This is a genomic window from Streptomyces sp. NPDC030820, from assembly GCF_055572075.1.
In genome coordinates this window covers 541,083-595,084 of record NZ_JBVIEB010000004.1, presented here as the reverse complement: position 1 = coordinate 595,084, position 54,002 = coordinate 541,083, and the positions used below count along the sequence as shown (strand labels likewise).

General features: G+C 71.1%; 57 protein-coding genes and 1 pseudogene (2 of these 58 cut by a window edge). 40 read left to right on the top strand and 18 right to left on the bottom strand.

Annotated features, from left to right (window positions below; translation table 11 throughout):
- On the bottom strand, window positions 1-254 hold the 5' portion of the coding sequence (locus ACZ418_RS14600) for a hypothetical protein (RefSeq protein ID WP_468362187.1). It extends 4 nt beyond the left edge of the window; only the first 254 of its 258 coding nucleotides appear in the window; its start codon is at window positions 252-254; its stop codon lies off the left edge, out of view.
- A gap of 174 nt (window positions 255-428) precedes the next feature.
- Here ACZ418_RS14600 and ACZ418_RS14595 point away from each other — a divergent pair, with 174 nt between their 5' ends.
- From ACZ418_RS14595 to ygfZ, 8 genes are all read left to right on the top strand, one after another.
- Window positions 429-1,271, top strand: a complete 843-nt coding sequence (locus ACZ418_RS14595; RefSeq protein WP_468362185.1) for a helix-turn-helix domain-containing protein — start codon at window positions 429-431, stop codon at window positions 1,269-1,271.
- Complete coding sequence (locus ACZ418_RS14590) at window positions 1,253-1,447, top strand: DUF397 domain-containing protein (protein WP_468362183.1); 195 nt, start codon at window positions 1,253-1,255, stop codon at window positions 1,445-1,447. Before ACZ418_RS14595 ends, ACZ418_RS14590 begins: the two co-directional genes overlap by 19 nt.
- Window positions 1,448-1,517: 70 nt before the next feature.
- A complete protein-coding gene (locus ACZ418_RS14585) occupies window positions 1,518-2,243 on the top strand; it encodes a hypothetical protein (RefSeq protein ID WP_468362181.1) in 726 nt (241 codons plus the stop codon).
- Window positions 2,240-3,103: a hypothetical protein gene (locus ACZ418_RS14580; RefSeq protein ID WP_468362179.1), complete on the top strand. Its 864-nt coding sequence runs from the start codon at window positions 2,240-2,242 to the stop codon at window positions 3,101-3,103. Before ACZ418_RS14585 ends, ACZ418_RS14580 begins: the two co-directional genes overlap by 4 nt.
- Window positions 3,100-4,035, top strand: coding sequence for a hypothetical protein (locus ACZ418_RS14575; RefSeq protein ID WP_468362177.1), 936 nt, complete (start codon window positions 3,100-3,102; stop codon window positions 4,033-4,035). The genes ACZ418_RS14580 and ACZ418_RS14575 overlap by 4 nt, the downstream gene beginning before the upstream one ends.
- A gap of 243 nt (window positions 4,036-4,278) precedes the next feature.
- Window positions 4,279-4,854: a heme-binding beta-barrel domain-containing protein gene (locus tag ACZ418_RS14570; protein WP_468362174.1), complete on the top strand. Its 576-nt coding sequence runs from the start codon at window positions 4,279-4,281 to the stop codon at window positions 4,852-4,854.
- A gap of 16 nt (window positions 4,855-4,870) precedes the next feature.
- Window positions 4,871-5,308, top strand: coding sequence for a Fur family transcriptional regulator (locus ACZ418_RS14565; protein WP_468362172.1), 438 nt, complete (start codon window positions 4,871-4,873; stop codon window positions 5,306-5,308).
- Between the two features lie 9 nt (window positions 5,309-5,317).
- Complete coding sequence (ygfZ, locus tag ACZ418_RS14560; protein ID WP_468362170.1) at window positions 5,318-6,283, top strand: CAF17-like 4Fe-4S cluster assembly/insertion protein YgfZ; 966 nt, start codon at window positions 5,318-5,320, stop codon at window positions 6,281-6,283.
- 68 nt (window positions 6,284-6,351) lie between these two features.
- On the opposite strand, the gene dtd is transcribed toward ygfZ, so the two are convergent.
- Complete coding sequence (gene dtd / locus ACZ418_RS14555) at window positions 6,352-6,777, bottom strand: D-aminoacyl-tRNA deacylase (protein ID WP_351805233.1); 426 nt, start codon at window positions 6,775-6,777, stop codon at window positions 6,352-6,354.
- A 170-nt stretch (window positions 6,778-6,947) separates the two neighbouring features.
- On the opposite strand from dtd, the gene ACZ418_RS14550 reads away from it, so the two are divergent.
- The 3 genes from ACZ418_RS14550 (at window position 6,948) to ACZ418_RS14540 (ending at window position 10,156) form a co-directional block, all read left to right on the top strand.
- Window positions 6,948-7,598: an RsiG family protein gene (locus ACZ418_RS14550; protein ID WP_468362168.1), complete on the top strand. Its 651-nt coding sequence runs from the start codon at window positions 6,948-6,950 to the stop codon at window positions 7,596-7,598.
- Window positions 7,599-7,684: 86 nt separating this feature from the next.
- Window positions 7,685-8,923: a GNAT family N-acetyltransferase gene (locus tag ACZ418_RS14545; RefSeq protein WP_468362166.1), complete on the top strand. Its 1,239-nt coding sequence runs from the start codon at window positions 7,685-7,687 to the stop codon at window positions 8,921-8,923.
- 318 nt (window positions 8,924-9,241) lie between these two features.
- Window positions 9,242-10,156: a winged helix-turn-helix domain-containing protein gene (locus ACZ418_RS14540; RefSeq protein WP_468362164.1), complete on the top strand. Its 915-nt coding sequence runs from the start codon at window positions 9,242-9,244 to the stop codon at window positions 10,154-10,156.
- A 13-nt stretch (window positions 10,157-10,169) separates the two neighbouring features.
- Here the strand turns inward: ACZ418_RS14540 and ACZ418_RS14535 are convergent, their stop codons facing one another.
- The gene (locus ACZ418_RS14535) at window positions 10,170-10,337 is read right to left on the bottom strand and encodes a hypothetical protein (protein ID WP_451554061.1); all 168 of its coding nucleotides are present in this window, start codon (window positions 10,335-10,337) and stop codon (window positions 10,170-10,172) included.
- Window positions 10,338-10,470: 133 nt separating this feature from the next.
- On the opposite strand from ACZ418_RS14535, the gene ACZ418_RS14530 reads away from it, so the two are divergent.
- The 7 genes from ACZ418_RS14530 (at window position 10,471) to ACZ418_RS14500 (ending at window position 19,207) form a co-directional block, all read left to right on the top strand.
- Window positions 10,471-11,352: a winged helix-turn-helix domain-containing protein gene (locus ACZ418_RS14530; protein WP_468362161.1), complete on the top strand. Its 882-nt coding sequence runs from the start codon at window positions 10,471-10,473 to the stop codon at window positions 11,350-11,352.
- Window positions 11,301-12,131, top strand: a complete 831-nt coding sequence (locus tag ACZ418_RS14525; RefSeq protein WP_468362159.1) for an HAD family hydrolase — start codon at window positions 11,301-11,303, stop codon at window positions 12,129-12,131. Before ACZ418_RS14530 ends, ACZ418_RS14525 begins: the two co-directional genes overlap by 52 nt.
- 368 nt (window positions 12,132-12,499) lie before the next feature.
- On the top strand, window positions 12,500-13,414 hold the full coding sequence (locus ACZ418_RS14520) for a winged helix-turn-helix domain-containing protein (protein ID WP_468362157.1): 915 nt from the start codon (window positions 12,500-12,502) through the stop codon (window positions 13,412-13,414).
- 245 nt (window positions 13,415-13,659) lie between these two features.
- Window positions 13,660-15,954 (top strand): phosphotransferase, encoded by a 2,295-nt coding sequence (locus ACZ418_RS14515; protein ID WP_468362155.1) that lies wholly within the window; start codon window positions 13,660-13,662, stop codon window positions 15,952-15,954.
- A gap of 9 nt (window positions 15,955-15,963) precedes the next feature.
- Window positions 15,964-16,578, top strand: a complete 615-nt coding sequence (locus tag ACZ418_RS14510) for a TetR family transcriptional regulator (RefSeq protein WP_468362153.1) — start codon at window positions 15,964-15,966, stop codon at window positions 16,576-16,578.
- Window positions 16,579-16,628: 50 nt separating this feature from the next.
- Window positions 16,629-18,683 carry a HelD family protein gene (locus tag ACZ418_RS14505; RefSeq protein ID WP_468362151.1) on the top strand — a complete coding sequence of 685 codons (2,055 nt, stop codon included), beginning with the start codon at window positions 16,629-16,631 and terminating at the stop codon, window positions 18,681-18,683.
- Between the two features lie 41 nt (window positions 18,684-18,724).
- Complete coding sequence (locus tag ACZ418_RS14500; RefSeq protein WP_468362149.1) at window positions 18,725-19,207, top strand: HAD domain-containing protein; 483 nt, start codon at window positions 18,725-18,727, stop codon at window positions 19,205-19,207.
- A gap of 12 nt (window positions 19,208-19,219) precedes the next feature.
- Here ACZ418_RS14500 and ACZ418_RS14495 read toward each other — a convergent pair whose 3' ends face one another.
- Window positions 19,220-21,589 carry an ATP-binding cassette domain-containing protein gene (locus ACZ418_RS14495; RefSeq protein ID WP_468362147.1) on the bottom strand — a complete coding sequence of 790 codons (2,370 nt, stop codon included), beginning with the start codon at window positions 21,587-21,589 and terminating at the stop codon, window positions 19,220-19,222.
- 135 nt (window positions 21,590-21,724) lie between these two features.
- On the opposite strand from ACZ418_RS14495, the gene ACZ418_RS14490 reads away from it, so the two are divergent.
- The 3 genes from ACZ418_RS14490 (at window position 21,725) to ACZ418_RS14480 (ending at window position 23,327) form a co-directional block, all read left to right on the top strand.
- Complete coding sequence (locus tag ACZ418_RS14490) at window positions 21,725-22,201, top strand: helix-turn-helix domain-containing protein (protein WP_468362145.1); 477 nt, start codon at window positions 21,725-21,727, stop codon at window positions 22,199-22,201.
- Between the two features lie 76 nt (window positions 22,202-22,277).
- Window positions 22,278-22,868 (top strand): hypothetical protein, encoded by a 591-nt coding sequence (locus ACZ418_RS14485; RefSeq protein WP_468362143.1) that lies wholly within the window; start codon window positions 22,278-22,280, stop codon window positions 22,866-22,868.
- A 141-nt stretch (window positions 22,869-23,009) separates the two neighbouring features.
- The gene (locus ACZ418_RS14480) at window positions 23,010-23,327 is read left to right on the top strand and encodes a DUF2516 family protein (RefSeq protein WP_468362341.1); all 318 of its coding nucleotides are present in this window, start codon (window positions 23,010-23,012) and stop codon (window positions 23,325-23,327) included.
- A gap of 110 nt (window positions 23,328-23,437) precedes the next feature.
- Here the strand turns inward: ACZ418_RS14480 and ACZ418_RS14475 are convergent, their stop codons facing one another.
- The 3 genes from ACZ418_RS14475 to ACZ418_RS14465 form a co-directional block, all read right to left on the bottom strand.
- Window positions 23,438-24,736, bottom strand: coding sequence for a PP2C family protein-serine/threonine phosphatase (locus ACZ418_RS14475; RefSeq protein ID WP_468362141.1), 1,299 nt, complete (start codon window positions 24,734-24,736; stop codon window positions 23,438-23,440).
- Between the two features lie 281 nt (window positions 24,737-25,017).
- Complete coding sequence (locus tag ACZ418_RS14470) at window positions 25,018-26,085, bottom strand: C40 family peptidase (protein WP_468362139.1); 1,068 nt, start codon at window positions 26,083-26,085, stop codon at window positions 25,018-25,020.
- 199 nt (window positions 26,086-26,284) lie between these two features.
- A complete protein-coding gene (locus tag ACZ418_RS14465; RefSeq protein ID WP_468362339.1) occupies window positions 26,285-27,070 on the bottom strand; it encodes a class I SAM-dependent methyltransferase in 786 nt (261 codons plus the stop codon).
- Window positions 27,071-27,295: 225 nt separating this feature from the next.
- On the opposite strand from ACZ418_RS14465, the gene mshA reads away from it, so the two are divergent.
- Both mshA and ACZ418_RS14455 read left to right on the top strand, forming a co-directional pair.
- Window positions 27,296-28,633, top strand: coding sequence for a D-inositol-3-phosphate glycosyltransferase (mshA, locus tag ACZ418_RS14460; RefSeq protein WP_468362137.1), 1,338 nt, complete (start codon window positions 27,296-27,298; stop codon window positions 28,631-28,633).
- Window positions 28,626-29,129: a type III secretion system chaperone family protein gene (locus ACZ418_RS14455; RefSeq protein WP_388630793.1), complete on the top strand. Its 504-nt coding sequence runs from the start codon at window positions 28,626-28,628 to the stop codon at window positions 29,127-29,129. The genes mshA and ACZ418_RS14455 overlap by 8 nt, the downstream gene beginning before the upstream one ends.
- A 45-nt stretch (window positions 29,130-29,174) precedes the next feature.
- Here the strand turns inward: ACZ418_RS14455 and ACZ418_RS14450 are convergent, their stop codons facing one another.
- Both ACZ418_RS14450 and ACZ418_RS14445 read right to left on the bottom strand, forming a co-directional pair.
- Window positions 29,175-29,819: a methyltransferase domain-containing protein gene (locus ACZ418_RS14450; RefSeq protein ID WP_468362135.1), complete on the bottom strand. Its 645-nt coding sequence runs from the start codon at window positions 29,817-29,819 to the stop codon at window positions 29,175-29,177.
- 18 nt (window positions 29,820-29,837) lie between these two features.
- Window positions 29,838-30,635: a helix-turn-helix transcriptional regulator gene (locus ACZ418_RS14445; RefSeq protein WP_468362133.1), complete on the bottom strand. Its 798-nt coding sequence runs from the start codon at window positions 30,633-30,635 to the stop codon at window positions 29,838-29,840.
- On the opposite strand from ACZ418_RS14445, the gene ACZ418_RS14440 reads away from it, so the two are divergent.
- Window positions 30,634-31,110, top strand: a complete 477-nt coding sequence (locus ACZ418_RS14440; RefSeq protein WP_468362131.1) for a DUF2000 family protein — start codon at window positions 30,634-30,636, stop codon at window positions 31,108-31,110. The two genes, ACZ418_RS14445 and ACZ418_RS14440, sit on opposite strands and share 2 nt — an antisense overlap.
- 38 nt (window positions 31,111-31,148) lie before the next feature.
- Here ACZ418_RS14440 and ACZ418_RS14435 read toward each other — a convergent pair whose 3' ends face one another.
- The gene (locus ACZ418_RS14435) at window positions 31,149-31,622 is read right to left on the bottom strand and encodes a carboxymuconolactone decarboxylase family protein (RefSeq protein ID WP_468362129.1); all 474 of its coding nucleotides are present in this window, start codon (window positions 31,620-31,622) and stop codon (window positions 31,149-31,151) included.
- Between the two features lie 471 nt (window positions 31,623-32,093).
- On the opposite strand from ACZ418_RS14435, the gene ACZ418_RS14430 reads away from it, so the two are divergent.
- Window positions 32,094-32,336: a hypothetical protein gene (locus tag ACZ418_RS14430; protein WP_468362127.1), complete on the top strand. Its 243-nt coding sequence runs from the start codon at window positions 32,094-32,096 to the stop codon at window positions 32,334-32,336.
- Window positions 32,337-32,587: 251 nt separating this feature from the next.
- Here ACZ418_RS14430 and ACZ418_RS14425 read toward each other — a convergent pair whose 3' ends face one another.
- Window positions 32,588-33,844, bottom strand: coding sequence for an MDR family MFS transporter (locus tag ACZ418_RS14425; protein WP_468362125.1), 1,257 nt, complete (start codon window positions 33,842-33,844; stop codon window positions 32,588-32,590).
- Window positions 33,845-34,044: 200 nt separating this feature from the next.
- On the opposite strand from ACZ418_RS14425, the gene ACZ418_RS14420 reads away from it, so the two are divergent.
- The gene (locus ACZ418_RS14420) at window positions 34,045-34,806 is read left to right on the top strand and encodes a phosphoglyceromutase (RefSeq protein WP_468362123.1); all 762 of its coding nucleotides are present in this window, start codon (window positions 34,045-34,047) and stop codon (window positions 34,804-34,806) included.
- A 104-nt stretch (window positions 34,807-34,910) separates the two neighbouring features.
- Here the strand turns inward: ACZ418_RS14420 and ACZ418_RS14415 are convergent, their stop codons facing one another.
- From ACZ418_RS14415 to sigJ, 4 genes and pseudogenes are all read right to left on the bottom strand, one after another.
- Complete coding sequence (locus ACZ418_RS14415) at window positions 34,911-35,441, bottom strand: DUF4760 domain-containing protein (RefSeq protein WP_468362121.1); 531 nt, start codon at window positions 35,439-35,441, stop codon at window positions 34,911-34,913.
- Window positions 35,438-35,593, bottom strand: a pseudogene (locus tag ACZ418_RS14410) (site-specific integrase); the annotation flags it as partial. The pseudogene ACZ418_RS14410 and the gene ACZ418_RS14415, both read right to left, overlap by 4 nt.
- Window positions 35,594-35,811: 218 nt before the next feature.
- Window positions 35,812-35,985, bottom strand: coding sequence for a hypothetical protein (locus tag ACZ418_RS14405; RefSeq protein ID WP_468362119.1), 174 nt, complete (start codon window positions 35,983-35,985; stop codon window positions 35,812-35,814).
- A 297-nt stretch (window positions 35,986-36,282) separates the two neighbouring features.
- Window positions 36,283-37,200, bottom strand: a complete 918-nt coding sequence (gene sigJ, locus ACZ418_RS14400) for an RNA polymerase sigma factor SigJ (protein WP_468362117.1) — start codon at window positions 37,198-37,200, stop codon at window positions 36,283-36,285.
- 99 nt (window positions 37,201-37,299) lie between these two features.
- On the opposite strand from sigJ, the gene ACZ418_RS14395 reads away from it, so the two are divergent.
- Complete coding sequence (locus ACZ418_RS14395; RefSeq protein ID WP_468362115.1) at window positions 37,300-37,668, top strand: hypothetical protein; 369 nt, start codon at window positions 37,300-37,302, stop codon at window positions 37,666-37,668.
- Window positions 37,669-37,822: 154 nt separating this feature from the next.
- Here the strand turns inward: ACZ418_RS14395 and ACZ418_RS14390 are convergent, their stop codons facing one another.
- On the bottom strand, window positions 37,823-38,077 hold the full coding sequence (locus ACZ418_RS14390; RefSeq protein ID WP_468362113.1) for a ribosomal protein L7/L12: 255 nt from the start codon (window positions 38,075-38,077) through the stop codon (window positions 37,823-37,825).
- Window positions 38,078-38,218: 141 nt separating this feature from the next.
- Here ACZ418_RS14390 and ACZ418_RS14385 point away from each other — a divergent pair, with 141 nt between their 5' ends.
- The 4 genes from ACZ418_RS14385 to ACZ418_RS14370 all read left to right on the top strand — a co-directional run bounded on the left by ACZ418_RS14385 (window position 38,219) and on the right by ACZ418_RS14370 (window position 42,889).
- Window positions 38,219-39,748, top strand: coding sequence for a hypothetical protein (locus ACZ418_RS14385; protein WP_468362111.1), 1,530 nt, complete (start codon window positions 38,219-38,221; stop codon window positions 39,746-39,748).
- A gap of 306 nt (window positions 39,749-40,054) precedes the next feature.
- On the top strand, window positions 40,055-40,903 hold the full coding sequence (locus tag ACZ418_RS14380) for a GAF and ANTAR domain-containing protein (RefSeq protein ID WP_468362109.1): 849 nt from the start codon (window positions 40,055-40,057) through the stop codon (window positions 40,901-40,903).
- Entirely contained in the window at window positions 40,903-41,637 is a 735-nt protein-coding gene (locus ACZ418_RS14375) for a GAF domain-containing protein (protein WP_468362107.1), read from the top strand. Before ACZ418_RS14380 ends, ACZ418_RS14375 begins: the two co-directional genes overlap by 1 nt.
- A gap of 82 nt (window positions 41,638-41,719) precedes the next feature.
- Window positions 41,720-42,889 (top strand): GAF domain-containing protein, encoded by a 1,170-nt coding sequence (locus ACZ418_RS14370; RefSeq protein ID WP_468362105.1) that lies wholly within the window; start codon window positions 41,720-41,722, stop codon window positions 42,887-42,889.
- A 918-nt stretch (window positions 42,890-43,807) separates the two neighbouring features.
- Here ACZ418_RS14370 and phoU read toward each other — a convergent pair.
- The gene (phoU, locus tag ACZ418_RS14365) at window positions 43,808-44,497 is read right to left on the bottom strand and encodes a phosphate signaling complex protein PhoU (RefSeq protein ID WP_153543386.1); all 690 of its coding nucleotides are present in this window, start codon (window positions 44,495-44,497) and stop codon (window positions 43,808-43,810) included.
- Between the two features lie 180 nt (window positions 44,498-44,677).
- Between phoU and phoR the strand changes: the two genes are divergently transcribed.
- Complete coding sequence (gene phoR / locus ACZ418_RS14360) at window positions 44,678-45,937, top strand: two-component system sensor histidine kinase PhoR (protein ID WP_468362103.1); 1,260 nt, start codon at window positions 44,678-44,680, stop codon at window positions 45,935-45,937.
- A gap of 5 nt (window positions 45,938-45,942) precedes the next feature.
- On the top strand, window positions 45,943-46,614 hold the full coding sequence (gene phoP / locus ACZ418_RS14355) for a two-component system response regulator PhoP (protein ID WP_468362337.1): 672 nt from the start codon (window positions 45,943-45,945) through the stop codon (window positions 46,612-46,614).
- A 223-nt stretch (window positions 46,615-46,837) separates the two neighbouring features.
- On the opposite strand, the gene ACZ418_RS14350 is transcribed toward phoP, so the two are convergent.
- The gene (locus ACZ418_RS14350; protein WP_468362101.1) at window positions 46,838-47,515 is read right to left on the bottom strand and encodes a copper chaperone PCu(A)C domain-containing protein; all 678 of its coding nucleotides are present in this window, start codon (window positions 47,513-47,515) and stop codon (window positions 46,838-46,840) included.
- A 627-nt stretch (window positions 47,516-48,142) separates the two neighbouring features.
- Between ACZ418_RS14350 and ACZ418_RS14345 the strand changes: the two genes are divergently transcribed.
- From ACZ418_RS14345 to ACZ418_RS14315, 7 genes are all read left to right on the top strand, one after another.
- Window positions 48,143-48,625 (top strand): CarD family transcriptional regulator, encoded by a 483-nt coding sequence (locus ACZ418_RS14345; RefSeq protein ID WP_003953493.1) that lies wholly within the window; start codon window positions 48,143-48,145, stop codon window positions 48,623-48,625.
- A gap of 323 nt (window positions 48,626-48,948) precedes the next feature.
- Entirely contained in the window at window positions 48,949-49,725 is a 777-nt protein-coding gene (gene ispD, locus ACZ418_RS14340) for a 2-C-methyl-D-erythritol 4-phosphate cytidylyltransferase (protein WP_468362099.1), read from the top strand.
- Complete coding sequence (gene ispF, locus ACZ418_RS14335; protein WP_468362097.1) at window positions 49,715-50,233, top strand: 2-C-methyl-D-erythritol 2,4-cyclodiphosphate synthase; 519 nt, start codon at window positions 49,715-49,717, stop codon at window positions 50,231-50,233. The genes ispD and ispF overlap by 11 nt, the downstream gene beginning before the upstream one ends.
- Window positions 50,234-50,307: 74 nt before the next feature.
- A complete protein-coding gene (locus ACZ418_RS14330) occupies window positions 50,308-50,712 on the top strand; it encodes a PPOX class F420-dependent oxidoreductase (RefSeq protein WP_468362095.1) in 405 nt (134 codons plus the stop codon).
- Between the two features lie 170 nt (window positions 50,713-50,882).
- Window positions 50,883-52,283 carry a cysteine--tRNA ligase gene (cysS, locus tag ACZ418_RS14325; protein WP_468362093.1) on the top strand — a complete coding sequence of 467 codons (1,401 nt, stop codon included), beginning with the start codon at window positions 50,883-50,885 and terminating at the stop codon, window positions 52,281-52,283.
- A gap of 91 nt (window positions 52,284-52,374) precedes the next feature.
- Window positions 52,375-53,316, top strand: coding sequence for a 23S rRNA (guanosine(2251)-2'-O)-methyltransferase RlmB (gene rlmB / locus ACZ418_RS14320; protein WP_468362091.1), 942 nt, complete (start codon window positions 52,375-52,377; stop codon window positions 53,314-53,316).
- Between the two features lie 153 nt (window positions 53,317-53,469).
- A protein-coding gene (locus ACZ418_RS14315) for a DoxX family membrane protein (protein ID WP_468362089.1) crosses the window boundary here: on the top strand, window positions 53,470-54,002 show its start. It continues 1,192 nt past the right edge of the window; 533 of the gene's 1,725 nt are visible here — the first part of the coding sequence; its start codon is at window positions 53,470-53,472; the stop codon falls past the right edge of the window.

Sequence of the window (54,002 nt, the reverse complement as noted above, 5' to 3'; positions counted from 1 at the left end):
GCGCCGTGCTCCTGCCGTCGGTGCTGGCGGAGCAGCACGTTGGCGTCGGTCTCCGCACTCCGGTCGTACGCCGCCCGTGCCGCGTCCCGCAGCTCGGCGAGCGTCAGGCAGGCCGAGCAGCCGGGGACGGGCCGGGGCGGCCGGCTGAGGTCCTCGGGATCGGGAGGCATGGCCTGGGCGCGCCGGTTCGCGGCGCGGACGTCGGCGCGGAGGCGTGCGGGGTCGTACAGCGGGGTGGCCGGATCCGTTCCCATGGGGTTTGTTCCCTTCCTTCAATATCTATACGGAATGCGACAGTTGCACTACTCTGCGTGCTCCTGGGCTGATACGAGGATGGCCCAGCGCGGGGGCGGATACGAGCGGAACGGCCGCAAGTTCCACAGTGGGCGCTCCAAATTCCACAAATTCCACAGCCTGGGGAGGGTGCGGTGCCGCAGCGGAGGGCGATCACGGGGCGGAGCCAGGAGCCGAGGGCTCGTTTCGCCGAGGAGCTGCGGTTGCTGCGGGCCGAGCGCGGGGTGAGCCTGCGGGCTCTGGCGGAGGTGGTGGGCTGGGACGCGTCCCTGTTCGGAAAGCTGGAGAACGGCCAGACGCTGGGCGGGCCGGAGGTGGTGCAGGCGCTGGATCAGTACTACGGCACGAGGGGCATGCTGCTGACCTTGTGGGAGCTGGCCGTAGCCGACCCGACTCAGTTCAAGGAGCAGTACCGACGGTATATGGCCTTGGAGGCCGAGACCGGGAGCTTGTGGCAGTACTCAGTGACCATGGTGCCGGGCCTGCTTCAGACTGCTGGATACGCAAGGGAAGCACTGGCGGCGGGCGGCCTTCGGGGCCAGGAGCTCGACCAACAGGTCAATGCCCGACTGGGTCGGCGTGCGCTTCTGGAGTCGGAGGAGCCGCCTTCGTTCCGCGTGATCCTCTCGGAGGCGGTGCTGCGGAACTCGCTGCGCGACGCCAGCGCGTGGCGAGAGCAATTGGAGTACCTGGCGGAGGCGGGCGAGCGGCCCAACATCGCCCTCCATGTGCTGCCATTCGGCTGTGGACTCCACGCCATGGTGAACACCGACGTGATGCTCATGCGGCTACTGGACGGCCGCACCGTGGCCTACGCTGAAAACGACGTACGGGGCGAACTCATCGAGGAAACAAGCCAGGTTGAGCGCCTGCATCGCACCTATGATGACGTGCGCGACCTGGCGCTGAGCCCCGCCGAGTCGCGGATGTTCATCTTGCGGATGTTGGAGGAAGCGCCATGCGAGTCATCGACCTGAGCGCCGTGACGTGGCGCAAGAGCAGCTACAGCAACACTGACGGCGGCAACTGCGTCGAGGTCGCCGACAACATCCCCTCCCTCGTCCCCGTCCGGGACAGCAAGGACACCACCCGCACCCCCCTGCTGATCGGCGCGGGCGCCTGGGCGGCGTTCGTCGAGGAAGTCAAGCGCTGAATCGTTATCAGCGCGTCTACAACTGCTTTCTCAGGCCATGAGTCTCCTGTGAAACACCTAGGGAGGCGTCTTGGAATCACCTGAAAGACCCGGGACACCGGGCCGGGGCCGGACCGTCGCGCTGATCGCGGGGGCCGCCGTGCTCGGTGTCGTCGCGGGCGTCTGCACCGGTTACGTCGTCCAGGTCGGCCGCAAGCCCACCGCGTTGCCCTCTCTGTCGCAGCCCGTCGTCCCTCAGGCGAAGGGTGATGTCGAGCCCCTGTCGGCGGCGCAGGACCGCCGGGTGAAGACCGACGGCGACTTGCGCAAGCTGCTGCTGAAGCGGCCCAGGGGCGCACAGGACGTCGGCTTCGGGGTCGTCGACGGCTGGATGGACCTGGCCGACTACTCGGACACCTTCGATCGGCCGGCCTCGGCCTTCGGTTTCGAGCTGAAAAAGGAGTTCCGGCGTGCGGCCGACGCCAGTTGGCGGATCGGCGGCACGTACGTCGTCGAGACACGTATCGTCCAGTACCACCAGGTGACGGACGAGGCGGCCTCGGAGCATGTGGAGGACCAGGGGGAGTTCGCCGAGAAGAAGCCGAACACCAGCAGCTGGCCCCTGCCCGGTACGGGCGACGGCATGGTGTACGTGCACCACACGCCCCGGACCAGGAGCGGTTACCTGCCCGAGTACGTGGCCGAGGCGATGGCTTCACGCGGTGACCTGGTCATGGAGATCTGGATCACCGACACCAAGCCGGTCCCCAAGGCGGACATCATGGATCTGGCGAAGCGGCAGGTGGCCCGGCTGTGAACGAGTTCTCCATACCCGCCGAACCCGCCGAACCCGCCGAACCCGCCGAACCCGCTGAACCCGCCGAAACTGTCGTACCTGCCGAACCCGCCGAATCCGGCCATGCACCCGCCCGCCGGCGTAAGGGGCGGATGCTCGCGTTCGGGCTGCTGACCCTCGCTGTCGTCGGCGGGGTCGGGTTCACCGGTGTGCGTGTCGCCGGTGCCGACCGGGATCCTGGAAGTCCCGTCTGGAAGTTCCCCTCGGACTCCGGGAAGGACCAGGCGGGCCGGCCGATCAGGGACGCTTCGGGGCTGCGTGGGCTGCTGCTGCCGTACGACGAGACCTCGAGCGGGTACGGCCAGGGGCCCGATATCGGCGAGTTCGGTTCCGATGCCGCGCTCAGCGGGCGCGAGGCCACCGCCCTGCGGAAGGAGGAGATCCGCGATCTGCCGCCCCAGACCCGGCGGAAGCTGGAAGGGCTGATCGACAAGGAGCGGATCAAGGGCATGGCGATGCGGAGCTACGCGTCTGTCAGCGGCGTCGAGGGTGTCCAGCAACCCTTCACCCTCACCTTCGAACTGGTCCGGATGGAGAACAGCGCCTCCGTGCGCTCCATCGCGACCAGCCAGGACGAGTTCTTCCAAGCCCTGCGGATCTTTCCCAAGGGTCCGGCGATCCCGGGCCACAAGAACGCGGCCTGCTTCCTGACCCCCAAGGGAGGCGGCGAGAAGCTCGGCCGCATGTTCTGCTCCGCCTCCGTGGGAGACGTACTGGTCACCGCCAACGTGTCCGGAACCCTCCCGCTCGCCAAGAAGGACATCGCCGACTTCATCGGCAGACAGCTCGACCGCATCAAGGACCCGGGGAAGGCCGTATGACCGAGCAGCAGATCCCCGCACCGGGAACCGCGCCCGACACGGCGCCCATGCCCGAGGCGGCCGTCGCTGGTGGCTCCGGGACCCTTGTCACCCCGGCGGGCCCTGAGGCTCCCGCGATGCCCGAGGCCCCCCCGATGCCCGAGGCCCCGGCGGCGCCCCCAGCCAAGGACCGACGGGTCCTGCGGGCCGTCCTGCGCTGGACCGCGGCGCTCGTGGTCTTCGCGGCGACCGGCGCGTCCACGGCGTACGGCCTCACGCGGATGGAGCGGACCGACCTGCCCGGTCTGGCCACCCGCGCGGACGGCCGCTGGGACTACCCGCAGATCGTCCGGCCGCCGCTGGCCGCGGGCAGCCCGGCCCCGTTCGCCGACCGCAACCCGGCCATGGTCCACTACTCCGACCTGCGCAAACTGGTGCTGCCCGCGGCGAAGGGCGCCACGGCCGATCCGGCGCTCGCGGGTGACCACGGATGGGTGAAGCCGGAGGTGTTCCTCGCGGAGTACGCGAGCAAGGACGACCGGGACAGTCTCCGGGGTGTGCTCACCGACCGTGGCCTGAGGCACATCGCCGCGCGCGGCTGGACCATGCCGGACGGCACCCGGACCCGGATCTTCCTGCTCCAGTTCGAGACCGGCCTGATCGCAGGCCATGTCCAACAGGACGAGTTCTCCGGCTTCGAGGAGCCGTTCCACGTCCTGCGCGGGGCGCCCTCCAACAAGAGGGACGACTCGTTCTCCGCCGCGGTCACCACCCAGGGGCACGGCGAGCTGAGCGCCTACGCGGAACAGAAGCCGTACGGCGCCGAGCAGGTCCGGCAGGCCTATATCAACTCCGGTGACGTGGTGGGGATCGTCGTGCAGTCCCGCAAGGGCGGCGCGAAGGAGATCCCGTTCCAGCAGACGGTGGTCCTCCAGATGCAGCTGCTCGACTGAGACCGCGGGGGCCGGACGGGTGAACTCCTGACGGCCCACCTCGCCAAGAGGGCTGGTGCCCGGCCGCGTAAGCTGGGCCCCGGCTCTGTCGTATGCCCGCACCCTCGCTCAAGGAGCACCCGTGGAGACTTTCTTCGAAACCCTGCTGGTCCTGGTCTGCGTCGGCGTGCTCGCCTTCGCCTACCTGACCGTGAAGAAGCTGTACCAGGGCCAGCGCTGAACCACCTCTAGGAAGTTTCCCTCATGATCGAGATCCCGTCCGACCTGCACAAGGACCTGGTCCCGCTCGCCTTCCTGCTCGGCAACTGGGCCGGTGCGGGCGTGCACGACTTCCCCGGCTCGGAGAAGTGCAACTTCGGCCAGGAGGTCAGCTTCACCCACGACGGCCGGGACTTCCTGGAGTACCACTCCCAGACCTGGGTGCTGGACAAGGACGGCAACAAGGTCCGCCCGCTGGAGTCGGAGCACGGCTTCTGGCGGATCGACGCCGACCGCAAGGTCGAGGTGACGATGACCCGCGACGACGGCGTCATCGAGATCTGGTACGGCGAGATGGCCCACCAGAAGCCGCAGATCGACCTCGTCACGGACGCCGTCGCCCGCACGGCCGCCGCGCAGCCGTACAGCGGCGGCAAGCGGCTGTACGGATATGTGAAGAGTGACCTGATGTGGGTCGGCGAGAAGCAGACCCCCGAGGTCGAGCTGCGCCCCTACATGTCGGCGCACCTGAAGAAGGTCGTCACCCCGGAGGACGTCGAGCGCTGGGCCAAGGCCCTCCCGGACGACCTGCCGGACGACGGCATCGCCTTCTTCAAGTAGTCCTAGACTCGTCGGTGTGGTGAGCACCGACTGGAAGAGCGACCTCAGGCAGCGCGGCTACCGGCTGACGCCGCAGCGCCAGCTTGTCCTCGAAGCCGTCGACACCCTTGAGCACGCGACCCCCGACGACATCCTCTCGGAAGTGAGGAAGACGGCGTCGGGGGTCAACATTTCCACGGTCTACCGGACGCTGGAGCTGCTGGAGGAGCTGGGCCTGGTCAGCCATGCCCACCTCGGGCACGGTGCGCCGACGTACCACCTCGCCGATCGCCACCACCATCTGCACCTGGTCTGCCGCGACTGCGAGAACGTGATCGAGGCCGACGTGGACGTGGCCGCCGAGTTCACCGCCAAGCTGCGCCGGCAGTTCGGGTTCGACACCGACATGAAGCACTTCGCGATCTTCGGCCGGTGCAGGGAATGTGCGCTGAAGAGTTCAACTACCACGTCGTAGGCTGACGGTATGAAGAGCCCTCTGCTGTCCCTGCCCGGCGCCGTCCCCGCCGAGGGTGTGGACGAAGGTGTCGCCGCCCACTACGGCGACCTGTTCCGTGAGCAGCGCGCCCTCGCCGACGGCACCGGTTTCGTCGACCTGTCCCATCGCGGTGTCGTCACCGTCAGCGGTGCGGACCGGCTGAGCTGGCTGCACCTGCTGCTCACCCAGCACGTCAGCGAGCTGCCGCCCGGTGAGGCAACCGAGGCGCTGATCCTCTCCGCGCACGGGCACATCGAGCACGCGCTGTACCTGGTGGACGACGGCACGACCGTCTGGGCGCACGTCGAGCCCGGTACGCAGGACGCGCTGATCGCGTACCTGGAGTCGATGAAGTTCTTCTACCGCGTGGAGGTCGCCGACCGGACGGCCGACTTCGCGGTGGTCCACCTGCCCGCCGGGTCGATCGCCGAGGCGCCGCAGGGCGTCGTCGTACGCGAGACGCCGTACGGCCGTGATCTCTTCCTGCCACGCGAGGACCTGGAGTCCTTCGCGGCCACGCACGGGCCCGCCGTCGGCCTCCTCGCCCACGAGGCGCTCCGCGTCGAGCAGCACCGGCCCCGGCTCGGCTTCGAGACCGACCACCGGACGATCCCGCACGAGCTGGGCTGGATCGGCACGGCGGTGCATCTGCAGAAGGGCTGTTACCGGGGGCAGGAGACCGTCGCCCGGGTGCAGAACCTCGGCAAGCCGCCCCGGCGCCTGGTCTTCCTCCACCTGGACGGCAGCGAGGTGCATCTGCCGGTGCCGGGCACGGAGATCCGGCTCGCCGACGAGGGCCCGGAGGGCCGCAAGATCGGCTTTGTGACGACGTCGGTACGGCACCACGAGCTGGGCCCGGTGGCGCTGGCGCTGGTGAAGCGGAACGTGCCGGTGGACGCGCGGCTCCTGGCCGGCGAGACGGCCGCCGCGCAGGAGGTCGTCGTCGAGCCGTAGTCGTGCGACTGCGGGTGCGCGGGGGCTGCTCGCGCCCGCGCGGCGGAGCCGCGTACCAGAGTGCCGGCTCAGACCTCGATCAGCACCGTGAAGGGTCCGTCGTTCGTCAGCGACACCCGCATCCGCGCGCCGAACCGCCCCGTCGCCACCGTCGCGCCCAGCGCCCGCAGCCGGGACACCACCTCGTCCACCAGCGGCTCGGCGACATCGCCGGGGGCGGCGGCGTTCCAGGTGGGCCGGCGGCCCTTGCGGGCGTCGCCGTACAGCGTGAACTGGCTGATGACCAGCAGCGGTGCGTCGATGTCGCTGCACGACTTCTCGTCCTGCAGCATGCGGATCGACCAGAGCTTGCGGGCCAGCTGCGCCGCCTTCTCCTTGGTGTCCTCATGGGTCACCCCGACCAGGACGCACAGCCCCTCGCCCTCGATCGCGCCGACCGTCTCTCCGTCCACGACGACGCTCGCGCCGTCCACTCTCTGCACCACCGCACGCATGCGGACCATCATGCCGGGTGCCCGGTACGCGGGCACAGGAAGCCAATCATAGATCCCTTATGGATCCCTTACCCCCCATCTGGGGCCGTTCGGGGGCACTCGGTCACATAGCGGCCAGTTGGGGTGGCACGATGCTTTCACACGCCGGTCGAGGGGACGGTCAGAAGCACATGAGCACACCGAGCACCAGCGGGCGGCTGGGAACGCAGGGGACGTACCGGCCGCCCGCCCAGCGCGCCGACGCGCCGGCGAGCCCGGCGGCCCCGGCGGGCCCCGAGCTGCCCGCGGAGCCTCCCCCGGACTCTTCGGGCTGGGCGGACCCCCATCCGCTCGACCTCGCCCGGCTGAGCCTGCCCGAGCTGCGCACGCTGCGCCGCGACGCCCAGCGCGACGAGGCGGACCTCAGCTATGTGCGGCGGCTGCTGCAGGGGCGGATCGACATCCTGCGCGCGGAGCTGTGCCGGCGCGGCCGCGCGTCCGTGCCCGCGCCCGCGGACGGTTCCGTGGTCGACCGGCTACCGGAGATCCTCAAGGACGCCCCGGCCCGGCACCGCTCCTCGGCCCGCCATGTCACGCTCGGCACCCCGCACAACGAGGAGTACCGGCAGCTGGCCGCGGAGATGCTCGCCGAGGTCGAGCTGTCGGACCTGCAGGCGCGGACCGACCTGGAACTGGCCAGTGCGATGGGGCGCCTGGTGCGGTACGAGCAGGAGGTGTCCCGGCGCCGCCAGCGGTTGCAGCGGACGACCGACGACTGCAGCGGGGAGATCGCGCGGCGGTACCGGGTGGGCGAGGCACAGATCGATGACCTGCTGACATGACGTCGGGCGGGCGGCGGGCGCCCGAGCGCCGGGGAGTCGCGGAAATCCGGGCGACAGACGGCGCGGCGCCCACCTACCGTGGCCCCATGACCGACGTCCGGACAGTCACCGAGGCCGACTTCGAGGACTGGCAGCGCGCGCTGGCCACCGGGTTCCTGCAGCCACCCGTCCTGACGCCCGGGGAACTCGACGCCCGGCGCCTGCAGTTCGTGCCGGGCCGGCTGCTCGGTGCCTTCGACGGCGGCCGGTGCGTCGCCACCTTCCGTTCCTTCGAGCAGGAGCTCACCGCGGTGGGCGGCGGCCTGGTCCCGGCGGACGCGATCAGCAACGTCACCGTCAGCCCCACCCACCGCCGCCGTGGCCTGCTGACCCGGATGATGAACCAGGACCTCGCGGCGGCGAAGGAGCGCGGCGACGTGGTCGCCACGCTGATCGCCGCCGAGTACCCGATCTACGGCCGGTACGGCTTCGGCCCGGCCACCTGGTCCACCCAGTGGACCGTGGAGGTGCCCCGGGCCGGCCTCGATCCGCGCTGGTCGGGCCCGGACGACGGGGGCCGCATCGACCTGGTGGACGGGGCGGAGGTCCGCAAGCTGGGCCCGGAGCTCTACGAGCGGTTCCGGCGCATCCAGCCCGGCGCGGTCAGCCGGGACGAGCTGTGGTGGCAGATGCACACCGGGGCCGTCCGCTGCCACGCCGACTGGACCGAGCCGTTCTACGCTGTCCACCGCGCGGCCGACGGCGAGGTCCAGGGCCTGGTCGCGTACAAGTCCGACGACACCTGGAACGGCAAGCAGCCGGACCAGACCGCCTCCGTGCTCAAGCTCACCGCCACCACTCCGGCGGCCGAGCGCGCCCTGTGGCACTACCTGTGTTCGATCGACTGGATCACCAAGATCAAGAGCGGCTACCGCGGCCCCGACGACCTGCTGCCGTACTACCTCCCCGACCCGCGCGCCGCCCGGATCACCGGGCACGGGGACTGGCTGTGGGTGCGGATCCTGGACGTCGTACGGGCCCTGGAGGCGCGGACGTACGACGGGGCGGGCACGCTGGTCCTGGAGGTCGTGGACGAAGCCGGTCTGGCCGGGGGCCGGTTCCGGCTGGAGGCCTCGCCCGAGGGAGCGTCCTGTGTGCCGGCGGGCACCGAGGGCGCCGATCTCACGCTGGGCGTCGGCGAGTTGGCCTCGGTCTGGCTCGGCGGGGAGTCCGTGCTGCGGCTCGCGGCGCTCGGGCGGGTGCGGGAAGAACGAGAGGGCGCCGCCCGGAAGGCCGACGCCCTGTTCCGTTCGTCCGCGCGTCCTTGGTGCCCGGACATCTTCTGATCGCTCCCTGCTGACCGCTCCCTCCTGTCGGCGGCTTTCGGCTGTGCATCCGTAGCGAGCTGTTCAGTTGTGGCTGTGCTGGCGGTGTTCAGTTGTGGCTGTGCGATGTCGTGTTCAGTTGTGACTGTGCGCTTCGGTGGCCGTCCCCTGCCCGGGCTCCCGGCTCCCCTCCGGAAGGGAGCCCGGTCGGCCAACCACTGGGAAGCTTGACCATGTCCTGCAAGTTGGCAGCCAACTTCACCGTACTTATGTCCGCCCGGAAGCGGCTCATAACCAGCTATCGGCGAACTGCCGGAAGTTGGCGGGAAGTTGTAGTGTTTGTCCGTGGACCCGGAGCACGCCTCCGCCAGTGGACGGACGAGGTCACAGCGGCCCCACACGTCCCATCGCGACATCGCCGACGAACTGCGCAGCCGGATCAGGGCCGGACTGCTGCAGCCGGGTCAGCGCATGCCCACGCAGGCGGAGCTGGCCGTCGAGTTCGGCGTCGAACGCGGTGCCGTGCGCCAGGCCCTGCGCATCCTGCAGTCGGAGCGCCTGCTCACCAACGTGTCCAAGGGCAGCCCGGCCACCGTGGCGGCAGTGCCGGGACCGGCCCGGCTGCCGGCCGGACCGGCGGCGCCGCCGCAGCCCACGATGGTCGGCCTCGCACCCCGGATAGCGGAGGCCTTCGCCGCCCCCCACGTGCGGATCGACGCGCTCTGCCTGACCTCGGTCTCGCTCACGCTGGCCGTCGGCGAGCCGCTGCGGCAGATCCACGCGGGACGGCTGAAACCGGCCAAGATCGACGTCCGGGTGCTGCTGCCCAGCCGTGACATCGACCTCGCCTTCCCGGCCCCGGTGGCCGCCGACGACCACGGTCTGCTGCACCGGCGCTGGCTGGCCCAGCGCAACGCCCAGGGCATGGTGCTGCGGCAGAACCTGCTGGCCCTGCTCACCACGCACGGCGTCGACGTCCGGGTCTCCTTCCGGGCACTGCCGTTCACCCCGCCGGTCAAGCTGTACCTGCTCAACGGCTCCGAGGCGCTGTTCGCGTACTACACGCTGAAGCGCCGCGAGCGGGAGATCGAACACGAGCATCTGGAGCTGTACGACGCCGACGGCACGCGCTCGATGCTGTTCGCCTTCGAGCGGCGTGCCGGGGAGCGGGACGCGGCGTTCGTGGAGCAGTCGCGGCTGTGGTTCGACGCGCTGTGGGAGACGATCAGTTCGGAGCTTCTGCTCAGTTCCTAGGACTGGTGAGGCGTTACAGCGCCGGGCCCGCGAGGAGCACGGCGAGCAGGACGGCGCCGGCCGAGATGGCCTTGTGGCTCTTGGTCTCGATGCCGACGGAGATCAGAAGCAGTCCGACGGCGCCGGCGACACCGTACTTCCACTGGACGAGTTGCTCGACGAGGAGAGCGAGGGCAGGCACGGCGGTTCCCCCTTCAGAAGATTGGCCAACTCGGAAAAGTTGGCAACCAACTCCATCTAAGTTGTCCCCACTTGGTCCGAGTTCATAAACAACTTCTCGGCAACTCCCCATAGATGGATCAAAGTTGTAGCGTTTGGTCGTGACTCAGGAGCATGTGGCAGTGAACGGCAGCAGGAGGCTCACTCCCCAGGAGATCGCCGACACCCTGCGCGAGCGGATCCGCACCGGCGAGCTGCAGCCGGGCGAGCGGCTGCCCACCCAGGCCGAGCTGGCCGGGGAGTTCGGCGTCGAGCGGGGCGCCGTACGCCAGGCGCTGCGGGTGCTCCAGGAGGACGGGCTGCTCGCCGACGTCAGCAAGGGCAGCCCGCCGCGGGTCGCCGAGCCGCAGCCCGCGCGGGGGGAGCCGCAGCCGACCATGGTGGCGCTCGCGCCCCGGCTGACCGAGGCCTTCTCGGCGCCGCACGTGCGGATCGACGCCGTCTGCCTGACCGCGCAGAGCCTGATCCCCGCGCTCGGCGAGCCGCTGCGCCTGGTCCACGAGGGCCGGCTGCGCCCCGAGCGGATCGACGCCCGCATCCTGCTGCCGTCCCGCGACATCAACCTCGCCTTCCCGGTCTCGGTCGACGCCGGCAGCGAGGAGGACCACGCCGTGCACCGGCGCTGGCTGGCCATGCGCAACGCCCAGGGCCAGGTCCTGCAGTACAACCTGCAGGCGCTGCGCGGCACCCACGACATCGACGTCCATGTCACCTTCCGGGCGCTCCCGTTCACCCCGCCGGTCAAGCTGTACCTGCTCAACGGGGTCGAGGCGCTGTTCGCGCACTACATGGTCACGCGCCGCGCGGAGCCCACCGACAGCGGGACGCTGGAGATGTACGACACACTCGGCTCGGAGTCCTTGCTGTTCTCCTTCGAGCAGCGGGCCGGTCAGCGGGACGCCGCGTTCGTGGAGCAATCGCAGAAGTGGTTCGACGCCCTCTGGGAAACCATCACCACGGACCTGACACTCTCCTAGTGACTTCTGATGCGACGACGCAGACCGATGCGACGCAGACCGACACGACGCGGACCGAAGGGACCGCGGGGCGGACCGCGGACGAGATCGACGAGCTCCGGGGTCTGATCGAGGGCGCCCGGGTGGTCCTGTGGGACTTCGACGGGCCGATCTGCCGTCTGTTCGCGCTGCACAAGGCCGAACGGGTGGCGACCGGGCTGGTGGACTGGCTGGCCGGGCGCGGGCTGCACAACCTGCTCAGCGACTCCGAGCGTGACTCGCTCGACCCGCACGAGGTGCTGCGCGCCGTGGACCTCCGGCACCCCGGCAGCGACCTCGTGACCGAGCTGGAGGAACGTCTCACCCAGGAGGAGCTGCGGGCCGCCGGCTCCGCGCTGCCCACCGCCTACGCCGATCCCCTGATACGCACCTGGACCGCGGTGGGCGCCCGGCTGGCCATCACCACCAACAACTCCCCGAGGGTGGTCCGCACCTATCTGGAGGACCGCGGTCTCACCGGCTGCTTCGCCCCCCACATCTACGGCCGTACGACCGAGCTGCACCTCCTCAAGCCCGACCCGGACTGCCTCAACCGGGCGCTGGCCGCGACGGGCTCCGCCCCTTCGGCGGCCCTGATGATCGGCGACTCACCGTCCGACCTCGCCGCCGCGAACGACGCAGGCGTGCCCTTTCTCGGCTACGCGCGTAACGATCGGAAGGGGAAGCTTCTGCGGGAGGCCGGTGCCGGGCACGTCGTCGCTTCGCTGGAGCCGTTGCTGCGGGTGCTGCGGGGCTGGTGACGGCGGGCCGTGCGGCCTCGGGGATCCCGGCCTCCGGGGCGTCGGCCTCCGGGATCCCGGCCTCCGGCCGGCCCCGCCGCTTGCGGGCCCAGGCCCGCAGCGACGCCAGGAGCCCCACGCCCCAGAGGACCAGCTGGGTCAGGTCGTCGATCTGCACATCGAATCCGAGCACATGGATCGTCACGGCTTGCACCCCTCCCGGGCCCCCGGCAACCGGTCAACCACTCAAGTCCGCGCTGTTGACTGATGAAGTTGACTGCTTGTGGCAGCATGCCCGGTCAACTAGATCCAGTAACCGCGCAGTTGACTTGACTGGTTGCCTGACCGTCCTGGGTTTGCCGAGGGTGCGCCGGAGGTACGTACCGCGTGTGACGACGGAGCGGAAGGACGAGGCCGGCGGCCACGAGTTTCGCCGGGTCACGGAGGAGCTGCGGGCCCGGATGGCCGACGGCTTCTACGCGGTGGACGACTATCTGCCCTCCCAGGCCGCCCTGGCGCAGGAGTTCGGGATCTCCCGGGACACCGTGCAGCGGGCACTGCGCGTGCTGCGGGGTGAGGGCTGGATCCAGTCCCGGCAGGGCAAGGGCTCGCGGGTGGTGCGAAACCAGCACGTCCGCTCCTCGACGCCCCGGGCGAGCAGGTCACGCCGTCAGCTGACCCTCGGTCCGCTGATCGCCGAGGCGTTCGAGCAGCGCGAAGTCGCCCTGGACATCTACACGTTGACGTCCGAGAGCCTGAACACCCACATGCATGTGCAGGCGGAGCGGATCCGCAGCAAGAGCATCGCGCCCCAGAGCATCGCCCTGCGGCTGATCGTGCCCTCCGCGATCGACGCCCTGCCCTACCCGCGAGGTGTGCACGACGGGAAGGACGACGAGCGGCTGCGGAAGCGGCTGCGCGGCATCGCCGAGACCCACCTCGCCTCCCTCGACAAGGTCCTCCGGGAGCTGCACACGGAGAAGCTGGTCCCGTCGGTGAAGTACGAGTTCCGCCACCTGAACTCCGCCCCGATGTTCAAGCTCTACATCGTCAACCGTTCCGAGGTGCTGCACGGCCCGTACGTACCGTTCGTCCGCCCGGTGATGCTCGACACCGGCGAGGAGGTCGAGGCGGTGGACGTCCTGGGACTGGGCGCGACCCTCACCCACCACGTCCGCGACGACCGTACGGACTCGCCGGGGTCGAGTTTCGTGGACGGCATGGCGGCGTGGTTCGAGGCCACGTGGGAACTGCTGACGGACGAGGCCCCGAAGCCGGCGGAACGGCCGGCGGCACAGGCGTGAGGCCCGGAACACCGTCGGGTATGGGATAGCATCCGCCCTACCGTCCGAGCGACCGCTCGGGTTCTCGCGTGAGGGATGGCGACGAGCCAGCCTCTGCCGGCTCGGCGCGGACGAGTGGCACACCACCCGCCTGGCTGCTCGACCGGGCCGCAGGTTGTGTTGTCCGTCGTCCGGGGAGTTAGCGTTTTTCCCCCGACCCGTCTCGTCCCCCTCCAGCGCAGCGCGATCGAAACCCGGAGCGACCAGTGGGCGCACCACCCGTCCCCCGCGACACGGCGGGGCCGCGCTCCGGCCGGTCCCGGACCGAGGCCGTATGGCGGGCGTTCGTGGCGGAGGCCGCCGCGCGGGGGCGTACCAGCGGCGGTTTCCACAACGACAACCACGTGCTGCCGCTGCCCGAGCCCATGGCCCGGCTGCTGGGCCGGAAGCCCGGCACCCTCGTGACCGTACGGCTGCCGCGCGCCGACGCCCTGCCCGTGGTGATCCGGACCTGGCGCAGCGAGGCGGGGATCCTGCGGGCCGTCAAGGGCGTGCTGCCCAACGTGCCCGAGTGCCTGGTCGAGGGCGACGGCTTCGCCATCCACAGCTATGTGGAAGGCGTGCCGCTCTCCAGCGTCTGCCGGGCCGGCAAACCGGTCGACGGCCTGCTGGTCGGGGCCCTGGCGGACCTGCTCGCCCAGGCGGCCCAGGTGCGGGGGCCCGCGCTGCCGCCGCTGCCGTCCCTGTGGCCCCGGAACCACACCGACAGCCAGGGCTTTCTGCAGACCCTGGCCCGGCTGGCCGACCTGCAGATCCGCAAGCCCAACTGGCGCCGGTTCGGCGGCCTGTTCGCCGCTCTCGGCATCCCCGAGGACGCCCTGGCCCGGCTGGCCGAACGGGTCCCCGCCATGTCCCGCCGCCCCTACGGACTGCTCCACGCCGACCTGCACCGCGACAACGTGATCATGTCGTACGGCGGTGATCCGCCCCTGATCTGGGTCGACTGGGAGCTCGCCACCTACGGCGATCCGCTGCACGACCTCGCCGTCCACCTGGTCCGGATGCAGTATCCGGACCACCAGTGGGGCGAGGTCGTCGAGGCGTGGGCGCGCGCCATGGGCCGGGTGCGGCCGGCGGCGGTCAACGGCGTGACCCGGGATCTGCGGCACTACGTGGCCTTCGAACGGGCGCAGTCGGTGTACCCCGATGTGATGCGGGCCGCGAGGTCGCTGGAGGAGTCCTTCGACCAGAAGAGCCTGGACGAGGCGACGGCATGGGTGCACCAGGCCGTGCAGGCGGCGGCGGAGCCGCTGCGGCTGGGCCGGGTGCCGGGGCGGGAGGAGATCGAGCGGATCCTGTTCCGCTGGCGCGCGGCGTCCGTACGGCCCGGAACCACGACGGGCACGGGTGCGGCGGCGCCGGTCGGCGGCGGGCCGTGGCGGGGTCCGGTCCCCCGGGCGATCGACTGGAAGCCGGACCGGCGGGTGCCGGAACACCCCGACTTCCCGCACTCCGCCGTCGCCGACGCCCTGGTCCTGGAGGGCGCGGCCCCGGCCCACCGGGTGTTCAAGGGCACTGCGCACCTCAACACGGTGCTGCGGCTCCCCCGCATCCCGTTCCCGGTCGTCGTACGGCGCACGGTCGCGCACGTCACCCGGCGCGAACGCAGCTTCCTCAGCGAGCACGCCGTGCTCCAGGCCATCGAGCGGTCGGGGGCGCCGGTGGCCGCGCCGCGGGTGCTGGCGCTGGGGGAGAGCCACTCGGAGCACCTCTCCGGCATCCGGACCTACTCCGGGGACCTCTTCGCCGTCCACACCTACGAGGGCCCGCCCGATGTGGGCCGGCGGCCCGAGCACCCGGTGCACGGGCTGCTGCCGCACGAGGCGGACCGCCTGGTCGACCAGCTGGCCGCGCTGACCGAGGTCGACTACACCCTGGTCGACCCGCTGGCCGGCCGGCCCGGCTTCTACGCCTGGCTCAGCGACCAGCTGGTGGCGCTGGTGGCCCGGCTGCCCAAGGAGTCGCAGCAGCTGGCCCGCTTCCTCGGCCTGCCCGACGCGGCCCGGCTGCGCGAGATCCTCGCCCGGCACCAGGTCACCGACCGGGCCGCCGCCCTGCTGCACGGTGACCTCAACCCCTGGAACCTGGTGCGCCGCGGTGACGATCTGGCGCTGACCCTCATCGACTGGGAGCTGGCCGTGGTCGGCGACCCGCTGTACGAGCTGGTCCGGCACATGCACCTCACCCCGACCCGGCCGGAGATCCGTGACCGGATGTTCCGCCGCTGGGAGAGCCGGCTGCCGGCCCGGTTCACCAGGAACTGGCAGGAGGACTGGCGGGTGTACCGGTGGATCGAGATCGTCCGGTCCGCCTACGTCGACCTCGACCGCCTGGTGACCGGCGCGAGCCTGGACGCCCCCAACGTGCGCCGCGCGGTGGACTCGTACGCGATGACCCTGGCGGCGGCCACCGCCTCCCTGGGGCTGTCCTCGCGGCGCCGGACCAACCCGTACCTCACCCGCGCCCTGGCCTGGCCCACCCGCCCGGGCGGCGCTGCGTAGGCTCGCCCCATGGGTGAGATGGGCCTGCGTGAGCGCAAGAAGCGGCAGATGTACCAGGACGTGTCCGACATCGCCGTACGGCTGTTCCTGGAGCGGGGCTTCGACGCGGTGTCCGTGGCCGAGGTCGCGGCGGCGGCCGGGATCTCCAAGCCGACGCTCTTCCGGTACTTCCCGGCCAAGGAGGACCTGGTCCTGCACCGGATCGCGGACCACGAGACGGAGGCCGCGCGGGTGGTCGCCGGGGCGGCCGATCCGGTGGACGCGCTGCGCCGGCACTTCCTCGCCGGTCTCGAGCGGCGCGACCCGGTCACCGGCCTGAACGACCACCCCCAGGTGCTCGCCTTCCACACCCTGCTCTACGGCACCCCGGCCCTGGTGGCGCGGGCGCACTCCCATCTGGAGCGGTCGGAGGCGGCGCTCGCCGAGGCGCTCGGGGGCGGTCTGGACGCGCGGCTGGCCGCCGGGCAGATCATCGCGGTGCAGCGCATCCTCGCGCAGGAGAACTGGCGGCGGGTCGCGGCGGGGGAGCCGATCGAGGAGGTGGCGCCGGACGCCGTACGGGCGGCCGAGCGGGCGTTCCGGCGGCTGGGGGAGGGGCTGCCGGAGCTGAAACGCACATCGTGAGACTCGGTTAAAAATGTAACTCGGTAACGTCATGGCGGTACGCTGGCGTCATGACGACACTCGACCCCGCCCTCACGGACACCCTGCACACCGAGCGCGCCTACCACGACACCTGCCGTGCCGCCCTCGCCGCGATGGTCGAGGGCGCCGCCGAGCAGGTCGTCATCGGCGAGGACGTCTCCGCCTCCGGAGCCGACGCCGAGGTCCTCGGCCACCGCCTGCGCAGCCAGGCCAAAGCGCTGCGCGAACTGCCGCCCGGCCCGCTGTTCTTCGGCCGGCTGGACTTCACCGACGGGGACGCCGAGCACGGCGGGCAGAACTACCACGTCGGCCGGCTCCGGATCACCGAGGACCCGGGCGCCCCGCCCCTCGTGGTCGACTGGCGGGCCCCCGTCTCCCGCGCCTTCTACCAGGCGAGCGCCCGCGACCCGCGCGGCGTCGAGGTGCGGCGCCGGTTCGGCTGGGCGCCGGGCAGCGGGGGCGACTCCGCCGACCTCACCGGGCTGGAGGACGAGCACCTCGGCCGGGGCGAGTCCCGGACCAGCGACATCGTGGCCCGCGAGATCGAACGGCCGCGCGTCGGACCCATGCGGGACATCGCCGCCACCATCCAGCCCGAACAGGACGACCTCGTCCGCGCCGCCCTCACCGACTCGGTGTGCGTCCAGGGCGCGCCCGGCACCGGCAAGACCGCGGTGGGTCTGCACCGCGCCGCGTACCTGCTGTACACCCACCCCAAGCGGCTCCAGCGCGCCGGACTGCTGATCCTCGGGCCCAGCCGCACCTTCCTCCACTACATCGCCGAGGTGCTGCCCTCCCTCGGCGAGACGGCCCGTCGCGGAGCGACTGATGGGGGCTATCGTCAGTCCACCCTGCTGGGGGAGATCGCCCGGCACCCGGTCACCGGCACCGACCCGGCGGACACGGCAGCGCTCAAGCACGACGCCCGCATGGCCGAGGTGCTGCGCCGGGCGCTGTACGGCAGGGCCACCACCGAGGGCGTGACCGACCTGGCCGTGAAGGACGGCTCCAGCTGGTGGCGGGTACCCGCCGAGGAACTGGCCGCCGTCGTCGAGGCGGTGCGCACCGAGGAGCCGCCGTACGCCATCGGCCGCGAGCGGGTGCGCACCCGGGTGGTACGGCTGCTGCGCGAGCGGGCCGAACGGCGCACCGGGGTCCTGCCCGCCTCCTGGGTGCGCCGCATCGAACGGGCCCGACCGCTCACCGAGCACCTCGACCTGGTCTGGCCCAAGGTCCGCCCCGAGGAGGTGCTGGCCCAACTCCTCACCGACCCGGTCGAGTTGGCGCGGGCCGCCGACGGCCTGCTGGACCCCGACGAGCAGGCGGCGCTGGTGTGGCCCCGCCCGCCGCGCTCGTACAAGTCGGCCCGCTGGTCGGCCGCCGACCTGGTCCTGCTGGACGAACTGTCCGGGCTGATCGAGCATCCGGAGGGCTACGGCCACCTCGTCGTCGACGAGGCGCAGGACCTCTCGCCCATGGAGTGCCGGGCCATCGCCCGCCGCGCCGCCTTCGGCTCGCTGACCGTCCTCGGCGACCTCGCCCAGGGCACCACCCCGTGGGCCGCCCGCGACTGGTCCGTCCAGCTGCGCCACCTCGGCCGCCCGGACGCGGCCGTGGTCCCGCTGACCACCGGTTTCCGGGTACCGGCGGCCGTCGTGGAGCTGGCCAACCGCCTGCTGCCCCGCCTGGACGTGTCGGTGCCCCCGGCCCACTCCCTGCGCGCGGACGGCGAGTTGAGGATGCGCCCGACCGACGACGTGCCGGGCACGACCGTGACCGCCGTACGCGAGGCGCTGGCCCACGAGGGCTCCGTGGGCGTCGTGGCGGCCGACGCGGACATGGACGCCGTACGGTCGGCCCTCACGGCGGCGGGCCTGGACCCGGCCGGCGCGGACGCGCTGGGCGCCCGGGTGACCCTGGTCCCCGCGAGCATGGTCAAGGGCCTGGAGTACGACCATGTCGTGGTCGTGGAACCGGCGGCGGTGGTCGAGGCGGAGGAGCGCGGCGCGCACCGGCTGTACGTGGTCCTGACCCGTGCGGTGTCCCGCCTGGACGTGGTCCACGCCCGGCCGCTGCCGTTCTAGGTCCTGGCGGCGCAGGGCTTCAGAGGCTGATCCTGGGGGTCATGCTGCTCTTCCTCGACGTCGACGGCCCGCTCATCCCGTTCGGGGCGGCGGACCGCGCCTACCCGGTGTACGACGGCCCGTGGGTGCCCGCCGACGACCACCCGCTGCTGGCCCGCGTCGATCCGGCGCTCGGACCCCGGCTCGTCGGGCTGGGCTGCGCGCTGGTGTGGGCCACGACCTGGACGGACGACGCCAACGCCGTGCTCGCGCCCTGGCTGGGCCTGCCCCCGCTGCCGGTCGTGCAGTGGCCGGACGCGGACGGGCCGCCGGAGCCGCTGCACTGGAAGACCCGGCCGCTGGTCGCCTGGGCGTCGGGCCGGCCGTTCGTCTGGGTGGACGACGAGATCACGGAGGCCGACCGCGCCTGGACCGCCGTCCACCATCCCGGCCCCGCCCTCCTCCACCGGGTCGACCACCGGCACGGCCTGACGGAGACCGACTTCGGGATCCTGGAGGACTGGCTGCGGGCGGCCGGCCACTGACCCCCGGGGCCCTCACATCCCCACGTACTCGGCCAGGTGCTCCCCCGTCAGCGTCGAGCGCGCAGCGACCAGGTCCGCCGGGGTGCCCTCGAAGACGACGCGGCCGCCGTCGTGGCCGGCGCCGGGGCCGAGGTCGATGATCCAGTCGGCGTGGGCCATGACCGCCTGGTGGTGTTCCACGACGATCACCGACTTGCCGGAGTCGACCAGGCGGTCCAGGAGGGCGAGGAGCTGTGCCACGTCGGCCAGGTGGAGGCCGGTCGTCGGCTCGTCGAGGATGTAGATCCCGCCCTTGTCGGCCATGTGCGTGGCCAGCTTCAGGCGCTGGCGTTCGCCGCCGGAGAGGGTGGTGAGCGGCTGGCCGAGGGTGAGGTAGCCGAGGCCGACGTCGGACATGCGGTCGAGGATCTTGTGCGCCGCCGGGATGTGCGCCTCGCCCGCGGCGAAGAACTCCTCCGCCTCGGTCACCGACATCGCCAGCACCTCCGCGATGTCCCGCCCGCCGAAGGTGTACTCCAGGACCGCGGCCTGGAAGCGTCTCCCCTCGCACTCCTCGCACGTCGTGGCGACCCCGGCCATCATCGCCAGGTCGGTGTAGACGACTCCGGCGCCGTTGCAGGTGGGGCAGGCGCCCTCGGAGTTGGCGCTGAACAGCGCCGGCTTCACGCCGTTGGCCTTGGCGAACGCCTTGCGGATCGGCTCCAGCAGCCCGGTGTACGTCGCCGGGTTGCTGCGCCGCGAACCGCGGATCGGGGTCTGGTCGATCGACACCACGTCCGCGCCGGCCGGCATCGACCCGTGCACCAGCGAGCTCTTGCCGGAGCCGGCGACCCCGGTGACGACACACAGCACGCCGAGCGGGATGTCGACGTCCACGTTCCGCAGGTTGTGCGTCGTCGCGCCCCTGATCTCCAGCGCGCCCGTCGGCTTGCGCACCGTGTCCTTGACCGCCGCCCGGTCGTCCAGATGCCGGCCGGTGAGCGTGCCGCTGGCCCGCAGCCCCTCCAGCGTGCCCTCGAAGCAGACGGTGCCGCCCGCCGTACCGGCGCCGGGACCGAGGTCGACGACATGGTCGGCGATCGCGATCGCCTCCGGTTTGTGCTCCACGACCAGCACGGTGTTGCCCTTGTCGCGCAGGCGCAGCAGCAGCTCGTTCATCCGCTGGATGTCGTGCGGGTGCAGGCCGATCGTGGGCTCGTCGAAGACGTACGTCACGTCGGTCAGCGACGAGCCGAGGTGGCGGATCATCTTCACGCGCTGGGCCTCGCCGCCCGACAGCGTGCCCGCCGGCCGGTCGAGCGAGAGATAGCCGAGGCCGATCTCCACGAACGAGTCGAGGGTGTGCCGCAGGGAGGCCAGCAACGGGGCCACCGTCGGCTCGGCGAGCCCCCGCACCCACTCGGCCAGGTCGCTGATCTGCATCGCGCACGCGTCGGCGATGCTCACGCCGTCGATCTTCGAGGACCGGGCCGCCGCGGTGAGCCGGGTGCCCTCGCAGTCGGGGCAGACGGTGAAGGTCACCGCACGGTCCACGAACGCCCGGATGTGCGGCTGCATGCCCTCCTTGTCCTTGGCGAGCATCGACTTCTGGATCCGCGGGATCAGACCCTCGTAGGTCATGTTGATGCCCGCGATCTTCATCCGGGTCGGCTCGCGGTGCAGGAAGTCGTGCAGCTCCCGCTTGGTGAACTTGCGGATCGGCTTGTCCGGGTCGTACAGGCCGGACTCGGTGTAGAGGCGGTAGTTCCAGCCGCCCGTCTTGTAGCCGGGGATGGTGAGCGCGCCCTCGTTGAGGGACAGGGAGTCGTCGAAGAGCTGGGTGAGGTCGAGGTCGGTGACCGTGCCCCTGCCCTCGCAGCGCGGGCACATGCCGCCGGTGATGCTGAAGCTGCGCCGCTCCTTCACCTGCTGTCCGCCGCGCTCCACGGTGACCGCACCGGCACCGCTGATGGAGGCGACGTTGAAGGAGTACGCCTTGGGCGAGCCGATGTGCGGCTTGCCGAGCCGGCTGAACAGGATGCGCAGCATCGCGTTGGCGTCGGTGGCGGTGCCGACGGTGGAGCGGGGGTCGGCGCCCATCCGCTGCTGGTCGACGATGATCGCGGTGGTGATGCCGTCGAGGACGTCGACCTCGGGGCGCGCGAGCGTCGGCATGAAGCCCTGTACGAACGCGCTGTACGTCTCGTTGATCAGCCGCTGCGACTCGGCGGCGATCGTGTCGAACACCAGCGAGCTCTTGCCGGAGCCCGACACACCGGTGAACACGGTCAGCCGGCGCTTGGGCAGCTCCACGCTGACGTCCTTGAGGTTGTTCTCCCGGGCGCCGTGCACGCGGATCAGGTCGTGGCTGTCGGCTGTGTGCGGTGCGGTGGCGTCGTCCATGGCGGTCACGGTAGCGGGGCGGGAGCGTCCGGCGCTTCTCTAATCCTGACCACTCCAGGTGCAGAACAAGACCCGCGACACACTCTTGCAAGCGGATGCTTGCAAAAGTTAGCGATGGTGGGGCAAGGTGGAGGCATGGCATCGCTGAACGTCGGCAATCTCGGTGAGTACCTGCGCGAGCAGCGGCGGAACGCACAGCTGTCGCTGCGGCAGCTCGCCGATGCCGCCGGGGTGTCCAATCCCTACCTGAGCCAGATCGAGCGCGGGCTGCGCAGGCCCAGCGCGGAGGTGCTCCAGCAGGTCGCCAAGGCCCTGCGCATCTCCGCCGAGACGCTGTACGTCCGCGCCGGAATCCTCGACGCCGAGCGGGACCTGGATGAAGTGGAGACCAGGGCGGTCATCCTCGCCGATCCCTCGCTCAACGAGCGGCAGAAGCAGGTGCTGCTCCAGATCTACGAGTCCTTCCGGAAAGAAAACGGATTCGGGATCGGCGAGCCCGCCGGCGACGAGGACGGCGCACAGGAAGCGGACACCGACGGCACCACCGTGCCCGGCACCGGCACCGCCGGCGGACACGATGCCGATGCAGGCCCGCGGCGGACGGCCGGATAACCGGACCAGGGCGCCGGCTCCCACCGCGGACCACACCAACCTCAGCCGAACGCGAATCCGGGAGGACCAGATCACCATGGCCATCACCGACGACCTGCGCAAGACCCTCAGCGACCCGACTCCGCTCTACTTCGCCGCCGGCACCGCCGACCTCGCCTTCCAGCAGGCCAAGAAGGTGCCCGCCCTGGTCGAGCAGCTGCGCACCGAGGCACCGGCCCGCATCGAGGCCGTGCGCAACACCGACCCGAAGGCCGTGCAGGAGAAGGCCGCCGCCCGGGCCAAGGAGGCGCAGACGACCCTCCAGACCAAGGTCAACGAGTTCCTCGGCACCCTCGACGTCGACCTGAAGAAGCTCGGCGAGCAGGCCCAGGACCTCGCCCTGCGCGGCGTCGGCGTCGCCGCCGAGTACGCCGTCAAGGCCCGCGAGACCTACGAGAAGGTCGCCGAGCACGGCGAGCAGGCCGTGAAGAGCTGGCGCGGCGAGGCCGCCGAGGAGATCGAGGACTTCGCGATCGCCGTCGAGGGCAGGCCGGAGCCGGCCGAGGCCAAGGACGAGCCGCAGCCGGCCGGGGCCGTGCCCGCCGCGCAGGACAAGCCGGCGGCGAAGAAGGCGCCGGCGCCGCGCAAGACCACCACCGCGAAGAAGACGACGCCGCCGGCCAAGTGACCGGAGGCGGCGGGATCACGCCGAGATGACAGCGGGCCGGGCACCTTGGGGGTGTCCGGCCCGTTGTACGGGTACGGTGGCTGTACGGACGACTCGACTCGGGTGGTGGGCATTGTGCTGACGACGGCAATCGGCGGAGTGATGTGGCTGATCTCCACCGCGATGCTGGCGCTCGCCATCGTGGCCTTCGTGATGGCCGCGATCTTCCGCCAGGACGCCTACCGCGCCGCGGACAAGCAGAACAAGGGTTTCTGGCTGATCATCCTCGGCCTCGCGGTCGCCGTGAACTTCATCCCGGTATCGATGCTGTTCCTGCAGCTCGCGGGTCTGGTCGCCTCGATCGTCTTCTTCGTGGACGTACGGCCGGCACTCCAGCAGGTCTCGGGCGGCAAGGGCTTCCGTCGCCGCAGGGGAAGCAGCAGTGACGGTCCTTACGGACCGTGGAACGGCGGCCGCTAGCCGATTCCGGGCGCGGATACTGACCCAAGGGGCGCGGGGAACTGCGCGACAAGCCACAACGCACCCGCACCCGGCGACGGCGAGGAACCCCTACGGCGAGACCCCGACTACTACGGCGCCCGGTCCAACAGCACCACGGCCACATCGTCGGTCAGCTCCCCACCATTGAGCTCCCGCACCTCACTGACCGCCGCCCGCAACAGCTCCTCCCCCCGCAAACCCTCGGAGAGCTGGCGGCGGATCATCGACACCATCCCGTCCTGGCCCAGCCGCTCGCCGCCCTCGCCGACGCGGCCCTCGATCAGGCCGTCGGTGTAGAGCATCAGGCTCCACTCGGAACCCAGCTCCACCTGCATCCGCGGCCAGCGGGCGCCGGGCAGCAGGCCGAGGGCGGGGCCGTTGTTGTCGTACGGCAGCAGGCGGGCCTGCCGGCCGGGGCGGGCGAGCAGCGGGGCCGGATGGCCGGCCAGGCACAGGCCCGCGCGGCGGCCGTCGGGCGCGATGTCCACCGTGCACAGGGTCGCGAAGATCTCCTCGTCGGCCCGCTCGTGCTCCAGCACCTGCTGGAGGGTGCCGAGCAGCTCGTCGCCGCACAGGCCCGCCAGCGTCAGCGCCCGCCAGGCGATGCGCAGCTCCACGCCGAGCGCGGCCTCGTCCGGGCCGTGGCCGCAGACGTCGCCGATCATGGCGTGCACGGTGCCGTCGGGGGTGCGGACGGCGTCGTAGAAGTCACCGCCGAGCAGCGCGCGGGAGCGGCCGGGGCGGTAGCGGGCGGCGAAGCGCAGCGAGGAGCCGTCCAGCAGGGGCGTGGGCAGCAGCCCACGCTCCAGCCGCCGGTTCTCCTGCGCGCGCAGCCGGCCCTCGGCCAGCCGCCGCTCCGCCGTGTCGGAACGTTTCCGCTCCACCGCGTACCGGATGGCGCGGCTCAGCAGCCGGCCGTCCAGCTCGTCTCGGAAGAGGTAGTCCTGCGCGCCCACGCGCACGGCCTCGGCGCCGCGCTCGGCGTCGCCGGAGGCGGTCAGCGCGAGCACGGCGTGCCGGGGCGCGAGCCGGAGCACGTGCTTGAGCACGGCCAGCTCGTCCTCGGCGTCGCTGCCGCCCGGCGCCGGGAGCGCCAGGTCCAGCAGGATGCAGTGGACGTCGTCGGTGAGCAGCCGCTCGGCCTCGGTGAGGTTCCGGGCGGTACGGACACGGATCGGCTTGCCGGCCGAGTCCAGCAGGTCGGGCACGATCGGCGAACCGGCCGGATCGTCCTCGATCAGCAGCAGGGTGAGAGTGGCGCCGGTGCCGGTGGTCGGCGTGGCGTCGCGGTGGGCCTCTTCCTTGAGGGGGCCGCCTGCGGAGGCGGCCTGCGCCTGACCACTCTCCACGGCCGGGATCGCTCTCTGCCGCGGTACGGGTACGGGCATCGTCCTGGTTTCCTTCCCTCCCCCCGAGGGCACGGCGGCGCCGAGGGTCTCGAAGCCACCGACGGGGACCATAGCGGGTGCTCCCACCCCGACGGAATGGTGTGAGCCGCGTCGCTCACGCGCAGGACGCTGTCATATGCCGCTTTCCGTACGACAGTTGGACAGGGTGCCCCGGCGCGGGGGATGACGAAGCTCACGTCCGGCCCGGGTTTGGGCGGAGGTTGGTGGTGGAGTGGGTCACATGGCGCACATCACGGGGGCCTGTCCGGAGATGACCTGGCTCACGCGTCCGGTCGTACGACCCCGAGGATCGGCATCGCGCCGGCGCCCGCGACCGTCACCGTCCGCCCGGGGCGCGGGGCCTGGATGATCGCGCCGTCGCCGACGTAGATGGCGACATGGCTGGCGTCGTCGAAGTAGATGATGAGGTCGCCGGGGCGCATGTCCTTGATGTCGACGTGCTTGAGCTGCTTCCACTGCTCCTGCGAGGTGCGCGGGATGGGGTGGCCGGCCGACGCCCAGGCTTGGGAGGTCAGGCCGGAGCAGTCGTAGGACTTCGGGCCCTCGGCGCCCCACACATACGGCTTGCCCAGCTGGGCGGCGGCGAACGCGACGGCCTTCTCGCCCTGCGCGGACGCCGTGCCGTGGATCTTCTTGAGGATGCCGGTGTCCAGCCACCTCGTCTGCGCCTTCAGCGCGGCCTGGTTCTCCAGGTCGGCGAGCCGCTCCCGGTCCTTCTTCTCCAGGGCGGACTCCAGCTTCTTCGCGGCGTCGATCTGCTGCTGGATCCTCTTCTTGGCGGTGGCCTTGGCCCTGCGTTCGCCGTCCAGCTTCTGCCACTGCGCGGCGGCGTCGTCGGCGTACGCCTGCAACTGCTTCTGGGTGCCGGTCAGTTCGGTCATCAGCGTCGTCGTCGCCCGCTGGCCCTGGAGCACCAGCCCGGCGCCGTCCAGGACCTGCCCGGGATCGTCGCTGAGCAGGAACTGGGCGGTGGGCGGGATGCCGCCGGTGCGGTACTGGGCGCGGGCGGCGGCGCCCGCCTGGTCCTTGAGCTTCGCGAGCTTCTGCTGTCCTTCGTCGATTTTCTTGGCCAGCGCGACGATCTGGGCGGACTGCTGCTTCGCCTTCTCCTCGGCCGCGTTGTAGGCGTCGGTGGCCACGGCCGCGTCGTGATAGAGCCGGTCGAGCTTCTCGCGGACCTTCTCCAGATCCTTGCTCGGCGGGGGAGTCGGGGACGTGCTCGGAGTGGGCACCGGTGCGGCGAAGGCCGTGCCGGGTGCTGCCAGCACGGTCACTGCACAGACCACGGTCACGGCGGCCGAGAGGATGCTGCGCTTGCCCCAGCCCATCACATAATCTCCCCAAGCTGATTTACCGTCAGTAACTTACGGTGCCGGGGGGATGGTGTCACGTTGCGACACAGAACTACAGGGGTCGGCGACAGAGTGAACTGTTCCCCCGTACCCGCCCCACCATGACCATCTCCCCGCCGGTGTGACGTACGGCGCACGAGGATCGTTCCGTCTCACCGCCCCCGAACGGGTGATGTCAGCTCCGGGGCGCCAACGCTCCCCACGCCACCGTCACTTCACCCTGCCGCCAGCGCACCGGGCCGTCCGTCACCGGCCAGTCGGCCGTCAGGTCCCGTACCGCGCGCAGCCAGCGTTGCCGGGCGCCGTAGGAGGCGTAGGGCGCGGCGGCGGCCCAGGCGCGGTCGAAGTCGCGCAGGAAGGCGTGCACGGGCTCGCCGGGGACGTTCCGGTGGATCAGCGCCTTCGGCAGCCGCTCGGCGAGGTCGGAGGGCCGCTCCAGCGAGCCCAGCCGGGTGGCGAAGGTGACGGTCCGCGGCCCCTCCGGGCCGAGCGCCACCCAGACGTGCCGCCGCCCGATCTCGTCGCACGTGCCCTCGACCAGCAGTCCGCCGCGCGAACCGCCGCCGGCCGGGGCGAGCCGCGCGCACAGCCGCTCCCAGACGGCGGCGACCTCGGCCTCGTCGTACTGGCGCAGCACATTGGCGGCCCGGATGAGCATCGGCCGTCCGGGCACGGGCACCTCGAAGCCGCCGTGCCGGAAGGCCAGCCCCTCGCGCTCGTACGGCCGTGCGGCCGCGACCCGCTCCGGTTCGATCTCGACGCCGATCACCTGCGTGCGGGGCGCGGCGGTGCGCAGCCGGCCGAGCAGTTCCACGGCGGTCCAGGGGGCGGCGCCGTAGCCGAGGTCGACGGCCAGGGGCTCCGCGGCGCGGCGCAGATCGCGGCCGTGCGTGGCGGCTATCCAGCGGTCCATACGGCGGAGCCGGTTGGGGTTGGTGGTCCCGCGCGTCACCGTTCCCACGACGGGGGTCCCCCCGCTCGAGCGCAGCCGAGAGTGGGGGAGGGTCGCTGCGCGGGCTGTCATGCATACGAGGGTAAGCGGGGCGGCGACCACCGACCCCGATGGCAATGATTGGGTAAAGCCGCCTGGCCGGGAAATGGCACGGCCCCGCCGGATGTTGCACCTCCTTGGAGGGCGAGCTCGGTCCTCCGTCCGGCATGCCCGCAGCAAGGAGAGGACCGCCAGGTGAGCCAGTACGTCAGCAGGCTCGGGCGACGCTCCCCGTCGGCCGCGTCACGGCTACGGCTGCACCGCAGGCCCCGCCGCGTCGCCATGCTCTCCGTGCACACCTCCCCGCTCCACCAGCCCGGCACCGGCGACGCCGGCGGCATGAACGTCTACATCGTGGAGCTGGCCCAGCGGCTCGCCGCCCAGGGCATCGAGGTCGAGATCTTCACCCGGGCCACGGCGGGCGGACTGCCGCCCACGGTCGAGCTGGCCCCCGGTGTCCTCGTCCGGCACGTCGACGCCGGCCCCTATGAGGGCCTCGCCAAGGAGGACCTCCCGGCCCAGCTGTGCGCCTTCACGCACGGCGTGATGCAGGCCTGGGCCGGTCACCGCCCCGGCTACTACGACCTCGTCCACTCCCACTACTGGCTCTCCGGCCACGTCGGCTGGCTCGCCGCCCAGCGCTGGGGCGTGCCCCTGGTGCACGCCATGCACACCATGGCCAAGGTCAAGAACGCCAACCTGGCGGACGGCGACACGCCCGAGCCCGCCGCCCGCGTCATCGGCGAGACCCAGATCGTGGCCGCCGCCGACCGGCTCATCGCCAACACGGCGGAGGAGGCCGACGAGCTGGTACGGCACTACGCCGCCGACCCCGCGAAGGTCGCCGTGGTCCACCCGGGCGTGAACCTCGACCGCTTCCGCCCCGCCGACGGCCGCGCCGCGGCCCGGGCCCGGCTCGGCCTCCCGCAGGACGCCCTGATCCCGCTCTTCGCCGGCCGTATACAGCCCCTGAAGGCCCCGGACGTCCTGCTGCGCGCGGTGGCGGTGCTGCTGGACGAGCGCCCGGAGCTCCGCTCCCGCATCCTCGTCCCGGTCGTCGGCGGCCCGAGCGGCAGCGGGCTCGCCAAGCCGGAGGGGCTGCAGAAACTCGCCGCCCGGCTCGGGATCGCCGATGTGGTGCGCTTTCGCCCGCCGGTCGGGCAGGAACAGCTCGCGGACTGGTTCCGGGCCGCGTCCGTGCTGGTCATGCCGTCCTACAGCGAGTCCTTCGGGCTGGTTGCCATCGAGGCGCAGGCGGCCGGCACGCCGGTGCTCGCGGCCTCGGTCGGCGGACTGCCGGTGGCCGTGCGGGACGGCGAGACCGGCTTCCTCGTGCGCGGCCACCGTCCCGCCGACTACGCGCGCGTGCTGTGCCGTTTCGTCGACGAGCCGTCGCTCTCGGCGAGCATGGGAGGGGCCGCCGCCCGGCACGCGCAGTCCTTCGGCTGGGACCGGGCGGCCGCCGAGACCGCGGACGTCTACACGGCCGCGACCCAGTCCCACCGCCGTCGCGTACGCTCCCACCATGGGTGATGGTCAGAAGGCGGCCGGGCAGGTCCTGGAAGGTGTCCTGAAGGACGCCGAACTGGAGTGGGAGAGCCCCGAGCCCGGAAACTACGTGGTCAAGCTCCCCGGCACCCGCAAGCTCTCCACGACGGTCTCCTTCCTCGTGGGCCGCCACTCCCTCTCCCTGAACGCCTTCGTCGTCCGCCACCCCGACGAGAACGAGGCGGGCGTCCACCGCTGGCTCCTGGAGCGCAATCTCAAGCTGTACGGCGTGAGTTACGCCGTCGACCGCCTCGGCGACATCTACGTCACCGCACGCCTGCCCCTCGCCTCCGTCACCCCCGACGAGATCGACCGCCTCCTGGGCCAGATCCTGGAAGCGGCCGACGGCGCCTTCAACACCCTCCTGGAGCTGGGCTTCGCCTCCTCCATCCGCAAGGAGTACGCCTGGCGGGTGTCCCGGGGCGAGTCCACGCGCAACCTGGATGCGTTCAGGCACCTGATCGAGCGCCCGGCGGACTGACTTCCGTACGGCCTCATCCCTCCCTGGCGCAACGGGACCTGTGACTCAGGCGCGGCACAGGCCGTCGTAGCCGACGAAGGTGAACATGCGCTCACCGGGGGGCAGTTTGCCGGGCACCCCGGTGAACCGGTGGGCGCCGACGGCCTGGACGAGACCGGGTTCGGACACCCACAGCCGCTCGAACCCGCGCTCCTCCAGCCAGGCGCACACCTGCGGGACGAGGTCGGGAGCCTTGCGGTTGCGGGTCCACACCACCGTGCCGCCCGTCCGGCAGAGGCGCGGGGCATGGTCGAGGGTGCGTTCCACGTCGGCGTCCGTGATGTTGCCGAGGACACCGCAGAACAGCACCAGCTCGGCGGGCGCCACGTCCAGGTAGTGGTCGGTCGACGCGGCATCGCCCACGACGACCTCGACCCCCGGGAGCCCGGCGGACTCGGCCGCGCGCCGGGCCGCCGCGACGTTCCGCTCGTCCAGTTCCACCAACCGCGCCCGCACGTCGTGGCGCCGCGGGTGCCCGGTGAGCGCGCCGATCAGGTCGCGTCCCTGCCCGGCGCAGACGCTCACCGCGGTGAGCGGGCCCGCGGGCGCGTGGTCGAGGGCGTCACGGATACGGTCCTGGACGGTCGCCAGCCGCTGAACGAAGGGGGAGTCAGCTCTGTCGTACGTGTCGTGCCACGCATGCCAGTCCATACGCGGAGCGTACGGCGGTCAACCCCGCGCCGTCCGGGAAAACCTTCCCGGCGGCACTCCCACCAACCTCCGGAAATGGCGCGTCAGATGGGACTGGTCGAAGAACCCCGTCGCCGAGGCCACCTCGCCCGGCGAGCGGCCGTCGAGGAGGAGGCGGCGGGCGCGGTCGATGCGGCGGGAGTTGAGGTACTGGTGCGGTGCGATGCCGTAGGCAGTGCTGAACGCCCTTACCAGGTGGGCGGGATGGGCGTGCAGCAGCCGCGCGGCCTCCTCCAGTGAGACGCCGTCGACCACGCGGGCGTCGAGCAGCTCCCGCAGCGAACGGGCGAGCACGGGATCCGGGCGGTGCGCCGAGCCGGCCGTTCGCCGCAGATGCTCCCGCAGCCGCTCCCCGACGAGGCTGAGTCTGCTCTCCGCCTCCAGCTCGTCGCCGGGCCGGGCGAGGGCGGAGTGCAACTGACCGACGCGCCGCCGCAGCACCGGATCCCGCAGATCGGGCGTGTCGACGGCGCGCCCGATGAGATCCTCGCCGAGCCGGCTGCTGTCGAGGTAGACGACCCGCTTGCGGAAGCCGTGCGGGGTGGCCGGGGAGCCGTTGTGCGGGACGTGCGGCGGAAGCAGCGTGACGGTGTCGTGCGGGGTGCCGTGCTCGTGCCGGTCGAGGTCGTACCGTACGGCCCCGTCGTCCACGATGAGCAGCGTCCAGGCGTCGTGGACGTGCATCGGGTAGGCGTACTCGGTGAAGTGGGCGTGGAAGACCTCGGTGACGCCCGGCACGCGGGGGCGCCACGCGCTGACTTCCTGCCGGGCGGCCATGCAAAGAACGTACAAGACGGCGCCGCAGGGCGGTCGGCAGTCTCATTCCATGAGCGCTGAAACCATCCGTTTCGACACGAAGATCGCCGTGCTGCTGCGCGAGGACCTGGAGCCCTGGCAGCGGCTCAACGTCACCGCGTTCCTGGTCAGCGGCCTGGGCGCGACGGTCCCCGAGGTGATCGGCGAGCCGTACGAGGACGCGGACGGGGTGGCGTACCTGCCCATGTTCCGCCAGCCGGTGCTGGTCTTCGAGGGCTCGAAGGAGACCCTGAAGGCGGCCCACGGCAGGGCGCTGAGCCGCGCCCTGCCCCGTGCCGTCTTCACCTCGGACCTGTTCGCCACGGGCAACGACCGCGACAACCGCGCGGCGGTGCGGGCCGTACCGACGGCGGAGCTGGACCTGGTGGGGCTGGCGGTGTACGGCCCGCGGGCCGGAGTGGACAAGGTCCTCAAGGGCGCACGGATGCACCCCTGAGGCTCCCGGTCGCCGTCCGGTCGCGGTCCGGTCGCGGTTCAGTCGAACATGCCGGGCTGGTAGTCGCCGGCGGGCTGCCGGACGATGACGTTGACTCGGTTGTAGGCGTTGATCAGGGCGATCAGCGCGACGAGCGCGGCGAGCTGCTCCTCGTCGTAGTGCTTGGCGGCGTTCGCCCAGACCTCGTCCGGGACGCCGCCGGCCGCGTCGGCGATACGGGTGCCCTGCTCCGTCAGCTCCAGCGCGGCCCGCTCGGCCTCGCTGAACACCTTGGCCTCCCGCCAGGCCGCGACCAGGTTCAGCCGCTGTGCCGTCCCGCCGGCGGCGGTCGCGTCCTTGGTGTGCATGTCGAGGCACATCCCGCAGCCGTTGATCTGGCTGGCCCGGATCTTCACCAGCTCCTGCGTCGCGGCCGGCAGGGTGGAGTCGGTGACCACCTTCCCCGCCGAGTTGATGTACTTGAAGAACTTGCCGGTGACAGGGCTGGTGAAGATGTTCAGGCGAGCGTCCATGATGTCCTCCCGTGTGGTCTTCGTCGGCTACACCTCCCTGACGGATCCCTCCGGGGAGATGTGACCGGGTTGAGTGTGACCTGCGTCACCGACCGGTCGGGGTGGGCTCGCCCGGGGGCGCGGATTCGTCCGTGAACGGAATCTGCACAGGGCGTACGCATCCGCGGGCCGGGCGGGTTCCGTTGGTGTGGAGTTGTCCTGCTCGGCGCGGCGGTGGCAAGAGCTGTGGTGTGCCTGTGCGGCGCGGCATGTGGAGGAACTGGCCCCAACGCGTGACCACGCCCGCACGGATGCGTCATCCGGGGTGCTCAACTGACCCGGTGCGAGCGCCGGTTGACTGGCTGCCCGGCACGCTCCGTGGTTTGATCGCTCGCACCGCCGGATCGCGCCAGGTGTCCTGAAAGGGACGGCGCACGCCTGCGGTCGCGGCCCGATCGTCTGTCCCCTGCGGGCCGCTTCCCCCCTTGGACCATGTGGACCATCCATGCGAAGGGCAGTTTCATCATGAACGCCGCTCACCAGATCCAGACCGTCGAGATCTCCGACGCCGAGCTCGACACCGTCTCCGGTGGCCTGGCCCCCGAGGCCAGCCTCACCGCCGACTCCACGACCCTGAACAGCGCCGCCGCACTGTCCCAGCTCGGTGCCGTCCAGGGTGAGGCGCTGGGCGCCCTCAGCCAGCCCCACCAGATCGGCGTCAGCCTCACCGTCTGAGAGTTCTGATCGCTTCGATCACTGCACCGGGCCCCCTGCCGACGGAGAACTTCCCGGCAGAGGGCCCGGTCGTGCGCGGGACGTGCTTGCCGGACGCCCCCGCTTGGGGATGCTGCGGCGCTACGGCGGGATGTGCGTGGGGTGCCGAGGCTGGCGCCGGCTCGATCCCGGCACCGGCCCGTGCCGGGTCTGCGGCCGGGAACTGTCGCTGAGGGGCGGCGCCTGCCACCTGTGCTTCAAGCAGGTCCACCTCAGGCGGCGCTGACCTCCGGCTCGGCGTCGCCCGTCCTCGGGGCCGCCACCGCCGGGCTCTCCTTCGGCAGCCCCCGCATGAGCAGCCCGTACCCCAGCCCGGCGACCGTCCCCACCGCCGCGCACATGCCCCACAGCCACTGCGCCCCCAGCCGGTCGATGACCGCACCGGACATCAGCGGGGCGACCAGCGCGGCGACGGACCAGGACAGCGTGTAGACACCCTGGTAACGGCCGCGCCCGTGCACCGGGGACAGCCGTACGACCAGTCCGGTCTGGGTCGGCGCGTTGACGATCTCGGCGAGGGTCCAGACGCACACGGTGACCATGAAGACGCCGACCGAGCCGGCGAAGGCGGTGAGCCCGAAGCCGTAACCGGCGAGCAGCGAGGAGACGACCAGCAGGGTGCGCGGATCGCGGTGCTCGATGAACCGGGTGACCGGGATCTGCAGGGCGACGATCAGGATGCCGTTGACGGCGATGGCGACGCCGTAGTCGGCGGGCGAGAACCCGGCCCGTCCCATGGCCACCGGCAGTCCCACGGACCCCTGCTGGAAGACCAGGGCGACCAGGAAGGACAGCCCGACGACGGCCATGTACCGCCCGTCCCGCAGCACGGTTCCGAGGCTGACGGCGCCGTCCTGCTCCTTCACGTGTGCCGTCGGCCGGGACTCGGGCACCTTCAGGAAGACGACGAGCGCGCAGGCCAGGGTCATCCCGGCCTCGATGAGGAAGCCGGCGAGATAGCTGAACTCGGCGATGAACCCGGCGGCCATGGAGGAGACGGCGAACCCGAGGTTGATGGCCCAGTAGTTGAGGGAGAAGGCCCGCACCCGGTCCTCGGGCCGGACGATGTCGGCCATCATCGCCTGTACGGCGGGCCGGGAGGCGTTGGAGGCCATGCCGACGAGGAAGGCGACGGCGGCGATGGTGACGGGGTCTGTCATGAAGCCGAGCAGGGCGACGGAGGCGGCGGTGGCCGACTGGGCGATGAGGAGGGTCGGCCGCCTGCCGAGCCGGTCGGCCATGACCCCGCCCCCCAGTGAGGAGACGACCCCGCCCAGCCCGTGCAGCGAGGCGACGAGACCGGCGTAGGAGGCGGAGTAGCCGCGGTCGAGGGTGAGATAGAGGGCCATGAAGGTGGCCACGAAGGCGCCGAGCCGGTTGACGAGGGTGCTGGTCCACAGCCACCAGAACTCCCGGGGGAGCCCGGAGACGGTCTCCCGGGCGGCACGTCGGAAACGGGCGGCGGACATGACAAGACCCCCCACGGATCGAAGGACGCCCCGGTGGGGGCGCGGCAAGCGGTACTGGGCGCAGCGGTAAGCGGCTCAAGCGGTACGCACAACTTACATACCGGGCCTGCCGTGGGCCACCCGATTAACAGACGCCGTCAGCAGTCCACCCACTGACCGGGCCGGGCATGTGCACGAATCCGTGGATTACGCTCTGTCCCATGGCCGACGCACCGTACAAGCTGATCCTCCTCCGCCACGGCGAGAGCGAGTGGAACGCGAAGAACCTGTTCACCGGCTGGGTGGACGTCAACCTCAACGAGAAGGGCGAGAAGGAGGCAGTCCGCGGTGGCGAGCTCCTGAAGGAAGCCGACCTCCTGCCCGACGTGGTCCACACGTCCCTCCAGAAGCGCGCGATCCGCACGGCCCAGCTGGCCCTCGAGGCCGCGGACCGCCACTGGATCCCGGTCCACCGCAGCTGGCGCCTGAACGAGCGCCACTACGGCGCCCTCCAGGGCAAGGACAAGGCGGCCACGCTGGCCGAGTTCGGCGAGGAGCAGTTCATGCTCTGGCGCCGCTCCTACGACACCCCGCCGCCGCCGCTCGCGGACGACTCGGAGTTCTCCCAGTTCGACGACCCGCGCTACGCCACGCTCCCGCCGGAGCTGCGCCCGAAGACGGAGTGCCTGAAGGACGTCGTCCACCGGATGCTTCCGTACTGGTTCGACGACATCGTCCCCGACCTCCTGACCGGCCGCACGGTCCTGGTCGCGGCCCACGGCAACTCGCTGCGCGCCCTGGTCAAGCACCTGGACGGCATCTCCGACGCCGACATCGCGGGCCTGAACATCCCGACGGGCATCCCCCTCGTCTACGAACTCGACCCCGACTTCAAGCCGCTCACCCCCGGCGGCAGGTACCTCGACCCGGAGGCGGCCGCGGCGGCGATCGAGGCGGTCAAGAATCAGGGCAAGAAGAAGTAACCCTGACTGAATAAGCCCCTTACCTGCGGGTTCTCCGCTGGTAGGGGGCTTGTTGCTGTGCTGGGGCCGTCTCTGGGCCGTATGTTGCCACGGGCCGCGCAAACTCACTCTGAAGTTGGAGACGGCCGCGGCGGGCTGATCTGGAGACCTAGCTCGGCGTGGACCTTGGCTTGCGGCCTCACGTGAGCTCGATGGGCCAGATCCTCGAAGTAGATCATCGCCTTCGTCGTCAGCTCGCGCTCCCGGTAGATGTAGGGCGCCAGTACGCTCCACATGTTCACGATGTTCGGCCCGTAAGAACCAATGATCAACCGCTCGTCCACGACGCCGTGAGCAACCAGTTTGCCTACGTCGTCGTAGAAGAGACCGACGCACCGAACGTGCCGCAAGGGTTCTTCTGGTAAGCGCCGGTACCCGAACTCTGGCGAGTGCTCCCGTGCCAGTTCCAAGCTGATGTACTCGATGGCGCGGGAGAAGTGAGGTTGCCTCGTCTCACGGAAGAGCTCCACCACCACGGGCAGCAGGTTGGAGTTGTGCGCAAGCTGAAGCTGTCGCGCAGACACCACCGAGGACGCCACGAGCGACACCACGGATATGACTAATGCCAGCACAGTCGATGCCACAGAGAGGCTCATGGCCGGAGGCTAACCTCAGGTTTATGATCATCTAAATGCTTTTGCTGCAGAAAGATCGATGTGGGAGCTTTCTGTGTCCGCTCTCGACTGGACGGCATCAGGTGCACGTACACACGGAGTGTCAGGCCAGGGTCAGAGTGGCCCACGTACTCGGGGCCTACATCTACCCCTACCCCGTCTGGCACTGACGCGTCCGATCAGGCAGCGAGCGGCAGGGAACAGCGGAGAACCTCAGTGAGCCTCGCGGGAAAGCGCAGGTCAGCGTCCCCCCATGTCAGCCCACATCCGCATGCGCGATCTTCCGAACCAGCTACGCGGGTTCGATTCCCGTCGCCCGCTCTGCATGCCTTCAAGGCTTGCGGCAGCGCACTCAGCGCTTGAAGGAGCCCTTGGTCTGTTCTTTCGCGCCCCGCATCTTGCCCCGTGATTCGAGAGCGGCGCCTTTCGCCGCGAGGGCTTCTTTGTGCACCGCGTGGGCCGCCTTCCGTACGGTCTTTCCGACGATCTGTTCGGCTTTTGCCTTGGCCCGTTCTCCGGCGCTCATCTCGGTACCTCCGTGTGGTCTCACTGGTCGTGTGCCCCTTGAGGCAAGAGGTGAAGCCACCTTGTGGGACGTATTGGTACGGGACGGCCGAGGTCCCACGGGCCCGGCGGGGAGACCCCCGTTGATTTGGGGTTCCAGATCCGCTCCCACCTGAATGATCGCCTCGACGCCTTCGCGGCGGCGACGCGCATCGCCATGGGCGGCCTGCTCCGAGTAAGTGGACCGGAACGATGACAGTGGCAGCTCAGGCGCGCTCGTCTGCCGGAGGCGACTGCGCGCTCTGCCGAGCGAGGCCGGCTAGCCCTCCCGCATCCACGGCCGCAGCTTCTCCGGGTTGCGGACCGCCCAGATCCGGGCGACGCGCCCGTCGGAGACGTCGAACGAGGCCACGGTCATGACGACGCCGGCACGCTGGGCCACCAGGCCCGGCACACCGTTGACCGACCGCTCCAGGAGTTCGAGCCCCGGAGCCCTATCGGCAATGGCGACCATGTACTGGGCGATGCGCGCACTGCCCTCGACCGGGCGCAGGACGGTGCCGACCATGCCGCCGCCGTCGGCGGTCATCACGGCGGCCGGGTTGAGGAGACCGACGAGGGCTGCGATGTCCTTGGTCTCCCATGCCTCTTTGACCTGCCTCACCACGTCGGCCTGGCCGGTCGCCGTCATCGGAGCGCGGCCCACGCTCACCCGCTGCCGGGCGGAGGCCGCCAGCTGCTTGCAGGCCGCAGGGGTCCGGCCGAGAACGTCGGCGATCTCGGCAAACGGGTACCGGAAGACGTCGTGCAGGACGAACGCCACCCGCTCGGCGGGCGTCATCGACTCCAGGACGACGAGGAAGGCCATGGCCACCGACTCGTCCAGGACGATCTGGTCGGCGGGGTCTGCACGGCCGGTGGGGTCGGCGCCGTCCGCGTGGTCCCACTCGGTGCGGTCGGGCAGCGGCTCGGGCAGCCACGCGCCGACATAGCGTTCACGGCGGGCCCGCGCCGAGCCAAGCAGGTCCAGGCAGATGCGGCTGGTCACCGTCGTCAGCCAGGCGCCGGGGGACAGGATCTCCTCCTGTCGGCCTCGTGGCAGCGCGTACCAGCGTGCGTAGGCATCCTGTACGGCGTCCTCGGCCTCGGTCACCGAACCGAGCAACCGGTAAGCGACATTGAGCAGTTGGCGTCGCTCGCCGGCTATCTCATCTGTGCTGCTCCCGACAGTCCCCATGTTCCGGCCGCCCCCCGCCTTACCTTTCGCCGACCCGCGTCGTCGGGCTGGTGAGACCTTATCGATCTACTGCCCGAGGGCGGAAAAGGGGACTGTGACATGGCCACTCAGGTGACGGCGACCGCACGGCGCAGCACCTCGTTCCTGCAGATCGCGATCGCCCTGCAGACCCTGACCATCTTCCTTCAGGCGGTCTCCGCCGGACTGCTGCTGACCTCGTCCTACGGACAGACGCTGCACAGTGTCGGAGCCCGTGTGATGTACGGGGCGTCGATGCTGTATGTGCTCGCAGCGGTGCTGGCGTGGAAGCCGGGCGGCGGCTCGCTGCGGCCTGTCTGGCACGCGTCCGGTTTCCTCGTACTCGCCTCGGTCCAGGTCTTGCTCGGCATCGCGCACGTCCCGTCGGTCCATCTCCCCCTGGGTGTCCTCATGTTCGGTCTGAGTGTGCTGGCACTGGCCCGGCGCTGAGGCCCGATACAGGGCCCGCCGGGATCAACAAGGCCGCTTCCTGCGAACCATCTGGCGAGGGCCAAGGTCATCCCGGCTGACAGCTTGGACGTGCCGTGGTGGCGAGCCCCGTTCACGGTCGTTCAACACAGCGCGGGGCCGGCACGGAGTGCGATCAGGTCTGCTGCCTCACCTCTGCCTGCGCTCCTGCGTCGCGGAGTGCCGCGGCCGCGATCTCGGCGGTCTCCTTCGGAATGCCGTCGAGGATCACGACCGGGGCTTGATCCACCAGGACCTTGCTGCGCCACAGGCTCAGCCCGGCCAGTCGGCGTACGACCTGGGCGACGCCGAGTGGACTGGCGCCCGGGTCGATGAGCAGCACGTCGTTCGGTACGTCGTCGCAGCTCAATGTGAAGTACTTGGCCGCCATTCCTGCGCCCCCCCGTTTCGGGCGATTATCGGCCCAGGCGGGCGCGGATCTTCGCGCAGGGCGCTGTGAGGGGCCGGTGATGGAGGCGTGTTCCCCGTGCGCTACCGTGGCTCGCTTTTGTCGCGAACCTAGGGGGGTTTGATGCGGCGAACCACAGCAGCGGCGAGTGTCGTCACCGTGCTCGTCCCGCTTCTCCTGGCCGGTGCTTCAACCGCGTCGGCCACCGGCAACGGATCACTCACCGTCACGACGTTGGACCGGAGTGGCAAGCCGGTTCACGCCCAAGTGGCGGTCTACAACACCAAGTCGAACGACTTCCGCTTCATCGACAGCAACAAGGCGACGTCACTGCCCAACGGCAGCTACGAGCTCGTCACGTCCATCGCGGACGCCGGTGACGGACGCGCCACCGTCGGCGGTCACAGTGTGACGGTCTCCGGGTCCACCAAGACCACGTTCGACGCCCGGCAGGGCCGCGCGGTCAACGTCTCACTCAGCCCGAACCCGGGCAGCGGATACGATCACACGGTCAGCGCGTACGTCTGCACCTCCGACAACGGACCCGCCACCATGGGCACATCGGCGGCGGCGGGTGACCTGTATGTGATCCCGACGAGCAGCAAGGCGTACGAACTGGCCTACGGCACCACGTACCAGCCGCGGTCGGCGACCGGCGGGGACTTCTGGCTGGCGTCCGCCAGGCACGGGGGCGGCGTGCCGTCCGGGGTCTCCGCGACGCTGAAGCAGTCCGCGCTGACCGCCCTCAAGGTGTCCGCCCGTTCGGGCCCCGACAGCGGACAGGCGTTCTTCTCGTTCAACTACTCGTCGTCGAGCGGCGACTCCTGCTCGTGGGGTCCGAACTCGCTCCAGTTCCAGCGTGACCTGCCCAACTCCTTCACCGCCCACCTCCCGGCCGGCCAGTGGCAGGTGGGCCAGCAGGCCAACGACTTCATCTTCGACGGGTTCCACAGCTACGCGACAGGCAAGACGACCTCGCTGACCCTCGGCCACGCCGTATGGGGACCCGGCGGGCGGCTGCCCAACACCTGGTACCACCAGCTGTACTTCGGGTCCATCAACCCGTTCGCCGACCCGACCCTTCCGGACGGCGGGACGCTGGCCAGCGGCTCGGTGAAGCTGACCCACGCGGGCACGACGCTCTACTCGCACACCTACACCCCGTCGGACGAGATCGACGCGCATCCGAAGATCCCCGGTGCCGGCTGGTACACGCTCACCGAAACCGGCCGGCGCAGCCTGCCGTCCGGTTCGCTGTCGACCACCTCCAGCCTCAGCCTGCACTTCTACGCGGACCCCAGCAAGAACCAGCAGATCCGGGACTACATCACCCGGTTCTGGCCCGATGCGCTGAACTCCAGGAACCAGGCGGCCCCCGGGTCGACCAAGACCGTCGTCCTGGGCATGCAGCGCAACGGCACGGACGACAGCACGGTGCAGCAGCTGTCGGACAGCGTGCAGTCGGTCAAGGCCTGGTACACCACCGACGACGGCGCCACCTGGCACGCCACCGCCGCGAAGCTCTCCGGCGGCAAGTGGACCATCGCCGTCCACAACCCGGCCTCCGGCCGCGTCGGCCTGCGCTCGACGGTCACCGACACCCACGGCGACAGCTCGACGACCACGGTGTACAACGCGTACGCCGTGAGCTGAGGCCACCGGACCCGCCGTCGAGACGGCCACCGGATCGCCGTGGAGACGGCCATCGGACCCGCCGTCGAGACGGCCATCAGATCTGCCGCAGGGACACCGGCGGCCTGCCCGTGGGATCTCCCCGGTCGGGCCGTCGGGCGGGTGCCGTTCGCGATCCGCTCGGCATCGCGGCCCGGACGACGAAACGCCACGTTAGTTCCTCCAGGCTGGGAACTCGGGGCGTGGAGCAGTTGGTCCGGGGACGTCGGACGGGATACTGGTGGATCATGTCTGCTGACGGTGCGCCGCGCGACGGGGGTGATGACCATGCTGCCCGGGCAGCCCGGGGAGCCGACCGGTGGCGGGGTGCCGCCGGAGGGTCAGGCGCGGCTGCGGGTCAGTGAGACGCTGGCCGCCGCGGCGAGGGGCGCCGACGCCCCGCAGGCGGTTCCGGGCGCGCTGTGCCAGGCCTGCGTAAGGCTGCTGCCCGTCACCGGTTCCTCGGTGTCGATCTCCGGCGGGAAGGGCGTACGCGTCACCTGGTGCGCCAGCGACCGGGTCGCCGCGCGGCTCGCCGAGCTGCAGTACACCGTGGGGGACGGGCCCTGCCAGACCGCTCTCGACCAGGGCGCGCCCGTCGTCGCCGCCGACCTCGTCGACGGCCCCGACGCCCGCCGCTGGCCGATCTTCGCGCACGAGGCCGTGGCCCTCGGTGTCCGCGCAGTCTTCTCGTTGCCGCTCGGCGTCAGCGGCGCCGCGATCGGCACCCTCGACCTGTACAGCGACAGCGCCGGAGGGCTCACCGAACAGGACATGCGGACCGCGCTGTGGGTGCGCGACGCCGTCACCTTCGCGCTGATGAGCCTCCAGGCGGCCGGGCGCGACAGCACCGAGGAGGACACGGAGGACGAGGTAGCGTCCTGGGTGGCGGCCTCCGAGGCCGACCACACCGAGGTCTACCAGGCGGTCGGCATGGTGATGGTGCAGCTGGACCTGGACCCCGAGCAGGCCCTGGACCGGTTGCGGGCGCGCGCGTACGCCGAGGACCGTACGGTCAGTCAGCTGGCCCGCGACGTCCTGGCCCGCAAGCTCCGCTTCCGCAAGGAGCCGGAGGCGGACTACGCCGGCGAGGACGGGCGCGACCGCGGGGACGAGGGAAGGGACGGTGCACGGTGATGGGCCGTGAACAGCAGCTCGCCGAGGCGCTCGTCGGGCTGGCCGACTCCCTGGCCGACGACATCGACCCGGTGGTGCTGGTCGACCGCCTGGCACGCAACTGCGTCGACATCACCGGAGCCGACGCGGTCGGCATCATGGTCGTCTCCGGCCGCGGTGATCTGCGCACCCTGGCGGTCACCGAGGAGGACGCGGGCGCGCTGGAGTTCTTCCAGCTCCAGGCCGACGAGGGCCCCTGCCTGGAGAGCTTCCGCGAGGACCGCCGTATCGACGTCCCGGACGTGGAGCACAGCGACGACCGCTGGCCGCAGGTCGCCCCCTTCGCCGTACGGCGCGGGTACTACTCCCTGCACGCGCTGCCCCTGCGCGTGCACCGGCAGACGGTCGGCGCCGTCAACCTCCTGCTGCGCCGGCCGGGCGGGCTGCCCGTGCTGGACCTGGAGCTGGCCCAGGCGCTCGCCGACGTCACGGCCGTCGCACTGGTCAACTGGCGCCCGGAGCGGCTGCGCCCGAGCGACGTCAGCAACCGGGTACAGGCCGCCCTCGCCGCCAAGGCAGCCGTCGACATGGCCACCGGAATGCTCGCCGAGACCGGTGAACTCTCCCTGGCCGAGGCCGGCGCGGCCCTGCGCGGCTACGCCGACGGCCACCGCCACCGTCTGGTGGACACCGCGCACGCCCTGGTCCGGCGGGCCCTGTCCCCGGCCGCCGTCCTCGCCGCCGTGGCGGGCTGACGCCCCTCGTGCGGCTTACGCTGGGAGGGGGGCCGAGCCGCGGGACCCGGGCGATCCTGTGGCGTGCAGGCAGGGGCCCGAGATGCAGTACTTCTCCTGCCGGACCGTGGCGGAACTGGCCCTGCCCGGACTGGCGACCGGCCGGCTGACCGTCCTCGCGCTGTTCGGCGACGCCGACTCCGGTGCCGACCTGGACACCGCGCTGCGCGCCCCCGGTCCCACCCAGCTGGTCCTCGACCTGAGCGGACTGCGCCGTCTGTCACCGGCCGCCGCGCGGACCCTGTACCGGTTCGCCGAGGGCGCCGCCGAGCACGGCCGCATGCTCTTCCTCGCCGCCTGCCCCGCCGAGGCCGCCGCCGCTCTGGCCCGGGCGAAGCCGCCCGGCGGCAGCGGGTGCGGGCTGTATCCGACGGTGTCCGACGCCCTGAGCGTCTTCCTCACGTCGGCCGCCACGCCGGACGGCCCTCAGCTGCGCCAGTACGCGGTGGAACTGCGGCATGAACTGCTCGCGCACGCCCTGGTCACCCGCGCGCACGGCATCCTCATGGAGCGGTACGGCCTGCGGAACGCCCGCAGCGCCGCCGCTCTGCTCCGTGCCGTCGGCCGCGAGCACGGGCTCGGCACCGTACGGCTCGCGGCGGCCCTCGCCCAGGCACCGACCCCGCGCGCCGGCGAGTCCTGTTTCCCCGGGCGGGTCAGGGTTCCGGCGCCCGCCGTCGGCTTCGTCGGCGGGACGGGGGACCGGCCACCGTCGCTGCCGGTGTTCCTCGACGCGCTCCGGGACGCCGTCTGCGCGATCACCCGCACGGGCATGGCCGACGTCCAGCTCATCGACGCCAGCGACAACACGCTGTGGCTGGAGTCCCACTGCGGTCTGCCCACCGAGTTCGTGAACTTCTTCGCCGTGATCGACGACACCACCACCGCGTGCGGGCACGCCGCGCGCAAACGCGAACGGGTCGTGATCGAGGACGTCGCCACCGCGCCGGACTTCGACGAGACCTCCCGGGCCGTGCTGCTCGCCGCCCACAGCCGCTCGCTGCAGTGCACCCCGATCCCGGGCCCGGCCGGGCGGCCGCAGGGCATGGTCTCCACCCACCACGATCGGCCCGGACACGCCTACACCGGGGCCGAACTCGGTGCGCTGGACCGGGTCGCCCGGGAGGCGGGGGCGTGGCTGGACTGGTACCGGACGACCACCATCCGGGCCGCCCTGGAGGACCTGCACCGGCGGGCGCAGGCGGTTCAGTGAGGCCCAGCGAGCCCGGTGAGGCTCATGGGGAAGGGCCGGTGTGAATCGGGTTCACACCGGCCCTACGACGTCGCCGTGCCGCCCGTCAGCCGCACTGGCAGGGGCCGCCCGACTGGCACCCGCAACCGCAGCCCGAGCCACAGCCGCACGCGCCGATCAGTGGAAGGCTCCTGGTCTCGGCGGGCTGGTCGGTCTCGCGCTCCTGCGTGGGGTCGGGCGTGATGCTGGGGGATTCGGCCATGGGTCCCTCCTAGACGCTGGGGCAAGGGTGCCCTCGCCTATTGCATGCCCGCTCCCCTGGGCGCATCAACGGCGCACAGAGGCGCCCCACACCCCCGACCACCTCCGGCAAGCGCCCTGGCCCTCGCTCGTCTGGCGTCGGCAAGCGCCTCGGCCTTCGCCCGGCAGGCGTCGGGGAGTGCCGGGGCCTTCGCCCGGCAGGCGCCATCGAGTGCCCGGCCGCCACCCGGCTGGCGCCGTCGAGTGACCCGGTCCTCGCCCGGCTAGCGCCGTCGAGTGGCCCGGCCCTGCAAGGGCCGACGAGTGCCCCGGCCCCCTGGCCGGGCAGGCGCCGACGAGCGACCCGCCCCCGCACGGCACCGGCGCCGGAGCAGCACCCGGAAGACCCGGAAGACAAGGCCCCGCGAATCTCCTCGCCCCGGGCCGCAGCCCCGCGAGCCCCACCCGGTCCGAATCCCGCGGAGTCGCCGCCCCAGACCGAGGTCTCGCGAGCCCCCGCCCCAGACCGAAACCCCGCAAGCCCCCGCCCCGGGCCGAAGCCCAGCGAAGCCCCCGTCCACGCCGCGCCGAAGCCCCGCCCGGCCCAGGGCGAAGCACCGTCGAGTGACCCGACCCCGCGCGCCCCAGGCAGCAAAGCCCGTCCACCCCGAGCCGAATCCCCGCCCGCCCCCGGAGGGGTTACGCGCCCTCGACCCCCGTCACCGGCTGGATGTCCGGCTGGAGCTCGTCCGCGTGCTCGCCCGTGACCAGGTAGACGACGCGCTTGGCGACGGCCACGGCGTGGTCGGCGTAGCGCTCGTAGTAGCGGCCGAGGAGGGTGACGTCCACCGCCGTCTCGATGCCGTGCTTCCAGCGCTCGTCGATCAGGTGCTGGAACAGCGTGCGGTGCAGCAGGTCCATCTCGTCGTCGTCCTGCTCCAGCTGCAGTGCCAGGTCGACGTCCTTGGTGATGATCACCTCGGCCGCCTTCGCCATCAGCCGCTGCGCGAGCTGGCCCATCTCCAGGATCGTGGCGTGCAGGTCGCGCGGCACCGCGCGCTCGGGGAAGCGCAGCCGGGCCAGCTTCGCCACGTGCTGGGCGAGGTCGCCGGACCGCTCCAGGTCGGCGGACATGCGCAGCGAGGTGACGACGATCCGCAGGTCGGTCGCCACCGGCTGCTGCCGGGCGAGCAGGGCTATGGCCCGGGCCTCCAGGTCGTGCTGGAGCTCGTCGACCTTCTGGTCGGCCTCGATCACGCTCTCGGCCAGCTTCAGGTCGGCGTCCAGCATGGCGGTCGTGGCGCGCCCGATCGCCGACCCGACCAGCCGGGCCATCTCCACCAGACCGTCGCCGATCGAGTCAAGTTCCTCGTGGTACGCGTCCCGCATCAGGGTTCCCTCTCATAGGTGTGCTTGGTCCCCACGCTCCCACGTTCTGACCCGCACGCGTCCGTTTCCGCCACCCCAAATGAACCAATCCTGGCACCGAGGTGAACTCTGGGCGACGAGTGTCCGAGGTCCCACCTCGACGGCTGTGGTCTTGTCGTAGGGCCTGCTTAACCTGGATGCATGGACGTGAACGCGGCGGTCGCCGCAGCGGCAGCGATCGCCGGAGTGCTCACCGGCGTCATCGCCATGCTGGCGTTCCGTTGGAGCGAACGCGACCAGAAGCGACCGACCAGGACTTCTTTGCACACCGATCCCGTACTCCCGCCCGGCGTGGACACCGTGCTGTCCGTGCTCCGCTCCTCGGCCGTCGTCCTCGACGAGGCCGACACAGTGGTCAAGGCCAGCTCCGCCGCCTACGCCCTCGGGCTGGTCCGCGGCGGCAAGCTCGCCGTGGAACCCATGCTCCAGATGGCCAGGGACACCAGACGCGACGGCGAGATACGACAGGTCGAGCTGGACCTGCCCCGGCGCGGCACCGGACGCGGCGAGGCCCTCGCCGTCTCCGCGCGCGTGGCCCCGCTCGGCTCCCGCCTGGTCCTGCTGCTGGTCGAGGACCTGACCGAGGCCCGGAGGATCGAGGCCGTACGACGCGACTTCGTGGCCAATGTGAGCCATGAGCTGAAGACGCCCGTCGGCGCGCTCTCCCTCCTGTCGGAGGCGGTCATGGACGCCTCCGACGACCCCGAGGCCGTACAGCGTTTCGCGGGCCGTATGCAGATCGAGGCGACCCGCCTGACCAACCTGGTCCAGGAGCTGATCGACCTCTCCCGGGTGCAGAACGACGACCCGCTGGAGGACGCCGAGCCCGTCCGCGTGGACGAGCTGGTCGCCGAGGCGATCGACCGCTGCCGCCACCAGGCCGGCACCAAGCAGATCACCATGGCCGCGGGGGGCACCGCCGACCTGCATGTCTGGGGCAACCGCGGCCAGCTGGCCGCCGCCCTGGGCAACCTCGTGGAGAACGCCGTGAACTACTCCCCGGCCCGCACCCGCGTCGGCATTGCCGCCCGCCGGGTCAACGCACCCGGCGGCGACATGATCGAGCTCGCCGTGACGGACCAGGGCATCGGCATCTCCGACAAGGACAAGGAGCGCATCTTCGAGCGCTTCTACCGCGTCGACCCGGCCCGCTCCCGCCAGACCGGCGGCACCGGTCTGGGTCTCGCGATCGTCAAGCACGTGGTCGCCTCGCACGGCGGGGAGGTCACGGTGTGGAGCGCCGAAGGTCAGGGCTCCACTTTCACCCTCAGGCTGCCGGAGGCGGGTGCGGCCCGCGACCGTGCACAACAGCACCCCGACCTCGACGAAGAAGACGAGGACGGCGGCGCCCCCGACTCATCCCCGTACGAACCGCTTCCTGCCCCGGAGGTCCTTCCGTGACCCGAGTGCTCGTCGTCGAGGACGAGGAGTCCTTCTCCGACGCCCTGTCGTACATGCTCCGCAAGGAGGGCTTCGAGGTCGCCATCGCGGCCACCGGCCCCGACGGACTCGACGAGTTCGAGCGCAACGGCGCCGACCTCGTCCTCCTCGACCTGATGCTGCCGGGGCTGCCCGGCACGGAGGTGTGCCGCCAGCTGCGCGGCCGCTCCAACGTCCCCGTGATCATGGTGACGGCCAAGGACAGCGAGATCGACAAGGTCGTCGGCCTGGAGATAGGAGCCGACGACTACGTCACCAAGCCCTTCTCCTCGCGCGAGCTGGTCGCCCGCATCCGTGCCGTCCTGCGCCGCCGCGGCGAGCCGGAGGAGGTCGCCCCGGCCGCGCTGGAGGCGGGGCCGGTCCGCATGGACGTCGACCGCCATGTGGTGACGGTCGCCGGCTCCAAGGTGGACCTCCCGCTGAAGGAGTTCGACCTGCTGGAGATGCTGCTGCGCAACGCCGGCCGCGTGCTGACCCGCATGCAGCTCATCGACCGCGTCTGGGGCGCCGACTACGTGGGCGACACCAAGACCCTCGACGTCCACGTCAAGCGTCTGCGCGCCAAGATCGAGCCGGACCCGGGTGCGCCGCGTTACCTGGTGACGGTCCGGGGCTTGGGTTACAAGTTCGAGCCGTGATCGAGCCGGCGTGGGGAAAGCTCCCTGCGTGAGGGAGCGGTTCCTCGACGTCCACGTCACCTGGTGACGGTCCGGGGCCTGGGCTACAAGTTCGAGCCGTAAACCGCACGCGTCCGCGGTACGCGCCGTGCGCCGGGTACACCGGCCGCATCGGCTACACGACGAAGGGCGGCACCCCTGCTGTGGGGTGCCGCCCTCGTGCGTACGGCTGTTCAGCGGCTGCTCACTGGCCGGTGGCCGACTGCGAGGCGGAGTCGCTCGGGGCCGCGGTCGCGGTGCCGCTCGCGGTCGCCGGCGCGGTGGCCTTGCCCTTGGCGTGCTTGCCCGGCTTGGCGCTGCCGGAGGCGGTGGCGCCCGGCGCCCCGGAGACCGTCGCCGAGGCGGACGGGAGCTGGCTCGGGCCCCACTTGTCGAAGTAGCCGGCCGCCGGCACCACGAAGGCGCGCAGGCTCACGGCACCGGTCTTGCTGAAGGTGAAGGTGATCGTCTGGGCGTTGCCGTCCTGGACCGCCTCGCGGCCGCTGGGCAGCTCGGCGGAGGCGTTGCCCTGGCCGCCGAGGATCAGGGAGCCGTGCGCCGGGACGGTCAGGCTGCCGCCCTTGGCCGGGGTGAGCTGCACGCTCTCGGTGCTGCCCGGGACGGCGACCGACTGCAGGGTCTCGTCCGTGCTGCCCTGGTTGAACAGGGTCGCGGAGATCACGGCCGGCCCCGTCGACTTCAGGTCGGGCTGGGTGATGACCGTGGCGTTCTGGACCTTGATGTTGCCGACCGAGGTCGCAGCGTTGTCCGGCTTGATCCCCAGGGTCTGCGAGTTGTTGCCGGCGCCACAGGCGGCGAGCGAGGCGATCGAGAAGACGATGGCGGAGGCGGCGAGGGCGCCGCGTCGAAGGCTGCTGCTCACGGCGGCGGCAACTCCTTGAACGCGCGGGCGGCTCCCCTTATAAAGCCACCCTAAGTGTCTGTCAGCGGCCTTAGGTTACCGAGCCGTTCCCGAGCCGCCGCACCCGACCCTCCCCAAGCAGTGGGCTTGCCTCCGGCTGGGGGTACCGCGAACCCTTCGTCACTGTGGTCACAGGTGACTCTCCGGTCACTTTGCCGGGCGCTCGTCCGCCATTCACATAACCGCCCGCAAAATTTCCGTGAAGGAATGCGCGTCCCCTCGGTGACCCCCTTCGATGACCGTCTCGATATTGATCACGCGGCACCGCCCGGGCAGCCGTTGATCAATTCCGGAATCGGCCCGGATCGGCCTGCGGGCCCCGAACGGAGTAGCGGAAGTCGTACGCTTGGAAGCGGACAAAACGGGACGTTCATCCACTTGGAGCCGGCTCCCGGAGTGTGTAACGTACGCGTTTCACCCCGCCCGGAGAGCCCCTCCGACCTGCGAATTCCCGCTTCCGCAGGCACCTCGCAGCACGTTCCTGTCGCAGTTGTCAAGCCCCGAGATATGCCCTGACCTGCGAAAACGCCATTCAGAAGACGCCGTATCCGTGTTACCCTGGATAGCCACGGAAGGGGTACCTGTCACATGACGTTCAAGGTTGGCGACACCGTGGTCTATCCCCATCACGGGGCCGCGCTGATCGAGGCCATCGAAACTCGCCAGATCAAAGGCGTGGACAAGACCTACTTGGTGCTGAAGGTCGCCCAGGGTGACCTGACGGTACGTGTGCCAGCGGACAATGCTGAGTTCGTGGGCGTGCGTGATGTGGTCGGTCAGGACGGGCTGGACCGGGTCTTCGAGGTGCTGCGCGCGCCGTACGCCGAGGAGCCCACGAACTGGTCGCGTCGTTACAAGGCAAACCTGGAGAAGCTCGCCTCCGGCGATGTCATCAAGGTCGCGGAAGTCGTGCGTGACCTGTGGCGTCGTGAGCGCGAGCGAGGGCTCTCCGCCGGTGAGAAGCGCATGCTCGCCAAGGCCCGCCAGATCCTGGTGAGCGAGCTGGCTCTCGCGGAGAACACGAACGAGGACAAGGCCGAGGCCCTGCTCGACGAGGTGCTCGCCTCCTGACGCGCCACGGCGGCGAACCTTCGCCTCCGCCACGCTCAGCACAGTAAATGCCGCGGTGCCCGATGACACTGACCATGTCGCCGGGCGCTGCGGCATGTTCGTCCCCGGAAAAGCCGCAAAACCTTCAGCGTGGCTTCGGCAGCCGGAAACGGGGCGCCGAAACGCCTGCCGTACACCTCAGGGAATGCCCCCGATACTTGATGTGCCGGGCCCGGGCAGATGACTCGACCAGGGTCACGGAAAGGGTCCGGTCAAGGCGTCGCGCCCGGCACTCCTCCAGGCCATACCCACCTAGGTCGAGCACACAAACCTGACAGGAACCGATGTCTGACGAATCGCGCCCTTCGCCCGCGCAGACCCCCGTCGCCGCCGTGATTCCCGCCGCCGGCCGGGGCGTACGCCTCGGTCCGGGCGCCCCCAAGGCGCTCCGCGCGCTGAACGGCACGCCCATGCTCATCCATGCGGTCCGCGCGCTCGCCGCCTCCCGCCATGTGTCCCTGGTGATCGTCGTGGCCCCGCCGGACGGCGCCGCCGAGGTCAAGTCCCTGCTCGACGCGCACGCCCTGCCTGGGGGTACCCCCAGCGGTAGCTGGGGGAGCACCGACTTCCTGGTCGTCCCCGGCGGCGACACCCGCCAGGAATCGGTCAGGCTCGGCCTCGACGCGCTGCCCCCCGAGTACGGCATCGTCCTCGTCCACGACGCGGCCCGTCCGCTCGTCCCGGTCGACACGGTCGACGCCGTCATCGAGGCCGTACGCGCGGGCGCCCCCGCCGTCGTCCCCGCGCTCCCGCTGGCCGACACCGTCAAGGAGGTCGAGCCCGCGAGCGAGGCCGGTGAGCCGGAGCCCGTCGTCGCCACGCCGGAGCGCGCCCGCCTGCGCGCCGTCCAGACCCCCCAGGGCTTCGACCGGGCGACCCTGATCCACGCCCACGAGACGGTCACCGACAACGTCACCGACGACGCGAGCATGGTCGAGCAGCTGGGTCTGACGGTCGTCGCCGTACCCGGGCACGAGGAGGCCTTCAAGGTCACCCGCCCCCTCGACCTGGTGCTCGCGGAGGCGGTCCTGGCCCGCAGGAGGCTGAACGATGGCTTCTGAAGCATCGGACTTCCGGCCACCGCCGGGCGGCGTCCTGCCCCAGGTCGGCATCGGCACCGACATCCATGCCTTCGAGGAGGGTCGCGAGCTGTGGTGTGCGGGCCTGAAGTGGGAGGGCGAGGGGGCGGGCCTGGCCGGGCACTCCGACGCGGACGTCGTCGCCCACGCCGCCTGCAATGCCCTCTTCTCCGCCGCCGGCCTCGGTGACCTGGGACAGCACTTCGGCACCGGCCGCCCCGAGTGGTCCGGTGCCTCGGGTGTGACCCTGCTGACGGAGGCCGCGCGGATCGTCCGCGAGGCCGGTTTCACCGTCGGCAACATCGCCGTCCAGGTGGTCGGCCCCCGCCCGAAGATCGGCAAGCGCCGGGACGAGGCCCAGAAGATCCTCTCCGAGGCGGCCGGCGCGCCGGTCTCCGTCTCCGGCGCCACGACGGACGGCCTCGGTTTCCCGGGCCGCGAGGAGGGGCTGATGGCGATCGCGACGGCACTGGTGGTCCGTACCGGCTGACGTTGCTCGTGATGCGGGTGTGCGCAGAGCGTGCGAGGGTACCCGGAGAGTCACCGTCGACCGAGGAGGTACCCATGCCCGCCACCCTGCCCGACCGGCTCAAGTCCCTGCTCGACGGTCCCGTGTTCATCGTGGTCGGCACGATCCAGCCCGACGGCCGCCCCCAGATGTCCCCGGTGTGGGTGAAGCGGGACGGTGACCAGATCCTGTTCTCCACCACCGTCGACCGCCGCAAGAAGAAGAACCTCGACCGCGACCCCCGGGTGAGCGTCGTCGTCCAGGACCCCGAGATGCCGTACGCCTACGGCGAGATCCGGGGCACCGCGGAACTCACCACGCGGGGCGCCAAGGATCTGATCGACGAACTGTCCATGAAGTACACGGGCAAGAAATACGCAGAATTCAACCCGGACTCCGCCAATGACGCCGACCGCGTGATCGTCAGGATCACGCCGGAGAAGGTGGTCGGGATGTTCTGAGGCGGCGAGAAGTACGCAGCCCGCGGGCGGAGCCCGCTGTCGGTCTGGGCAGCCCCGCCTCCGCCGCCTACGCCGACCGCATGCTCGTAAGGATCACGCCGGAGAAGGTCGTGGGCATGTTCTGAGCCATGCGGCACGGGGCACCACCCCGCGCCCACTACCCTGGAGTGGTGACTATTCGCCTGTACGACACCAGCGCCCGGCAGATCCGTGACTTCACCCCGCTCAAGCCGGGCTGTGTCTCGATCTACCTGTGTGGCGCCACCGTGCAGGCGGCACCGCACATCGGGCACGTCCGCTCGTACCTCAACTTCGACATCATGCGCCGGTGGTTCACGTACCGCGGCTATGACGTGACGTTCATCCGGAACGTCACGGACATCGACGACAAGATCATCGCCAAGGCCCATGAGCAGGGGCGGCCGTGGTGGTCGATCGGGTACGAGAACGAGCGCGCCTTCAACGAGGGCTACGCCGCCCTCGGCTGCCTGCCGCCGACCTACGAGCCGCGCGCCACCGGCCACATCACCGAGATGGTCGAGATGATGCAGCGCCTCATCGACCGCGGGCACGCCTACGCTGCCGACGGCAACGTCTACTTCGACGTACGGTCCTTCCCGCAGTACCTGGAGCTGTCCCGGCAGGAGCTGGACAACCTGCTCCAGCCGTCCGGCGAGGGCGAGACCGGCAAGCGGGACCCGCGCGACTTCGCCATGTGGAAGGCGGCGAAGCCGGGTGAGCCGACCTGGCCGACCCCGTGGGGAGAGGGCCGCCCCGGCTGGCACCTGGAGTGCTCGGCCATGGCGCACAAGTACCTGGGCACCGCCTTCGACATCCACGGCGGCGGCCTCGACCTGATCTTCCCGCACCACGAGAACGAGATCGCCCAGGCCAAGGCCTACGGCGACGACTTCGCGCAGTACTGGGTGCACAACGCCTGGGTCACCATGGCCGGCGACAAGATGTCCAAGTCGCTCGGCAACAGCGTGCTCGTGAGCGAGATGGTCAAGCAGTGGCGGCCCATCGTGCTCCGCTACTACCTGGGCACCCCGCACTACCGCTCGATGATCGAGTACGGCGAGGAGTCGCTGCGCGAGGCCGAGTCGGCGTTCGCGCGGATCGAGGGCTTCGTGCAGCGCGTCACCGAGCTCGCCGGGAAGACCGTGGAGCCGGCCACCGAGGTCCCGCCCGCCTTCGCCGAGGCGATGGACGACGACCTGGGCGTCCCGCAGGCCCTCGCCGTCGTGCACACCACCGTCCGGCAGGGCAACAGCGCGCTGGCCGCCGACGACAAGGACGCCGCCGTCGCCCGCCTCGCCGAGGTACGGGCCATGCTCGCCGTCCTCGGCCTCGACCCGCTCGACGAGCGGTGGGCGGGGGAGTCCGACCAGGGCGAGGACCTGCACGGCGTGGTCGACAGCCTCGTCCGCCTGGTCCTCGAGCAGCGCGAGTCCGCCCGCGCCCGCAAGGACTGGGCCACCGCCGACGCCATCCGCGACCAGCTGAACCAGTCGGGCCTGGTCATCGAGGACAGCCCGCAGGGCCCGCGCTGGACCCTCGGGTCCCGGTAGGTCCCGACCCTTGATCGATTGTGCCGCCCGGCCCCCCGGGCGGCACACTGCATAGACGTACGCACACTTTTTCGCAGAGAACAGGTAGGTCATGGCCGCGAACAACCGCCGCATGTCCGGCAAGAAGGGCGCGCAGGTCGGCAGCGGCGGCAAGCGGCGCCGGGGCCTGGAGGGCAAGGGCCCGACCCCGCCCGCCGAGATGCGCAAGGGCCACGCCAAGCAGCGCGCCGCCGCGGCCAAGGCCCGCCGCGCCCAGGGCCGCCCGCCGCAGCGCCGGGGCGGCGGCAGGTCGGCCTCCGAGCTGGTCGTCGGCCGCAACCCGGTGGTCGAGGCGCTCCGCGAGGGCGTGCCCGCCAACACCCTGTACGTCCAGCAGTTCATCGACAACGACGAGCGCGTCCGCGAGGCCCTCCAGCTCGCCGCCGAGCGCGGCGGCATCAACCTGATGGAGGCCCCCCGCCCCGAGCTGGACCGCATGACGAACGGCCTCAACCACCAGGGCCTCGTCCTGCAGGTCCCGCCGTACGAGTACGCGCACCCCGAGGACCTCACCGAAGCCGCCTACGACGAGTCCGAGGACCCGCTGATCGTCGCCCTGGACGGCGTCACCGACCCGCGCAACCTCGGCGCGGTCGTGCGCTCCGTCTCCGCTTTCGGCGGCCACGGCGTGGTCGTGCCCGAGCGCCGCTCGGCGGGCATGACCGCCGGCGCCTGGAAGACCTCCGCCGGCACGGCCGCCCGGACCCCGGTCGCCCGCGCCACCAACCTCACCCGCGCCCTGGAGGCGTACAAGAAGGCCGGCATCACGGTCGTGGGCCTGGCGGCGGACGGCGAGGTCGAACTCGGCGATCTGGAGGCCCTGGACGGCCCGGTCGTCATCGTCGTCGGCAGTGAGGGCAAGGGCCTGTCCCGCCTGGTCGGCGAGACCTGCGACTTCCGTGTCCGCATCCCGATGCCGGGCGGCGCGGAGTCGCTGAACGCCGGTGTGGCGGCGGGCATCGTGCTGTACGAGGCGGCGCGCAGGCGCAGCTGACGGGACGGCACACCGACGGGACTGAACGCCCGTCCGGAATTTCACCCTTGCGGGGTAATTCTGGGGTCCGTGTGGCGTTCGAGGCTGCTTTGACGGGGTCCGGACACATCCGCCCGGTCAAAGCAGTGTCCTAACTCCACGTCACTCGGTTAGATGAGTGTGGACACCAGAACACCCCGCACTCCCACGGGGGGACGCTCGTCGGGATTCCAGTCCGGGCTCGACGACGCTCCCGCGCTGAGCATGGTGAAGGTGCCGAGCGATCCGGCGCAGGTCATCGTCAATCACGCCAGCTTCCGCGTGCAGCTGGGCGCATCGGCGAGGCGCAGCCAATCCCCGCGGATCGCCCGGCATCCGAGCGCCGCCCAGGACGCCGCCCGGATGCCCGTGATGGGCACCGCGGGCCGGGCGGGCGCCGCCGCCGGCCGCCGCCGCCCCGTCGTGTGGAGCGGCAGGTCCGCCCCCGACGACACCGGCGCCCACCGGCTCCTCCAGGCCGTGCGAGGCAGCAGCGTCCGCCATGTCGACGAGCCCGAGCCCGGCGCCACCCAGGTCATCCCGCGCCGCGTCGGGACCGGCTACGCCGACGCCTACGACGACCTGGAGCAGACGGTCGAGACCCCGGTCGTGGGCCACCAGCGCACGGCCCCCGACGCCGCCGACGGCACCCGCCTGCTGCCCCACAT

Coding starts and splice junctions, on each gene's coding strand:
- ACZ418_RS14590 (WP_468362183.1), top strand. CDS start 1,253: ATGCGAGTCATCGACCTGAGCGCCGTGACGTGGCGCAAGAGCAGCTAC.
- ACZ418_RS14575 (WP_468362177.1), top strand. CDS start 3,100: ATGACCGAGCAGCAGATCCCCGCACCGGGAACCGCGCCCGACACGGCG.
- ACZ418_RS14570 (WP_468362174.1), top strand. CDS start 4,279: ATGATCGAGATCCCGTCCGACCTGCACAAGGACCTGGTCCCGCTCGCC.
- ygfZ (WP_468362170.1), top strand. CDS start 5,318: ATGAAGAGCCCTCTGCTGTCCCTGCCCGGCGCCGTCCCCGCCGAGGGT.
- dtd (WP_351805233.1), bottom strand. CDS start 6,777: ATGCGTGCGGTGGTGCAGAGAGTGGACGGCGCGAGCGTCGTCGTGGAC.
- ACZ418_RS14550 (WP_468362168.1), top strand. CDS start 6,948: ATGAGCACACCGAGCACCAGCGGGCGGCTGGGAACGCAGGGGACGTAC.
- ACZ418_RS14545 (WP_468362166.1), top strand. CDS start 7,685: ATGACCGACGTCCGGACAGTCACCGAGGCCGACTTCGAGGACTGGCAG.
- ACZ418_RS14510 (WP_468362153.1), top strand. CDS start 15,964: ATGGGTGAGATGGGCCTGCGTGAGCGCAAGAAGCGGCAGATGTACCAG.
- ACZ418_RS14505 (WP_468362151.1), top strand. CDS start 16,629: ATGACGACACTCGACCCCGCCCTCACGGACACCCTGCACACCGAGCGC.
- ACZ418_RS14500 (WP_468362149.1), top strand. CDS start 18,725: ATGCTGCTCTTCCTCGACGTCGACGGCCCGCTCATCCCGTTCGGGGCG.
- ACZ418_RS14495 (WP_468362147.1), bottom strand. CDS start 21,589: ATGGACGACGCCACCGCACCGCACACAGCCGACAGCCACGACCTGATC.
- ACZ418_RS14490 (WP_468362145.1), top strand. CDS start 21,725: ATGGCATCGCTGAACGTCGGCAATCTCGGTGAGTACCTGCGCGAGCAG.
- ACZ418_RS14485 (WP_468362143.1), top strand. CDS start 22,278: ATGGCCATCACCGACGACCTGCGCAAGACCCTCAGCGACCCGACTCCG.
- ACZ418_RS14480 (WP_468362341.1), top strand. CDS start 23,010: ATGTGGCTGATCTCCACCGCGATGCTGGCGCTCGCCATCGTGGCCTTC.
- ACZ418_RS14475 (WP_468362141.1), bottom strand. CDS start 24,736: ATGCCCGTACCCGTACCGCGGCAGAGAGCGATCCCGGCCGTGGAGAGT.
- ACZ418_RS14470 (WP_468362139.1), bottom strand. CDS start 26,085: ATGGGCTGGGGCAAGCGCAGCATCCTCTCGGCCGCCGTGACCGTGGTC.
- ACZ418_RS14455 (WP_388630793.1), top strand. CDS start 28,626: ATGGGTGATGGTCAGAAGGCGGCCGGGCAGGTCCTGGAAGGTGTCCTG.
- ACZ418_RS14450 (WP_468362135.1), bottom strand. CDS start 29,819: ATGGACTGGCATGCGTGGCACGACACGTACGACAGAGCTGACTCCCCC.
- ACZ418_RS14440 (WP_468362131.1), top strand. CDS start 30,634: ATGCAAAGAACGTACAAGACGGCGCCGCAGGGCGGTCGGCAGTCTCAT.
- ACZ418_RS14445 (WP_468362133.1), bottom strand. CDS start 30,635: ATGGCCGCCCGGCAGGAAGTCAGCGCGTGGCGCCCCCGCGTGCCGGGC.
- ACZ418_RS14435 (WP_468362129.1), bottom strand. CDS start 31,622: ATGGACGCTCGCCTGAACATCTTCACCAGCCCTGTCACCGGCAAGTTC.
- ACZ418_RS14430 (WP_468362127.1), top strand. CDS start 32,094: ATGTGGACCATCCATGCGAAGGGCAGTTTCATCATGAACGCCGCTCAC.
- ACZ418_RS14425 (WP_468362125.1), bottom strand. CDS start 33,844: ATGTCCGCCGCCCGTTTCCGACGTGCCGCCCGGGAGACCGTCTCCGGG.
- ACZ418_RS14420 (WP_468362123.1), top strand. CDS start 34,045: ATGGCCGACGCACCGTACAAGCTGATCCTCCTCCGCCACGGCGAGAGC.
- ACZ418_RS14415 (WP_468362121.1), bottom strand. CDS start 35,441: ATGAGCCTCTCTGTGGCATCGACTGTGCTGGCATTAGTCATATCCGTG.
- ACZ418_RS14405 (WP_468362119.1), bottom strand. CDS start 35,985: ATGAGCGCCGGAGAACGGGCCAAGGCAAAAGCCGAACAGATCGTCGGA.
- sigJ (WP_468362117.1), bottom strand. CDS start 37,200: ATGGGGACTGTCGGGAGCAGCACAGATGAGATAGCCGGCGAGCGACGC.
- ACZ418_RS14395 (WP_468362115.1), top strand. CDS start 37,300: ATGGCCACTCAGGTGACGGCGACCGCACGGCGCAGCACCTCGTTCCTG.
- ACZ418_RS14390 (WP_468362113.1), bottom strand. CDS start 38,077: ATGGCGGCCAAGTACTTCACATTGAGCTGCGACGACGTACCGAACGAC.
- ACZ418_RS14385 (WP_468362111.1), top strand. CDS start 38,219: ATGCGGCGAACCACAGCAGCGGCGAGTGTCGTCACCGTGCTCGTCCCG.
- ACZ418_RS14380 (WP_468362109.1), top strand. CDS start 40,055: ATGCTGCCCGGGCAGCCCGGGGAGCCGACCGGTGGCGGGGTGCCGCCG.
- ACZ418_RS14375 (WP_468362107.1), top strand. CDS start 40,903: ATGGGCCGTGAACAGCAGCTCGCCGAGGCGCTCGTCGGGCTGGCCGAC.
- ACZ418_RS14370 (WP_468362105.1), top strand. CDS start 41,720: ATGCAGTACTTCTCCTGCCGGACCGTGGCGGAACTGGCCCTGCCCGGA.
- phoU (WP_153543386.1), bottom strand. CDS start 44,497: ATGCGGGACGCGTACCACGAGGAACTTGACTCGATCGGCGACGGTCTG.
- phoR (WP_468362103.1), top strand. CDS start 44,678: ATGGACGTGAACGCGGCGGTCGCCGCAGCGGCAGCGATCGCCGGAGTG.
- ACZ418_RS14345 (WP_003953493.1), top strand. CDS start 48,143: ATGACGTTCAAGGTTGGCGACACCGTGGTCTATCCCCATCACGGGGCC.
- ispD (WP_468362099.1), top strand. CDS start 48,949: ATGTCTGACGAATCGCGCCCTTCGCCCGCGCAGACCCCCGTCGCCGCC.
- ispF (WP_468362097.1), top strand. CDS start 49,715: ATGGCTTCTGAAGCATCGGACTTCCGGCCACCGCCGGGCGGCGTCCTG.
- ACZ418_RS14330 (WP_468362095.1), top strand. CDS start 50,308: ATGCCCGCCACCCTGCCCGACCGGCTCAAGTCCCTGCTCGACGGTCCC.
- rlmB (WP_468362091.1), top strand. CDS start 52,375: ATGGCCGCGAACAACCGCCGCATGTCCGGCAAGAAGGGCGCGCAGGTC.